Source organism: Pelagibacterium montanilacus (assembly GCF_003992665.1).
Lineage (GTDB): Bacteria > Pseudomonadota > Alphaproteobacteria > Rhizobiales > Devosiaceae > Pelagibacterium > Pelagibacterium montanilacus.
This window is the reverse complement of the sequence record NZ_RZMX01000015.1, coordinates 63,866-117,791: the sequence shown is the minus strand read 5'-3', so window position 1 is coordinate 117,791 and position 53,926 is coordinate 63,866. Positions and strand designations below refer to the sequence as shown.

Genomic DNA, 53,926 nt, shown 5'->3' with positions numbered 1-53,926 from the left:
GGCCGGGGCGAGGGTGCCCAGCGAGAGCGCGGCGAGCGCGAGGCCCAGACAGGCCCGGGTCTTGAGGGTGGCGATCGAAATGGTCATGCCTGCGATCCTTTTGGCTGATCCAGTGGCTCGAGTGTCGATGGTGCGACGAGGCCTAGGCTAAAGACATGGGGATTGCCGGGTGCTGTCTGGAAGATGAAGATTGGGAGAGGTTGGGGAAAGGTGGGGCTTGCAATCTGGCGCCCGCGCCCCATGGCCGGGCGCGCTCAGGCGCCGGAAAAGCCGATGCGGTAGCCCAGCGCCTCGGCGATATGGGGCCGGGCGACGGTCGGGCTGCCCGCAAGATCGGCGAGGGTGCGGGCGACCTTGAGCACCCGGTGATAGGCACGGGCCGAAAGCGAGAAGGATTGCGCGGCCTTGAGCAGCAGGTCCCGGCTTTCCGCATCGGGGGCAGCGACTTCCTCGATCAGCCGGGCGCCGGCGGCGGCATTGGTCATGATGGTCTCGGCCGAGAGGGCTCGGTAACGCTCGCGCTGGAGAGAGCGGGCCCGGGCCACCCGGGCGGCGACGATGGCGCTGGTCTCGCCCGGTGAGGAGGCGATCATGTCGGCGGCCGAGACGGCGGGCACGTCGATCCGGATGTCGATGCGGTCGAGAAACGGCCCGGAAATCCGGCCCTGATAATCGGCGGCGCATTTGTCCCCGCGCCGGCAGGTGTGCCCGGGCGTGCCGGCCAGCCCGCATTTGCAGGGGTTCATGGCGGCCACGAGCTGGAAGCGCGAGGGGTAGGTGACCCGGGCATTGGCGCGGGCGATCACGGTCTGCCCGCTTTCGAGCGGCTGGCGCAGGCTGTCGAGCACCTGGGGCTGGAATTCGGGCAATTCGTCGAGAAACAGCACGCCGTTATGGGCGAGGCTGACCTCTCCGGGGCGCACGCGCAGCCCGCCGCCGACAAGCGCGGCCATGGACGCGGAATGATGGGGGCTGCGGAAGGGCCGGCGGTCGGAAATCTTTCCGCCTTCGATCTCCCCGGCGATCGAGAAGATCATCGAGACGTCGAGCAGCTCGCGCGGGTCGAGCGGGGGCAGGATCGAGGGCAGGCGGGCCGCGAGCATGGACTTGCCGGCGCCGGGGGGCCCGACCATGAGGAAATTGTGCCCCCCGGCGGCGGCCACCTCGAGCGCGCGGCGCGCCACGTCCTGGCCGCGCAGATCGGAGAGATCGGACGCATCGGGCGGGGGCAGAGCCCGGGCGGGGGTGGGACGGGCCAGCACCTGCCGGCCGGCAAGGTGATTGACGAGGGAAAAGAGCGAGGCGGGGGCGACGACATCGAGATCCTCGCCCGCCCAGGCCGCTTCGGGCCCGGACTGGGCGGGGCAGACGATGCCCAGCCCCAGCCCGTTTGCGGCCATGGCGGCGGGCAGGATGCCGCTGACCGGGGTAATGCGTCCGTCGAGCGCGAGTTCGCCCACCACCATATAGCGCTCGAGCATGTCCCCGGGAATGGCGCCCATGGCAGCCATGAGCCCGAGCGCGATGGGCAGATCGTAGTGACTGCCTTCCTTGGGCAGATCGGCGGGCGCCAGGTTCACCGAGATGTGCTTTGAGGGCAGCGAGAGCCCGCTGGCGATGAGCGCGGCGCGGACGCGCTCGCGGCTTTCACCCACCGCCTTGTCGGGCAGGCCCACGATGTTGAAACGCGGCAGGCCGGGTGAAATCTGGACCTGAACATCGACGGGCACCCCTTCGATGCCCTGGAAGGCAACGGTCGTGATCCGTGTGCCCATGCGCCTGCCCCCCAGTCCCTCTGCCGATGTCCCTGTGGATGGAAAGCTAGCACCGCAGAACGCGACCGACAAGAACATTTAGGGAACGATTATCCGGCCCTGCATGGCCGGCATGCGTGAGCCCGGCCAGCAGGTAGGGAACAAAGGGCCCCGAGGGGCATTGATCGATCAATAATCGTCCGGAAGCGACGCGTTCGGCGGGGAGAATGGCCCGCCAAACCATGACGACAAGAGCGCCCGGGAACTTTACGCAGACACCACCACCGGTGCGGTGCCAGCCGCCGAAACGTTCAGCGATGCCTGAACGCAAGCAGGCGCAGGCGCCCGCCATCCGGCTCTTGAAGCCGGAGGAAGGAAAGACCAATGAAGATCGACATCACCCGCCAGCCCGTGCTCGTGGTCGAAGACGATCCCCTGTTGCGCCTCGATATGGCGCTGGCCTTCTCGGACGCCGGATTTTCGGTGATCGAGGCCGGCAGTGCCGACGAGGCGCTCGACATCCTCAACGAGCGCAGCGGCATTGCGCTCGTGGTCACCGATATCGAGATGCCCGGAAAGCTCGACGGGCTCAAGCTGGCCGAGATCGTCTCCGATCGCTGGCCCGAGACCGCGATCTTTGTCACCTCCGGCAAGATCAAGCCTGCCGAGGATACGCCGGGGCGGTTCTTTCCCAAACCCTATGACAGCCGGATCATCGTCGACGAAGCCCGCCAGATCGCGGCCTAGGGCATATCCTGTCCTGGCGCGCATAATCGATGCAGAGGAAGAGCCCCTGTTCCGATGGAGCGGGGGCTCTTTCCATGTCCGGGATTGCGTCGAAAAATCGCCAACGCGGTTTGCCCGGTTGCCCGGCAATCGCAGCGTCCGGGCGGGGATTCATGATCGGTTAACCGTTTGCGTGAGGGCTTCATTAAGCGCGCATGAGCGACAAGGCAGATTGATAGCCTTTTATTAAAACTCGAGAGTACCCGAGCCCCCATGCGTATCGCCACCCTGCCGCTCTGTGGACCGCTTGCCCTTTTGAGACGCATCCTGCCCGTGGCCGCGGGTCTGGCTCTGGCCGGCACCCTCGCGGCGTGCGGTCACAATTATTATCCGGCCAAGGGCGACAGCGATCCGCACAAGGGAGTGGCCCGGGCCCACTCGCTGCCCGTGCACGGGATCGACATCTCCCACCACCAGGGCGATATCGACTGGCACGCGGTAGCACGGGCGGGAACGCGGTTCGCCTTCATCAAGGCCACCGAGGGTGGGGACCATCTGGACCGCCGCTTTCACGAGAACTGGGAGCGCTCGCGCGCCGCAGGCGTTCCGCGCAGCGCCTATCATTTCGCCTATTGGTGCCGTTCGGCCGAAGAGCAGGTGGCCTGGTTCGCGCGCAACGTGCCGGCCGAGGCCGACGCCCTGCCCCCGGTCCTCGACCTCGAATGGAACAATCATTCCTCCTGCCGGCCCAATCTGAGCCGCGCCGAAGTGCTCGAGAAGGTGCGGATCATGCTCCGGGGCATGGAAGCCCATACCGGCAAGGTGCCCATCATCTATACCGACATCAATTTCCACCGCGACATTCTCGAGGGCGTGGCGCTGGAGAACCCCATGTGGCTGCGCTCGGTCGCCGCCCAGCCCCATGAGCGTTACACCAACCGGCCCTGGACCTTCTGGCAGTATACCCAGACCGGCACCGTGCCCGGCATACGCGGCGGGGTGGACCGAAACGCCTGGTATGGTTCGGAAAGCGACTGGATCTTCTTTTTCATGACCGGCTGCACCCGCGGGGGCTACCAGAGCCTTGCCGCCCAGGGCCGCTGCGCGCCGCTGAAATAGGCCATTGCGATCCGTTTCGGCCGGATGCCCCGCGTCCGGTCGAGCTATACGCGCTGCATTTTCCGGTTAAACACGGGTTGCGTGATCGACAGGGTCTGCTCATAGTTGAGCCCATACCGAGCCCCGTCCTGTCCTCAATTCTCAAGTTCATGACCATGAAACCGCTTTTCGTGCTGCTGGCCTTTTTCGTCTTGGCCGGCCCGGCTGCAGCCCAGACCGAACCTGCCCTGCCCCAGACGAGCCCGGACCGGAGCCTCTTTGTGATGGGCGGGCCGATGGGTGCGGAGGGAATGGGCGGGATGCTGATCCCCTTCAATGCCGAATATGAAGACGCTTTCGCCCTGGGCGTGGGCTACCAGCATTTCGTGCTCGAGCCGATCAAGGCGCTGCGACTGGGCTATGAAATCGGCGGGGCCTTGAGGGTCGGGGACAAGACGACCGGCGAGATCTGGGCCGGCGCGACGGCGCGCTATGACGGGTTCGTTCTGGGAGACCGGCTGGGCATATCGCCCGGGCTGACCTTCGGGCTGAGCGCGGTGACCGACACCATGGGCGTGGAGGCCGAGCGCCAGGGCATGAATGGCGAACCAAGCAATCTGCTGTTTTATTTCAGCCCCGAAATCTCGTTCTCGGACGTGGAGAACCCCGGGGTCGAGCTGTTCTGGCGCGTGCATCATCGCTCGGGCGCGTGGGGCACGCTGGGCGGGGGCAGCAGCGCCAACGCCACGATGATCGGCGTCCGCGCAAGCTTTTAAAGCGTTTCCAGAAAAAGTCGCGCTTCCGAACCGGAAAAGTGTAGCCACTTTTCCTGGAAGCACTCCTAGCCAACAAGAATACCGCTTTCCCTGATGCCGTCGAAGACGAACTGGACGGCCAGCGCGGTGAGGAGGATGCCCACCACGCGCGAGACGACCGAGAGACCGGTGAGGCCCAAAAGGCGCTGGATGGGAATGGCCACCAGAAGGGTCAGCCAGGCGAGCGCGAGGACGGAAACGAGGGCGGCGACCACGGTCCAGTATTGAAGATCGGTCCGCGCGCCGGTGGTGAGCAGCACCACGGCGCTGATGGCGCCGGGCCCGGCCAGAAGCGGCATGGCAAGGGGAAAGACCGAGATGTCGTCCCGGGCGCGGCCCTCTTCCTCTTCTTCGGACGTCGTGCCGACCCCGCCCGAATGGCGGGCAAAGACCATGTCGATGGCGATGAGCAGCAACAGGATGCCGCCCGCGACCCGCAGCGCGGGGATGGTGACCCCGAAGAGATCGAGGATGGTGTTGCCGGCCAGGGCGAAGAACACGAGGATGGCCCCGGCCACGAGCACGCCGCGCGTGGCCATGACAAAACGCTGCCGGGCGCCCGAATCCCGGGTCAGCGCCGCAAAGATGAGCGCGATATCGGCGACGCCCACCGTGGCAAAGAAGGTGGCGAAGGCCACGAAATAATTGGCGGTGCTCATCGCGCGTGCCCCTCGCTTTCAACGGTCAATCGGCAGGTTCGGGCCGCCGTGTTCCACGTGAATCACCGCGCCCCTGACAGGGGCGGAGGCCGGAAAGCCGCGGGCAATCCGGACGGCCGATGTCGGCAAGCGCCCGGCCCGGCCGTCCTTGCCCAGAAGAGGTGCCCCGAGATCCATTCTCCGGGTTATACACAGGAACACGGAAGGAAGACGAGATGTCGTTTCAGGCCTATCTCGATGCGGTGGAGAAAAAGACGGGGCTGACCCCGCGCCAGATCATCGCAATCGCCAGGGAGAAGGGATTTGACGCGCCCACGGTCAAGGCGGGAACGATCCTTGACTGGCTGGCCACCGAATACGGGCTGGGTCGGGGCCACGGGATGGCGATCGTCCATGTGATCCGCAACGGGGCAAAGATCGATCCCCGGCATGTGGGCAGCACGGGCGCGCATCGGGACGAGACCGATACGCTCTGGCTCGACGGGATCGCGACCAGGCCTTCGTGAACCCGGTCGCGCGCGCTGCGATCACCGCCGGGTTTCGATTGCATCCCAGACGAGCGTGGCGATGTCGGGGCCCCCGAAGCGCCTGACCTCGCGGATGCCGGTGGGCGAGGTGACGTTGATCTCGGTGAGAAAGCCGCCAATGACGTCGATGCCCACAAAGATCAGGTCGCGCTTTTTCAGCTCGGGGCCGATGATGGCGCAGATCTCACGCTCCCGCTCGGTCAACTCGGACAATTCGGGGCGTCCTCCCGCATGCATGTTGGAGCGCGCTTCGCCGTCCATGGGAATCCGGTTGAGCCCGGCGACGGGCTCGCCATCGACGAGAATGATGCGCTTGTCGCCTTTTCTCACGTCCGCGAGATAGCGCTGGACCATGAAGGGCTCGCGGAAATTGGCCTCGAACATTTCCAGAAGCGAGCCCAGATTCTCGTCGCCCGGGGTGATGCGGAAGACCCCCGCGCCGCCGTTGCCGAACAGTGGCTTTAGGACAATATCGCCGAACTCGGCGCGAAAGGCGCGGATTTCCCCGGCGTCGCGCGTGATCAGCGTATCGGGCATCAGCTCGGGAAAATGGGTGACGAGGATTTTTTCGGGCGCGTTGCGCACCTCGGCGGGGTGATTGACCACCAGCGTTTTCGGGTGAATGCGCTCGAGCATGTGGGTGGTGGTGATGTAGTTCATGTCGAAGGGCGGGTCCTGACGCAGGAGCACCACGTCGAACGCGGTCAGCTCGGTCTTTTCCCAATCCTCGAGGGTGAAGTGGAGGCCCTTCTCGCGGTCGTCGACCTTGACCCTGTGCACCCGCGCGGTGACGCTGTCCCCGCGCTGGGCCAGGGTCGAAGGCGTGTAATAGAACAGATCATGGCCGCGCGACTGGGCCTCGAGCATCAGCGCGAAGCTGGAATCGCCGATGGGGTTGATCTGGGCGATGGGGTCCATCTGGACGGCGACCGAAAGGGGCATGGGCTGTTCTTCTCCAACGGGGCAGCAGGTCTTGCATCTCGCGAGCGGTCAGGGCGCGCGGAACGCATCCTCCAGATGATACGGCAGGCGCGCCGGTGCAAGCACGATGACGTCGAACCGGCAGTCGAAACTGGCAAATTCGGGCCGGGCGCTGCGAAAGCCTTCGGCGGCCTGGGCGATGCGCCTTGCATTGACCGCCTCAAGCGCGCCGGCCAGCGCGGCAGGGCCCGCGCCCGAGCGGCGCTTGACCTCGACGAAGACGAGGGTGGGGCCGCGCCGGGCGACGAGATCGATCTCGCCCACCCGGGTGCGGTAGCGTGTGGCGATGATCCGGTAGCCCTTGAGGCGCAGATAAAGCGCCGCGAACGTCTCGGCGCGTCGCCCATCCTCTTCGGCCCGGCGGCGGGTGGCGCGGCGGTGGGCTTTTGGGTTACCGCGCATCGGATTTGCGCTCGAGGGCGGCGGCATAGACCTGCTTGCGCTTGAGCCCGAAGCGGGCGGCGACCTCATCGACAGCGCCGCGCAGGGGCAGTTCGGCGAGCGCGGCATCGAGCGCGGCTTCCCAGTCGCCCTGGGCGCCCTCAGAACTTGCGCCCGAAACCACGATGACCGCCTCGCCCTTTTCGGGAGTTTCGGCGAGCCGGGCGGCGAGGTCGGCCAGCGTGCCGCTGCGGTAGCGCTCGAAGCGCTTGGTGAGCTCGAGCGCGACCACCGCCTCGCGGTCGCCTCCCAGAACCTCGGCCATGTCGGCGAGCGATTCGGCGAGCCGGCGGGGTGATTCGTAGAACACCAGGGTCTCGGTGCGGGTGGCGAGCGGGGTGAGGGCGTTGCGGCGCTGGCCCTGCCGGGGGGGCAAAAAGCCGAAAAAGGCGAAGGCATCGGTGGGCAGTCCCGCGCCCACCAGCGCCGAAAGAAGCGCAGAGGGGCCGGGAATGGGGATGACGTCATGGCCGGCGGCGCGGACGGCGCGCACCAGCGGAAACCCCGGGTCCGACAGGAGCGGGGTGCCGGCGTCCGAGACGAGCGCGAGCGCGGCGCCCTCGTCCAGCCGGGCGAGGAGCCCCTCGATCCGGGCGCGCTCATTGTGCTCGTGTACGGCGGTGCGCGGCGTGGAGATGGCATAGGCATCAAGCAGCCGCACGGTGTGGCGGGTGTCTTCGCACAGGATGAGATCGGACCCCGCCAGCACGTCGAGCGCGCGCAGGGTGATGTCGCGCAGATTGCCGATGGGGGTGGCGACCACATAGAGCCCCGGGGCGGGGCGGGCCGCGTCGAGCGCGGTGCCGGCGATCCGATAGGTGCGGGCGCTGTGACGCTCTGGGTCGCTCAAGGGAAAGGCCTTTCGTCGGCTCGCCGGAATGCCGTGTCTTTTCAAGGTTGCCGTTCCCCGATGTTTAAGCGGGCAAACCGGTTCTGTATATATTGGCACAGTGATTTGGCCCGAAGACAGGGGAGGGCGCACCCGGCAATGGAGCGCGCGATGATGATGTCGAGGGGCGCGAGAGCCTGGCTTGCGCTGGCTTTGCTCGTGCTCTGCCTCGGGTGGGCCGGCGCGGGAACAGGCCAGGGGCTGCCGCCGGCACGCGGGGAGATCGCGGGGACCGGGCCGGTGCGGGTGGCGCTGATCGTGCCGCTTTCGGGCGGGGCGGGGCTCGCCGGGCCGGCGCGCGCGATCCGCAATGGCGCGGTACTGGCGCTCGAGGCGGCGGGGGCCGGGGCGCAGATTCATCTGGTGATCAAGGATTCGGGCGCCGATCCCCAAAGGGCCGGGACGCTGGCCCGCGAGGCGGTGGGCGAGGGCGCGCGGCTGATCCTGGGCCCGATCCGGGCCGAAGCGGTGGAGGCGGCAGCCGGGGCGGTGGACGGCTCGGGCGTGCCGATCATCGGGTTCTCCTCGACCGGCGCGGTCGCGGGGCCGGGGGTGTTTCTCTTGAGCGTTCTGCCCGAGGTCGCCGCGATGCGGGGGCTGGGCCATGCGCGCGACCGGGGCGCAAGGGCGGGGGCGGCGATCGTGCCCGACAACCGCACCGGGGCGGCCCATGAGGCCGCGTTCCGCGCTGCGGCGAGCGCGCAGGCCATGACCGCGGTCGCCGTGGAGCGCTTCGCCGACGAGGCCGGGGCGCGGGCGGCGGTCGAGGCGCTGGGCCCGCTGTTGCGCTCAGGGAGGATCGATACGCTCTATCTGCCCGATCCCCTGACGGCGCCCAGCCTGGCTTCGCTGCTCGAGGCGGTGCAGTATCCGAAATCCCGGGTGCTGATCGTGGGCTCGGCGCAATGGGCGGAGCGAGAGGCGATCGCGGCGCACCCGTTTCTTTCGGGCGCGGTCTATCCGGCGCCGGACGCAGGCGCCGCGGCGGGGCTGGCGGCGGCCTACAGGGCCCGGTTTTCCGCCGAGCCCGACAGCTTTGCGATGATGGGGTTCGCGGCCGCGTCGCTGGCCGATACCCCCGGGCTCGTGATGGCCGGCTATCTGCCGGCGATGATCGCGCGGGCAGGCGGGTTCATGGGGCCCGAAGGCCCGTTCCGGTTCCATCTCGACGGGCGCGGGGAATATGGGCTGGGAATCTTCGAGGTCCGGGCCGAGGGCGCGGCGCTGATCGAGGCGGGGCGGATGGGCGGCATTCCGCTGGATACTTCAGGGCGCGGATCATCCGATGACGGGATCATCCCGCCGGTGGGCGAGAGCCTTTTGCGCGAGTGAACGCCACCCGCGCGCGGATCAGGCCGCGAGGTCGGCGACCACCGCGTCGAGCACCGGCCAGCCCTTTTCGGTGACCCGGAGCCGGCCGTTGGGGAGGGTCTCGATAAAGCCGATCTCGGTCAGATGGTCGATCTGGCGCGAGGCGAGGCCGCGGCGCGAGAGGGCGCGGTAGCGGGAGGGGTCGATGCCTTCGCGCAGGCGCAGGCCCATGACGAGATATTCATCGCCTTCCTCGTCCCAGCTCAGCGTGTCGTCGATGACCAGCCCGTGCCCCTCGGCCATCACCTTGTCGCGCCAGGCAAAGGGCATGCGTTCGGCAGCCGTGGCGTGGCGGGCGCCGCCAACGATCAGCCGGCCATGGGCGCCCGGGCCGATGCCCGCATATTCCCCATAGCGCCAGTAGACGAGGTTGTGGCGGCTTTCCTGGCCCGGACGGGCGTGGTTGGAAATCTCGTAGGCCGGCAGGCCGTAGGAGGCGGTCATCTCTTGCGTCAGCTCGAACATGTCGGCGGACATGTCCTCGGTCGGCATCTTGAGCTTGCCGGCAGCAAACAGGTCATAGTAACGCGTGCCCTGCTCGATGGTGAGCTGGTAGAGCGAGAGATGGCCGGCCGAAAGCGCCAGCGCGTCGGTGAGCTCGTCCTCCCATTCCTCGAGGGTCTGGTGGGGGCGCGCATAGATCATGTCAAAGCTCGAGCGCGGAAAGATCTTCTGGGCGGTGCCGATGGCAGCGATGGCGTCGCCCACCGAATGGAGCCGGCCCAGCCGGGCGAGCGGTTCGGGGCGCAGGGACTGCACGCCCAGCGACACCCGGTTGACCCCGGCGGCCCGATAGCCCCGGAACCTGTCGGCCTCCACCGAAGTGGGATTGGCCTCGAGCGTGATTTCCGCGCCATCGGCGATCTGCCAGTGTTTGGCGATGGCCGAGAGGATCTGGTCGACCGAGCGCGGGTCCATCAGCGAGGGCGTGCCGCCGCCGAAAAACACCGATTCCACCAGCCGCCCGGGCGCCATGGCCGCTGTGGTCTCGATTTCGCGCAGATAGGCGGCGGTGAAATCGGTCTCGTCGAACGGTCCGCGATGGACGTGGGAATTGAAGTCGCAATAGGGGCATTTGGCCGCGCAGAACGGCCAGTGCACATAGACACCAAAGGCGGTGTTGGCGCTCAAAGCGCGGCCTCGGCAAAAAGCGCGAAGGCGCGCGCGCGGTGGGAGAGACCCTGCCGGCCCGGTGCCCAGGAATGCTTTTCGGCGGCGCTCATCTCCCCGAAGGTGCGCTCATGGCCATCGGGGAGAAACATCGGATCATAGCCATGGCCCATGGTGCCGCGGGGCGGCCAGACCAGCGTGCCCGGGGCGATGCCCTCAAAGATCATGTCGCGCCCATCGGGATGGGCAAGGCAGAGCACGGCGTTGAAGGCGGCGCGGCGCTGGCCGGGTTCTCGCGCGCCCTTTTCACCCAGGGCGGTCTCGACCTTTTCCATGGCCCTGGAAAAGTCGCGCGGCACACCGGCCCAGTCGGCGGTATAGACCCCGGGCGCGCCATCGAGCGCATCGACCGCGATCCCCGAATCATCGGAAAGCGCGATCTGGCCGGTGGCCTGTGCCGCGGCGTGAGCCTTGATCCGGGCGTTCTCGACAAAGGTCGTGCCGGTTTCCTCGGGTTCGTCGAGACCAAGATCGCCCGCCGATACGATGTCGAGCGCAAAACTCGCGAACATGTCGCGGAATTCGTCGAGCTTTCCGGCGTTGTGGGTGGCGAGCACCAGCCGCGTGCCGGGCGCCAGCCTGTACCAGCCCTCGCTCATTGCGCCTCCAGAACCTGTTTCTGCAACGTCACCAGATCGGCGATGCCCGCCTGGGCGAGGCCCATCAGCGCGTTGAGCTCGTCGGCCGAGAACGGCTCGCCCTCGGCGGTGCCCTGGATCTCGACGAATTTGCCCGAACCGGTCAGGACGAAATTGGCGTCGGTCTCGGCCTCGGAATCCTCGAGATAGTCGAGATCGAGCACCGGGGTGCCGCGATAGATGCCGCAGCTGACCGCTGCGACGTGGTCGCGCAGCGGATCGCCCTTGCACAGATTGCGCGCCTTCATCCACGCCACCGCCTGGGCCATGGCCACATAGGCGCCGGTGATCGAGGCGGTGCGGGTGCCGCCATCGGCTTCGATGACGTCGCAATCGAGCGTGATCTGGTTTTCTCCCAGCGCGCCCATGTCCACCACAGCGCGCAGCGAGCGCCCGATCAGGCGCTGGATTTCCTGGGTACGGCCGGACTGCTTGCCGGCGGTCGCCTCGCGGCGGGTGCGGGTGGAGGTGGCGCGGGGCAGCATGCCGTACTCGGCGGTGACCCAGCCCAGCCCCTGGCCCCGGCGCCAGGGCGGCAGGGAGGTTTCGACGCTGGCGGTGCACAGCACGCGGGTGCGCCCGAAGCTGACCATGCAGCTTCCCTCGGCCTGCGGCGCGACCCCAATTTCAAGGGCCACGGCCCGCATCTCGTCTTTCGCACGTCCGCTCGGCCGCATGTCACCCCGCATCTGGTTGTTCTGGCTGTCCGGTGCCGCAATGGCGGCCTTGTGAGCCTCTTACCCTTTCACCGTTGCGCGAACAAGCGGCCCGACGCAGCCACCGGCCTTGGCGGACCGCCACAATGGGCCTAAATGAATACCCATGAGCGGACCCGGATCCTCATCGCAGGCCTTTCTCGAGGCGTTATCGACGCGCAGCCAGGATATCTTCCGGCGGCTGGTCGAGCGCTATATCGAAACCGGCGAGCCCGTGGGCAGCCGGGCGATCTCGCGCATGCCCGACATGGCGCTCTCGCCGGCCTCGGTGCGCAATGTGATGGCCGATCTCGAGGAGCTTGGGCTGATCGCGGCGCCCTATACCTCGGCGGGGCGCGCGCCCACCCAGATCGGGCTGCGGTTTTTCGTCGACGCCATGCTCGAGGTCGGGGCCATGGACGAGGCCGAACGCGACCAGATCGCCCGCAACATCACCGGGGCGCAGTCCGACGACGTGGAATCGGTGCTCAACGAGGCCAGCGCGCTGCTCTCGGGCCTGAGCCACGGGGCGGGCATGGTGATTGCCGCCAAGGCCGACATGGTGCTCAAGCACGTGGAATTCGTCCGGCTCGACCCGGAGCGGGCCATGGCGATCCTCGTGGGCCAGGACGGGCAGGTGGAGAACCGGGTGATCGCCCTGCCGCCGGGGCTGACCCCTTCGGCGCTTACCCAGGCGTCCAATTTCCTCGCCCATCATATCACCGGCAAGACCCTGCGCGAGGCGCGCGATTCGATTGCCGCGCAATCGGAACGCCAGCGGCGCGAACTGGACGCGCTGGCCCAGAAGCTGGTGGATTCGGGCCTGGCCTCGATGAGCGACGCCCATACCAGCGCGCCGACCCTGATCGTGCGCGGGCGCGCCAATCTGATCGACGACACCATGGCGTCCGAAGATCTGGCGCGGGTGCGCCAGCTTTTCGACGAGATCGAGACCAAGAAAGGGCTGATCGAGCTTTTGTCCGATGCCGAGACCGCGCAGGGCGTGCGCATCTTCATCGGCTCGGAGAACAAGCTGTTTTCGCTCTCTGGCTCATCGGTGGTGCTTTCCCCCTACAAGGACGCCAATGACAAGGTGGTGGGCGTGCTCGGGGTGATCGGGCCGACCCGGCTCAACTATGCGCGCATCGTGCCGGTGGTGGACTATACCGCCCATGTGGTGGGCCGGCTGATCTCGCGAAAGCGCGACCTTTAGCCCGGAGCGCGCGGTCCCTGAGCGGACCGGCGCTGCTCAAAGGGTTGAATTCGGCGCGGGGCTGGCCGATATGCGTGCAAGCTTTCCTCCATACTTGCAAAGAGAGTACCGCGGATCCCCATGACCAGCGACGACAAAGCAAGACCCCAAGACGAGACCGCATCGCCCGAGCTTGACGCGGATACGGGCGCGGACGCCGACGAGACCGAAGGCGTTGATGCCCTCGACCCGCTCGAGGTGCTCGAAGCCGAGAACGCGGAATTGCGCGACCGGCTGCTGCGCGCGGTCGCCGAGATGGAAAACCTCAGGAAGCGCTCGGAACGGGAAGTGGCCGACACCAGGACCTACGCGATTTCCGGCTTTGCCCGGGACATGCTGGTGGCCACCGACAACCTTTCCCGGGCCCTGATGGTGGTGCCCGAGGAGGCGCGCGAGAACGCGGACGGCACACTCAAATCCCTGATCGAGGGAATCGAGATGACCGAGCGCGAAATGCAGCGGCTCCTGACCAAGCACGGGGTCAAGCCGATCGAGGCTCAGGGCGAGAAGTTCGATCCCCACCGCCATCAGGCGATGTTCGAGGTCCCCGATCCTTCGGTGACCGAGGGCACGGTGGTGCAGGTGGTCCAGGCGGGCTATGCCATCGGCGAACGCGTTCTGCGCCCGGCGATGGTGGGCGTGGCCAAGGGCGGGCCCAAGCGCGGCCAGGCGCCCTCGGGCGAGCCCGGGCCTGCCCCCGACGCCGATCCTTCGGACACTGACGGGGTGGACAAATCGGCCTGAGGCCGGGCCCCGCGTGAGGAGGGGAGAGGCAAATCTTTTGAGCGACGCCATGGATGCGCGCTTGAAGGGTCCCGGGCCCCTCCTTATATAGCCAGCCAAGCCCGGTGACGGGCACACCGCCAGTTTTTGGCAGATAAATTCATCCCCTAGAGGGACCCGGCCGGCCGGGACGGCGCGACGCCGTATCTTCGGGCGCTCCAGAAGGCCGGTCTATTCCAGGGGTTCGCTCAGAGAAAGAGGCAATGAATGGGTAAAGTAATCGGTATCGACCTGGGCACGACCAATTCGTGCGTCGCCGTCATGGACGGCAAGACTCCCAAAGTGATCGAGAACGCCGAAGGCGCGCGCACCACGCCCTCGATGGTGGCGTTCACCTCCGATGGCGAGCGGCTGGTGGGCCAGCCTGCCAAGCGTCAGGCGGTCACCAATCCCGAAGGCACGCTGTTTGCCGTCAAGCGCCTGATCGGGCGCCGCTACGAAGACCCCATGGTCACCAAGGACAAGGGCCTCGTGCCCTACCAGATCGTGAAGGCGGACAATGGCGACGCCTGGGTCGAGGTCGAGGGCAAGAAGTCCTCTCCCTCGGAAGTCTCGGCGATGATCCTGGGCAAGATGAAGGAAACCGCCGAGAGCTATCTCGGCGAGCCGGTCACTCAGGCGGTGATCACGGTTCCGGCCTACTTCAACGACAGCCAGCGCCAGGCGACCAAGGACGCGGGCAAGATCGCGGGCCTTGAAGTGCTGCGCATCATCAACGAGCCCACCGCCGCGGCTCTGGCCTATGGGCTGGAAAAGCGCGAAGCGGGCACGATCGCGGTCTACGACCTTGGCGGGGGCACCTTCGACATCTCGATCCTCGAGATCGGAGACGGGGTGTTCGAGGTCAAATCCACCAATGGCGACACCTTCCTTGGCGGCGAAGACTTCGACATGCGTCTGGTCGACTATCTGGCCGACGAGTTCAAAAAGGAGCAGGGGATCGACCTGCGCGGCGACAAGCTGGCGCTCCAGCGCCTCAAGGAAGCAGCCGAAAAGGCCAAGATCGAGCTCTCCTCCTCGTCGCAGACCGAGGTGAACCTGCCGTTTATCACCGCCGACCAGTCCGGACCCAAGCACCTGCAGCTCAAGCTGACCCGGGCCAAGTTCGAGCAGCTCGTTGAAGACCTGATCAAGCGCACGATCGATCCGCTCAAGGCCGCGCTCAAGGATGCGGGCATGCGCGCCGGGGAGATCGACGAGATCGTCCTCGTGGGTGGCATGACCCGGATGCCCAAGGTCCAGGAGGAGGTGAAAGCCTTCTTTGGCAAGGAGCCGCACAAGGGCGTCAATCCCGACGAGGTGGTGGCGCTGGGCGCGGCGATCCAGGCGGGCGTGCTTCAGGGCGACGTCAAGGACGTGCTGCTTCTGGACGTGACCCCGCTGTCGCTGGGCATCGAAACGCTGGGCGGGGTCTTTACCCGCCTGATCGACCGCAACACCACGATCCCGACCAAAAAGAGCCAGGTGTTCTCCACCGCCGAAGACAACCAGTCGGCCGTGACCATCCGGGTCTTCCAGGGTGAGCGCGAAATGGCGGCGGACAACAAGATGCTCGGCCAGTTCGATCTCGTTGGCATTCCTTCCGCGCCGCGCGGGGTGCCCCAGGTCGAGGTGACGTTCGATATCGACGCCAACGGTATCGTCAATGTCTCGGCCAAGGACAAGGGCACCGGCAAAGAGCAGCAGATCCGCATCCAGGCTTCGGGCGGGCTCTCTGACGCCGATATCGAGCAGATGGTCAAGGACGCGGAGTCCAACGCCGAAGCCGACAAGAAGCGCCGCGAGACCGTGGAAGCGAAAAACCAGGCCGAAAGCCTCGTGCATTCGACCGAAAAATCGCTGGCCGAACACGGCGACAAGGTCTCGGCCGAAATCAAGTCCGAGATCGAAGCTGCGATCGTCGACACCAGGACCGCGCTTGAGGGCGACGATCCCGAGGCGATCAAGGACAAGGCCAATGTTCTGGCCCAGGCGTCCATGAAGCTCGGCGAGGCCATGTACAAGGCCAGCCAGGACGAGGCCGCCAGCGCCGATGCGGCGTCCGACGCCGCAAAGGACGAGGACGTGGTCGACGCGGACTTCGAAGAGGTCAAGGACGACGACGACAACAGCCAGAAATCGGCCTGACAAGGCCTTTGACCGGCATAAAAAAGAAAGCCGCCCTTCGGGGCGGCTTTTTCGTTTGCGCTTCAGAAGGGCGAAGGGTCAGCCGGCCAGGGCCGCGTCATAGGCCGTGACGATCTCGCGGGCGCGGCGGGCGACCTCCGCCACGTCGAGCCCAGGGGTGTAGAGCGCGGTGCCGATGCCGAACCCGTTGGCTCCGGCCCTGATCCATTGGTCGAAATTTTCCGCGCCGGCGCCACCCACCGCATAGACCGGCGCCTCGGCGGGCAGGACGGCGCGCAGGGCCTTGAGCCCGGCGGGGCCCATCTGGAAGGCGGGGAAGATCTTGAGCCCGTCGGCGCCGGCGGAAAGCGCGGCAAAGCATTCGGTGGCGGTAAAGACCCCGGGCCATGAGGCGAGGCCCAGCGCCTTGGTGTGGCCGATGACTTCAGAATTGCAATTGGGCGAGACGATCAGCCGGCCACCGGCGCGCGCCACATCCTCCACCGCCTGAACGTCAAGGACCGTGCCGGCCCCGATCCGGGCGTCGGCGCCGAACCGGCCGGCCATGGCCGCGATCGAGGCGAGGGGGTCGGGGGAGTTGAGCGGCACCTCGATGGCCGTGATCCCCGCTTCGATAAGCGCCCCGGTGACGGGCATGGCCTCGTCGGGGGTGATCCCGCGCAGAATGGCAATGAGATTGCGGGCGGCGGGGCTGGTCATGGTTTCAGTCCTTTTGAGAGGCGGCGCGGACGGCGGCGAGCCCGGCAAGGGTGAGGGTTCGCGCCTCGAGGATGCGCGGGGCGATGCCGGCGTGCTCGAGCCCCCGGGCGTAAAGCGCGGCGAGCCCGGTTTCCCCGATCAGCCCCACCGCGCCGGCCTGCCAATAGGGCCGTGCGGCAGCCAGTTCGGCGCCGATCAGGAGCCCGGAGAGCCTGCCGCGGGCCGCGGCGGGCGCAAGGCCCTCCAAGAGGCTGGCCGCGCGCAACCCGAAGAGCTGTCCGGTCAGCAGGCCGGGATCGGCAAAGCCGGCGCCGAAACCGGAGGCGAAGGCCTCGGGATCGATCTCTTCGCCGGCCATGGAATGGCGCAGAACCGACTGGCGGGAGAGGAGCGCAAAGAGCTCCCCGGTCATGAAGGTGGTGAAGCGCCCGATGGTGCCGCCCGAGAGCCGCGCCCATTTGCTGTGGGTGCCCGGAAGGCAGAGCGCGCCGTCGAACCCCGGTTCTGCGGCAAGGAGCCCCGCAATCTGGGTTTCCTCCCCCCGCATGACGTCGGCAGGCGCGGCCTGGGCGAGGCCGGGCACGATGTGGACCGCGATGCGGGAATCGGTGGTGGGCGCGCGCACCGGTCCGGGCGCGGCAATGGGATGGCCAGGGACGGGACCGTAAGGCGCCTCGGTCCAGCCCTGACGCGCCCCGACCATGCCGCAGGCATAGATTTCGATGGTGCGATCGGGGCTGAGCCAGGGGGAGACGAGATCGAGCAGCGCGGCCTCGAACTGGTCGGTAGAGAGCACGCCCATGCCCCGGTCGGAGGCGGCCTCGGCCATCACCGCGCCCGCGCCATCGATGCCATACACCCGCAAATGGCTGGTGCCCCAGTCCGCGGCGATCCAATCGGGCTCAAAAGGCATGGCAGGGCGATCCGGGCTCGGGAAAGACTGGGCATGGTCTGGGACAGGGCGCGAGCCTTGTCAAGCAGGCGGGGTTTCACGTGAATCAGCCCATCTGGACGCCCACAGTGAGCCCAAAGGTGAAAAAACCCCTTGAAAAGCGGGCGGGGAACACAAGATAAGGGAGCAGCGCCGCCCTGCACCGCATCCCCCGGTGCGAGGCGGCGCTGGCGTACCGGCGGGGCGGCCGGACCAGACGACCAAACCCTCACCGATCACCAACCGGATCGAGCTGGCAGTTCAATGACGAGTGAAGCGACACAAGCGCAGACCCCTCGACACTCCCCGAACCGAGGGAGGCGCTAAATGTCCAAGGCCGATTACTACACCGTTCTGGGCGTTGAACGCGGCTGCGACGGCGCGGTTCTGAAATCCGCCTACCGCAAGCTGGCCATGAAGTTCCACCCGGATCGCAATCCCGGCGACAGCGAAGCGGAAAGCAAGTTCAAGGAAATCTCCGAAGCTTACGATACGCTCAAGGACCCCCAGAAGCGCGCGGCTTACGACCGGTTCGGCCACGCAGCGTTCGCCAATGGCGGAGGTGGGGCCGGTGCGAACGGATTCGGCGCGGATTTCTCCTCGTCCATGAGCGACATCTTCGAGGACATTTTCGGCGATTTCATGGGCGGCGCAGCGCGCCAGCGCCAGCGCGACGCCCGCCATCGCGGCTCGGATTTGCGCTACAATCTCGAAATCACGCTCGAGGACGCCTTTACCGGCACGACGGTGGATATCGACGTGCCGACGCTGGTCCATTGCGACACCTGCGACGGATCGGGCGCCAAGCCCGGGACCGGCTTTTCCACCTGCCGTATGTGCAGCGGGCAGGGCAAGGTGCGCGCCGCGCAGGGGTTCTTCACCATCCAGCAGACCTGTCCCCAGTGCCACGGGCGCGGGGAGACCATGGACCAGCCCTGCACGGACTGCCAGGGGCAGGGCCGGAAGCAGAAGAGCCGCACGCTTTCGGTCGACGTGCCCAAGGGCATCGAGGATGGCACTCGGATCCGGCTGGGCGGGGAAGGCGAAGCGGGCCTGCGCGGCGGGCCGACGGGCGACCTTTACATCTTCGTTTCGGTCAAACCCCACGAGCTGTTCCAGCGCGACGGCGCGGATCTGTTCGCGCGCGTGCCCATCTCGATGATCACCGCGGCTCTGGGGGGCGAGTTCGAAGTGCCCACGCTCGAGGGCGCCCGGGCCAAGGTCAAGGTGGGTGAAGGCACCCAGCCGGGCCAGCGCGTGCGTCTCAAGGGCAAGGGCATGCCGGTTCTGCGCGCCACCCAGGTGGGCGATCTTTACGTCCAGCTCGATGTCGAGACGCCCCAGAAGCTTTCCCGGCGGCAGCGCGAATTGCTCGAAGAATTCTCAAGGCTTTCCGATTCGGGCACGTCGCCCACGTCGCACGGGTTCTTTGACCGCATCAAGACCATGTTCGGGGCCGGCTGACCGACCGCAGCGCGCGGCGATCCGATCGCCCCTGCCAGCCGTAAGCACCAGATATCGGTGCGAACCGGACGGCGGAACCAAAAGGGCAGGGGGCCAGACAGATGACGCGGGTTTTGACGCTTTCGGGATCGACCCGAAGGGACTCGATCAACCGAAAGCTCCAGGTCCATATGGGCGAGCGGCTGCGCGACGCGGGGCTGGAGGTGACCGAAATCTCGCTCGCCGACTATCCCATGGCGCTCTTTGACCAGGACCTCGAGCCCGATTCGGTGCCCGAGGCGGCGGCCCGGCTGGCCGAGCTCTTTCGCAGCCATGACGGAATCTTTATCGCCACGCCCGAATACAATGGCGGGCTTCCGCCCCTGACGGTGAACACCATCGCCTGGCTCAGCCGGCAAAAGCCGTCGCCCTTCCGGCATGCGATTTTCGGGATCGGCGGGGTCAGCACCGGCAAATACGGGGCGATCTGGGCGCTTTCGCATCTGCGCGATTCGCTCTCCAAACTCGGGGCCGTGGTCTCGCCGATGCTTTTGGGCATCGGGCCGGCGAGCGAAGCGTTCGCGCAAGATGGCGGGTTCACCGAGACCTCGGTCAACACCAAGATCGATCAGATGATTCGCGACTTTACCGAGCTTTCCCGCCGGCCGCTCTGAGGGGGCGCGCCGATTGCGCGTCACCCCGATTCGTGGCAATCGGGAGGCCCATGCCAACAAGGGGGGCCGTCCGGACATGGCCGCAGAGCTGATCGTCGGTCTCGACGTTTCCACACGCCAGCAAGCCGAAGCGCTGGTCGAGGCGCTCGAGGGCACCGCCGATTTCTTCAAGATCGGCTACCAGCTCGTTTATGGCGGCGAGGGCCTGGCGCTGGGGCGGGCCCTGATCGCGGCGGGCAAGCGGGTGTTTTTCGACCTCAAGCTCCACGACATCGACAATACGGTGGAAAAGGGCGTTGCGGCATTTGCCGAGACCGGCGCGCAGATGCTGACCGTGCACGCCTATCCGCGCACCATGCGCGCCGCGGCGCGGGCAGCAGCGGGCTCGGACCTCTGCGTTCTGGGGGTAACCGTCCTGACCTCAATGGATCAGGACGACCTCGAGGCGGCGGGCTATGGCATGGCGCTGGGGGAGCTGGTAGCGCTGCGGATCGAGCAGGCGCGCCAGGCGGGCATCGGGGGCGTCGTCGCTTCGCCCTTCGAGGCCTCTGCCGCGCGTGAAATTCTAGGCCCCGAGGGCGCCGTGGTGACCCCCGGAATCCGGCCCACAGGGGCCGAGAAGGGTGACCAGAAACGCATCATGACGCCGGCCCAGGCCAGCGCCGCAGGCGCCAGCCATCTGGTGGTCGCCCGCCCGATCATCGCCGCGCCCGACCCCAGGGCCGCGGCGCTGGGCATTCTCGCCGAGATTGCCATCGGGGCGCCCCGGGGGTAGAGCCAGACACGACACCAAGATCAGGAGCAGCCAGCACATGACCGGGCTCAAAATCGCGATCGCGGGAGCGGGTGGACGCATGGGCGCCGCCAATATCCGCGCGGTCCTCGAGAACCCCGCCTGCGAACTGGTGGCCGCGTTCGACCGCTCGGGCGCCCCGGCCATCGGGCGGGATGCGGGCACCCATGCCGGGCTCGAGCCGGCCGGCATCGCGATCAGCGAGGATATCGAAGCGGCGCTCTCTCTTGCCGATGCAGTGATCGATTTCACCGCGCCCGCCGCCTCGGTGGCGCTGGCGCGGCAGGCCGCCGAGAAAGGGATGGCGCTCGTCATCGGCACGACGGGCTGTTCTTCAGACGACGATCTGGCGATCGCGGCGGCGGGGGAAGCGGGCGCGCGGATCGTGAAATCGGGCAATATGAGCCTCGGGGTCAATCTTCTCGCCGCGCTGGTGCGCAAGGCGTCGGCCGCGCTGGGCGAGGAGTTCGACATCGAGGTGCTCGAAATGCACCACCGGCACAAGGTCGACGCGCCCTCGGGCACGGCGCTGATGCTGGGAGAGGCTGCCGCACAAGGGCGCGGGGTGGATCTGTCCGACGTCGCCGTTTATGCGCGCGAGGGCCATACCGGGCCGCGCCGGAGCGGGGATATCGGCTTTGCCACATTGCGCGGGGGCGGGGTGATCGGGGATCACTCGGTGATCCTTGCGAGCGGGACAGAGCGCATCACGCTCGGCCATGCGGCCCAGGACCGGCAGCTCTTTGCGCAGGGCGCGGTGCGCGCGGCACTCTGGGCCGGGACCCAGGGCCCGGGCCTTTACGACATGACCGACGTGCTCGGTCTCAAGGATTGAACGCCAAGCTGGCGCACGAAACCTGCCACCTCAAGGAGCGACCATGACCGGAACCCTCATCCTCGTTCGCCACGGCCAGAGCGAATGGAACCTCAAGAACCTTTTCACCGGCTGGCGCGATCCGGGGCTGACAGAGGTCGGCATCGAGGAAGCGCGCAAGGCGGGCAAGGCGCTGAAAGCGCGCGCGATCGTACCCGATGCCTATTACACCTCCGCGCTCACCCGCGCCCAGCGGACGCTGGACCTTATGGTCGAGGAAATGGGGATCGACAACCTCACGATCGTGCGCAATCAGGCGCTCAACGAGCGCGACTATGGCGATCTCTCCGGGCTCAACAAGGACGACGCCCGCGAGAAATGGGGCGATGAGCAGGTCCATATCTGGCGCCGGTCCTATGACACGCCGCCGCCGGGCGGGGAGAGCCTGAAAGACACCGCGGCGCGGGTGCTGCCCTACTACGAGGCCGAGATCCTGCCACGCGTGAAGGCCGGCGAGACGGTGCTGGTGGTTGCCCACGGCAATTCGCTGCGCGCGCTGGTGATGGTGCTCGAAGGGCTGGGAGAAGACGAGATCCTCGCCCGCGAGATCGCGACGGGCGACCCCATCGTCTACGTGATCGACGCGGCGGGAGCGCGGGTGGCCACCGAGGCGCTCTGAGGCCGCGCGGCGCCGGGCTCAGCCGGGTCCGGCGACCAGCCCGGCTTCCCAGCCCAGAATGGCGCGCTTGCGCACGATGCCCCAGTGATAGCCGGTGAGCGCACCGGCTGCGCCCACCACGCGGTGGCAGGGGACCACAAAGGAAATCGGGTTGCGCCCCACGGCGCGCCCCACGGCCCGGGCCGCGGTGGGTCGCCCCACCGCCCGGGCCAGCGCGCCGTAACTTGCCGCAGTGCCGGCGGGGATGCGCAAAAGCGTCTCCCAGACCTTGATCTCGAACTGGCTGCCGATCATCACCAGCCGCACGGGCTGCTCGGGCGCCCAGCGGCCGGGATCAAAGATCCGCCGTGCGGTCTCGGCCACTGCCGCGTCATCGCGACGGTACCCGGCATTGGGCCAGCGGCGTGCGAGATCCTCGAACGCGGCCTCCTCGCCTCCCTGGTCGGCAAAGGCGAGGCCCGCCAGCCCGTACCGGGTCATGACCAGCACGGCAGTGCCGAAGGGCGAGGGCGCAAAGCCCCAGACCATGTCGAGCCCTTCCCCGCGCGCCCGGTAGATGCCGGGGGGGACCGCGTCATAGGTAACGAAGAGATCGTGAAGGCGCGAGGGCGCGGACAGTCCGACCTCGAAGGTGGTGTCGAGCACCGAAGCGTTCTCGCGCAGCAGCCTGCGGGCGTGGTCGAGCGCCACGGCCTGGGCGAAGGTCTTGGGGGTGAGCCCGCACCAGCGCCGGAAGATCTCGACCAGCGCCCGCTCGCTCAGCCCCAGGGTCCGGGCGAGATGGCCGAAATCCTGGGTGTCGGCCGGATGGCTCGAGAGATAGTCGATGGTCCGGGAAATGACCGCATAATCGGCCTCGGCCGGCGGGACGGGGGCGAGATCGGTGTCGATCGGGGAGGGGGCGTTGATCGTGCTCATGGGGCCATCCTAGGACGGAGCGCGCGAGGAGGCGACCCGGTTTTGACGGACCGCTGCGCTTGAGCATATCCAGTTCTGATTGAATCAGAACTGGCGCTCCAAGTCTTTGATGTGGCGCGTTTCCGAACCGGAAAAGTGTTTCCACTTTTCCTGGAAACACGCTAGGACCGCGCCCGGTGCAGAGCAGGCCCGAACTCGCGGGCAAAGAGCGCCTTGTCGTCGGGTCCGAGAAAGGCGCCGATTTCAAGGGCTCCCTCGCGCGAGGCCAGCCGCAGGGCCGTGATCCGGCCCTCATCGTCGCGCTCGGTTGAAAAGCGGACGAAGAAGGGGTTGAACCGGAGGCGCTTTTCCTTGCCCCTGGCACTCACCGAGCGCAGCTCGAGGCTGTGCCGATGCAGGACCACTTCCTCGAAGGCATGGACCTCGTTGAGCGAATGGCTCATGGCCCAGTAGAGCAGGAGCACCTCGAGCCCGAGGAACCCCACCACCGGCCATGCGCCCATGGAAAAAAAGACGAGGCCGGGCACCAGCGCCAGAAGGGCCGTGAACGCGATGACCCGATGCATGCCGGCCCGGTCCAGCGCCCGGTGGGGGGAGAGGGTGACGGCATAGATGGGGGCGGCGGGGGAAACCGGCATCATCGGCAAGCGCAACCGTTTGTCTTGTGGCTGGCGACCATCTAGAAGGATGAAAACGGCAGAAATCAATACACACAATGGCCGCACCGCGCACCCGAACCCCCCGCTCGCTCCCCAGGGCCGATATCGAGGCGATCTTTTCGGCTTTCGAGGCCGCCAATCCGCACCCGGAGGGCGAGCTGGACTATGTCAATCTCTTCACCCTTCTGGTGGCGGTGGTTTTGAGCGCGCAGGCGACCGATGTGGGGGTCAACAAGGCCACCAAGGGGCTTTTTGCAATCGCCGACACGCCCGACAAGATGGTGGCGCTGGGGCTCGAAGCGATCACCGATCACATCCGCACCATCGGGCTTTACCGCAACAAGGCCAGAAACGTGCTGGCCCTGAGCGAGAAGCTGATCGCCGAGCATGCCGGACAGGTCCCCGACAGCCGGGAGGCGCTCGAGGCGCTGCCCGGGGTGGGGCGCAAGACCGCCAATGTGGTGCTCAATATCGGATTCGGCCAGCCGGCGATCGCGGTCGATACTCATCTCTTCCGGGTGTCCAACCGCACCGGGCTCGCGCCGGGCACCACCCCGCTGGCGGTGGAAAAGGGCCTGGAACAGAAGATTCCGGCGCGCTATCTCCTGCACGCCCACCACTGGCTGATCCTGCACGGGCGCTATGTGTGCAAGGCGCGCAAGCCCGATTGCCCCTCCTGCGTCATTGCCCAATGGTGCCGCTACAGCGCCAAGACCACCGCATCCTGACCCCGGGGCGGGCCCGACCGGTTGCGCCCCGGCGCGCCATGGCGTAAGCGGAACGCTGAACCCAGGCTCATCCTCAGTTCGGGAAACAGCGCCGATGACCACACGTTTCGACGTCCTAACGATCGGCAATGCCATCGTCGACGTCATCGCCCAGATCGACGACGACTTTCTCGTGCGCGAGGGCATGACCAAATCGATCATGCACCTGGTCGATGCCGAACGCTCCGCCGAGCTTTACGAGAAGATGCCCAGCTCCAAGGCGATGATTTCGGGCGGGTCGGCGGCCAATACGGCGGCGGGGGTCGCGGCGCTGGGCGGCCGGACGGCGTTCGTGGGCAAGGTCGCCAATGACCATCTGGGCGTCACTTTTGCCAGGGATCTGGAAAAGGCCGGGATTTTTTATGAAACCGGATATCTCGAGGACGGCCCGGCCACGGCGCGCTCGATGATCTTTCTGACCGACGACAGCGAACGCACGATGAACACCTATCTGGGCGCCTGCCAAGAGCTCAGCGAGGACGATATCGTCGAAGAGACCATCGCGGCCGCAGCGATCACCTATATGGAGGGGTATCTGTGGGATCCCACGGAAGCCAAAAAGGCGTTCGTGAAAGCCGCCCATTACGCCCACAAGGCCGAGCGCGCTGCCGCGATCACGCTTTCGGACCCCTTTTGCGTCAACCGCTACCGCACCGAATTCCTCGACCTGATCCGGTCCCAGACCATGGATTACGTCTTTGCCAATATCGAGGAGGTCAAGGCGCTCTACCAGGCCGATTTCGACAGCGCGGTGCGCCAGATCGCCCAGGACGCCGAAGTGGCCGCCATCACCATGGGGGCGCGCGGGGCGATGGCGATCGCCAATGGGGAGATCGTCTCGGTGCCGGCCTTCAAGGTGGACACTGTGGCGGACGTGACCGGCGCGGGCGATCTTTTTGCCTCGGGCTTCCTGTTGGCCAATGCGCGCGGCCAGTCCATGACCGAGGCCTTGAAGCTCGGTTGCCTTGCTGCCTCGGAGGTCATCTCCCATGTGGGCGCGCGCCCGGTGGCAGACCTCCAGGAACTGGCCAGGGGCGAGGGAATCGCGGTTTAGAGCGGGCGGGGCTCAGACCTTGCGCAGCGCGACCTCGTGGATGGCGTGGTCGGCGCCTTTCTTGAGCACCAGATCGGCCCGCCCGCGGGTGGGCAGGATGTTGCGCTGGAGATTGGGCAGGTTGATGGTGCGCCAGATGCCCGTTGCCGTCTCGATGGCCTGAGCCTCGCTCAGCTCCGAGAAGCGGCGGAAAAAGCTCTTGGGATCGCGGAACGCGGTCTGGCGGAGTTTTAAGAACCGCTCCACATACCACTCTTCGAGCACCTGTTCGTCCGCATCGATATAGATCGAGAAATCGATGAAATCTGACGCGAAGACGATGGGCGAGCCAGTGCGCGGCAGATCGCCCGGCTGAAGGATGTTGAGCCCCTCCACGATCAGGATATCTGGCTTTTCCACCACGGTCTGGGCGCCGGGCACCACATCATAGACCAGGTGGGAATAGGTGGGCGCGGTGACCCTGGGGCTGCCCGATTTCACCGCGGCCAGGAACGCCACGAAGGCGGACCTGTCATAACTTTCGGGGAAGCCCTTGCGCTGCATGAGCCCGCGCGATTCCAGGACGGCATTGGGATGGAGGAACCCGTCGGTCGTGACGAGATCGACCTGGGGCGAGGACGGCCAGCGGCGCAAAAGGGCGGCGAGAATACGCGCGGTGGTGGACTTGCCCACCGCGACCGAACCGGCGACCCCGATGACGAAGGGGACCTTGGCCCCGTTATGGCCGAGAAATTTCGAGGACGCGGCGTGGATGGACTGGACCGCCTCCACATAGAACGAGAGCAGCCGGGTCAGGGGCAGATAGACTCTTTCGGCTTCCGCAAGGCTGATCGGGTCGTTGAGCGCCCGCAGCCGGCCGATATCGGCTTCCTCGAGGGTCATGGGCTCGTCGGCGCGCAGGCGCGCCCACTCGGCCATCGAGAAGGTGAGATAGGGCGCGTAATCGCGCGGTCCGGACCCGGCCATCACGAGCGCGAGGCCTTTTCCGCGTGACCCGACTGCGCCGTCCGGCGGTCGAGCTCGGCGAGGACGTCCCCGAGCGCGACGCCCTGATCGGCCCAGAGAACCAGAAGGTGGTAGAGGAGGTCGGCGCTTTCGGACACGACGCCCTGCCTGTCCCCGGCCATGGCCGCGATCACAGTCTCGACGGCTTCTTCGCCCAGCTTCTGGGCGCATTTGGCGGTGCCTTTGGCCAAAAGGCTTGCTGTATAGGACTGGTCGGGTGCGGCGGCCGCGCGGTCGGCGAGCCGGCGTTCGAGTTCATCGAGGGTCATGGGCAGCGCTCCTCCGGCGCACGAACGTGATCATCCTCACTTGCCCGTGAACCGGGCGGCGATCAAGTCCGACTTTGGGGTTGGGCACGGGGGCCGGCGCGTCAGGCGGGCCGCATGGGGATGCCGGCCCCCGCCAAATGGGCCTTAGCCTCGGCAATCGTGAAGGTGCCGAAATGAAAGATCGAGGCGGCGAGCACGGCGCTGGCATGACCGGCCACCACCCCATCGACCAGATGGTCGAGCGTGCCGACCCCGCCCGAGGCGATGATGGGAACATCGACACTGTCGGCGATGGTGCGGGTGAGCTCAAGATCGAACCCGATCCTGGTGCCGTCGCGGTCCATGGAGGTAACGAGCAATTCGCCCGCACCGCGCGCCACCGCACCGCGCGCGAAATCCACCGCGTCGATGCCGGTGGCGCGGCGGCCCCCATGGGTGAAGATTTCCCAGCGCGGCTCGGACCCTTCGCCGACGCGCTTGGCATCGACCGAGACCACGATGCACTGGTCGCCGAACTTGTCGGCGGCGCGGGCAACGAAATCGGGATCGGCCACGGCAGCGGAATTGATCGAGACCTTGTCGGCGCCCGAAAGCAGGAGCTTGCGGATGTCCTCGACGGAGCGCACGCCACCGCCCACGGTCACGGGCATGAAGCAGTGCTCGGCGGTGCGGGCCACCACGTCGAAAATCGTCTCGCGGCCCTCATGGGAGGCGGCGATATCGAGAAAGCACAATTCGTCGGCCCCCGCCGCGTCATAGGCAATGGCCGCCTCGACCGGATCACCGGCGTCGATGAGATCGACGAAATTGACGCCCTTGACGACGCGGCCGTCCTTGACGTCGAGGCACGGGATGATGCGGGTCTTGAGGGTCAAAGGGCGGCCCCGTCGTTGAGCTGGCGTTTCGCGCGTCCTCGCGGCTGCGCCGCTGCGGGCGTCGCGCGGCAGCCGTCCTTGACGTCGAGACACGGGACGATGCGGGATTCGAGACTCATCGGGCGCCCGCGCCTTTGAGCATCGCCAATGCTTCACGTGAATCAATCCGCCCGTCATAGAGCGCGCGGCCCGAGATCGCGCCTTCGAGGATGTGCGCATCGGGGGCGGTCATGCGGGCAATGTCGTCCATGCCCGCGAGCCCGCCCGAGGCAATGACGGGGATCGAGGTGGCGGCCGCAAGCTCGAGCGTGGAGGCCCAGTTGATGCCGGCGAGCACGCCGTCCCGGTCGATATCGGTGTAGATGATGGCCGCGACGCCGGCGCCCTCGAAGCGCCTGGCGAGCTCGATGGCGCTGAGCTCGGAGGTTTCGGCCCAGCCCTCGACGGCGACCTTGCCGCCCCGGGCGTCGATCCCCACCGCGATCTGGCCCGGAAAGGCGGAGCAGGCGGCCTTGACCAGATCGGGATCGCGCACCGCCACGGTGCCCAGGATCACCCGGGCGAGGCCCTTGTCGAGCCAGGCCTCAATATGGGCGAGGGTGCGGATGCCGCCCCCGAGCTGGACGGGGAAATCCACCGCCTCGAGAATCGCCTCGACCGCCGCGCCGTTGACGCTCTCGCCGGCGAAGGCGCCGTTGAGATCGACCACGTGCAGATAGGTGAATCCCTCATCCTCGAAGGCCCTGGCCTGGGCGGCGGGATTGTCGTTGAACACCGTCGCCTGATCCATGTCGCCGAGCCTGAGGCGCACGCACTGGCCGTCCTTGAGATCGATTGCGGGAAAGAGGATCATGGGCGCCAGTCCAGGAAGTTGGAAATGAGCGCCAGGCCCAGCGCCTGGCTCTTTTCGGGGTGAAACTGGGTGCCGAAGATGTTGCCCTTGCCCACCGCCGCGGTGACCGGCCCACCATAATCGGTGGTGGCCAAAACGCTTTGCGGGTCGCTGGCGACGAAATGATAGGAATGGACGAAATAGGCGTGCAGCCCGTCTTCCCCCATCGCGATGCCCTCAAAGAGCGGATGGGTGCGCGTGGGCGCGAGCGTGTTCCAGCCCATATGCGGGACCTTGAGGCTCGAATCGGCCGGGGCGATCTTTTCGACCGCGCCTGCGATCCAGCCCAGCCCTTGCGTCTCGGCCTTTTCCCGGCCCAGGGAGGCCAGCAATTGCATGCCCACGCAGATGCCGAAAAAGGGCGTGCCCTTCTCGATGACCCGCTCGTGGAGGGTTTCGACCATCGCCGGGACCGCAGCGAGCCCGGCCATGCAATCGGCAAAGGCGCCGACCCCGGGCAGGACGATGCGCTCGGCTTTGGCCACCGCGCCTGCGTCTGCGGTGACGAGGATTTCGATATCGGTGCCCTGCGCGGCGCGGGCGAAAGCCTTGGCGGCGGAGCGCAGATTGCCCGCCCCATAATCGATGATGGCGATGGTCCGGGTCATGAGCGGGGTCCGTAGCGCTGGGCGAGGAACCGGTCGACCGCGAGATCGGGGGCGGACGCGACGAGCCCGCCATGGTCGATCCAGCCGGCGCGCGTGAGCCGGGACTGAACGATGGCGGGGGCGGCGAACCCGCTCCAGAGCGCGAAGACGCCGTAAAGCCCTATGGCCGTTTCGGGGCCGAGCGAGCCGGATGCAGCAAAGAGTGCGAGGGTGACCACGGCCCAGAGCGCGAGAAACAGCAGAGCGCCCTTCCAGAGCGCCCAGAGGGGCGTGAAGAGAAACGCCGACCAGATGAACCGCTCGGGCACCGCGGCGATGGCCTCGGGGCCGTCCTCGGGCCGGGTATGGAGGGTGTAAAGGGTCATGGCCGTTCCTTTAGACCAAACCGGGGCGCAATGGGAAGGTGCCCGTTCGCGTGTCGGCGCGAGGGCTAGAGCGCATCTTATCCTGACTGAATCAGAACTGGCGCGCTAAGACTCTGATTTATCGCGTTTCCGAACCGGAAAGTGTTTCCACTTTTCCTCGAAACACCCTAGAGCACGCCCTTGGTCGAGGGGATCGCGCTGCCGGCGCGGGGGTCCTCGGCGATCGCCTCGCGCAGGGCGCGGGCGAGCGCCTTGAAAAGGCTCTCGGCGATGTGATGGGCGTTCGCGCCGTAAAGGCAGTGGGCATGGAGCGTAATGCCGGCGTTGAAGGCGAAGGCCTGGAAGAATTCGCGCACGAGCTGGGTATCGAAGCTGCCGATCTTTTCGACCCCGAAATCGGCCTCGAAAACGAGGAAGGGGCGGCCCGAGATGTCGAGGGCGACCCGGCTCAGGGTATCGTCCATGGGTAGATAGGCCGAGCCGTAGCGCGTGATGCCCGCCTTGTCGCCCAGGGCCTCGCGGAGGGCCTGGCCCAGCGCGATGCCGGTGTCCTCGACCGTGTGGTGGTCGTCGATATGGGTGTCGCCCGTCGCGCGCACGGTGATATCGATCATGGAATGGCGGGCGAGCTGGTCGAGCATGTGGTCGAAAAAGCCAACCCCGGTCGCGATGTCGCGCTTGCCGGTCCCCTCGAGATCAAGGGACACGGAAATCGCGGTTTCAGCCGTTTTGCGCTCGAGTGCGGCCTGGCGCATGATCGGGTCCTCATCGTCGTCTAAGCCGTAGTGCTCTACCAGCTTGGAGTGCGGGCGGGAAGGGTTCTGGCGGGCCGGTGCGTTGCAATCGGGGCGCGGGCGCCTAAATAAGGGCTTCGTCCCATTCAACAGAGAGCGTTTGCCTCATGACGACAGTGGTTTCGGTGCGCAGCGGCGGCAAGGTTGTGGTCGCGGGCGACGGTCAGGTTTCCCTCGGCCAGACGGTGATCAAGCACAGCGCGCGCAAGGTGCGAAAGCTCGCCGGGGGCACGGTGCTCACCGGCTTTGCCGGAGCGACCGCCGATGCCTTCACGCTTTCGGAGCGCCTCGAGGCCAAGCTCGAGCAATATCCCGGCCAGTTGATGCGCGCCTGCGTGGAGCTGGCCAAGGACTGGCGCACCGACCGCTATCTGCGCCGGCTCGAGGCGATGATGATCGTGGCGGACGCTTCGGAAACGCTGATCCTGACGGGCACGGGCGACGTGCTCTCGCCCGAGGACGGGATCGCCGCGATCGGCTCGGGCGGCAATTACGCGCTGGCGGCGGCGCGCGCGCTCACCGACAGCGGCAAGGACGCCGAGGAGATGGCGCGCCGGGCCATGGCGATCGCCGCCGACATCTGCGTTTACACCAATTCCGATTTCACCATCGAAAGCCTCGAGGCTGCGCGCTGACGCGAGCCGGAAGCCCGAGCGAGCCCCGCTTTCGCCCCTTTTCCGCATCTTTACGAAATGCGAGTGCCATGACAGACGCCAATTTCTCGCCCCGCGAGATCGTATCCGAACTCGACCGCTTCATCATCGGCCAGGCCGAAGCCAAACGCGCGGTGGCCATTGCGCTGCGCAACCGCTGGCGGCGCCAGCAGCTTCCCGAGGACATCCGCCGCGAGGTGACGCCCAAGAACATCCTGATGATCGGGCCGACCGGGGTGGGCAAGACCGAGATTTCGCGTCGGCTGGCGCGGCTGGCCCAGGCGCCCTTCATCAAGATCGAGGCCACCAAGTTCACCGAAGTGGGCTATGTGGGCCGGGACGTCGAACAGATCATCCGCGATCTCGTTGAATCGGGGCTGTCGCTGCTCAAGGACAAGCGCCGCGCCGAGGTCAAAGCCAAGGCCCATCTCAATGCCGAGGAGCGGGTGATCGACGCCCTGGTCGGGCAGTCAGCGACCCCTGCAACACGCGAAGCCTTCCGCAAGAAGCTGCGCAGCAACGAGCTCGACGACAAGGACATCGAGATCGAGGTCACCGGCCAGTCGGGCGGCACCCCGATGTTCGAAATCCCCGGCATGCCCGGTGGGGGGGCTGGCATGATCAATCTCTCGGACATGCTGGGCAAGGCCTTCGGGGGCAAGCCGCAAAAGCGCACCGTCAAGGTCAAGGACAGCTACGAGATCCTGATCAACGAGGAAGCCGACAAGCTGCTCGACCAGGACAAGCTGACCAGCGAGGCGATCGAATTGGTGGAAAACCACGGCATCGTCTTTCTCGACGAGATCGACAAGATCTGCGTGCGCGAAGGCCGCGGGGGCGGGGACGTTTCGCGCGAAGGCGTGCAGCGCGACCTGTTGCCGCTGATCGAAGGCACGACGGTTGCGACCAAGTACGGTCCGGTCAAGACCGACCACATCCTGTTCATCGCCTCGGGCGCCTTTCACGTGGCCAAGCCCTCGGACCTTTTGCCCGAACTGCAGGGGCGTCTGCCGATCCGGGTGGAACTCAAGGCGCTGACCCGCGACGATTTCATCAAGATCCTCTCGGACACCGAATATTCCCTGATCCGGCAGTATGTGGCGCTGATGGGAGCCGAAGACGTCATCCTTGAATTTACCCCCGACGCCATCGAGGCGGTGGCGGACGTGGCGGTTTCGGTCAATTCCAGCGTCGAGAACATCGGCGCGCGGCGGCTCCAGACGGTGCTCGAGAAACTGGTCGAGGACATCTCGTTTGACGCGCCGGACCGGGCGGGCACCACGGTGACGATCGATGGGGACCGGGTGCGCGACACGGTGGGCCGGATGGCCGGGGACGCCGACCTCTCGCGGTACGTTCTATGAGCGCGCGGCCCGGCGCCGCACCTCGGTGACCAGCGCGCGAAGATCCTCCTCGGACAGTGTCCCGATGGACTGCGCGAGCCGGTTGGTGAGCTCGGTGGCCTCGGGCGCCAGCCCGCCGGTATCGATGGAAATCTTGGGGTCGGAGATCTCGGCGAGGCGCTGGAGTTCTTCGGCCTCGTCCCAGATGACATTGAAATAGGCAATGATGCGCTGCACGAGGTACCAGGTGGGCTTGCCGCGCCGGCCGTGTTCGAGCGCCGAGAGATAGGCGCTCGAGACCTTGAGCGCGGCGGCCATGTCCTTGAGCGCGATGCCGCGTTCGGCGCGCATGCGGCGCAGCTTCTGGCCCAGCGGGGTCACCAGCGTTCATCCCGGCGCCGCTTGAGACGCACATAGAGCGCCCCTTCCCCCCCATGACCCACATGGGCGGGCTCCCAGCCCGATACCAGAGCCGACAGCCCCGGATCGGTCAGCCAGATGGGCACCATGGTGCGCAACACGCCCTGGCGCTCGATCTGTAGATAGCCGGTTTTCTTCAAGCCCTTGCCGGTAATGACCAGAACGGTGCGGTAACCGCGGCCGACAGTGTCGTGAACGAAGCGCTCGAGACGCGCGCGGGCGCGATCCTGGGTCATGCCGTGCAGATCGAGGGTGGCGTCGATGGGAACGCGGCCCTTTTCCACCCGGCGGCGCAGCCCCGGCTCGATCGCGCGCTTTGCGGGATCACGGCGGGGGCCCCTGGGCGCCGGCGGGGGATTGAACGGGGCGGGCGAGGGCGTGACCGAAGCGCCCCGCTTTCCGGCCAGCGGGGCGGGCGCCGGATCCCCGAGCTTTTCGAGAAAGGCCCGGGGATCGGCGGTCTTGCGCCGGGAGAGGGGGTCCACGGTCCGGCCCACCGCATCCCAGATGGTGATGTCTCCGGGGCTCAGGCCGCCCGCGCGTCCCTGTTTCGGCTTGCGTTGCATCGATGTCCCCTCATGGCCGGGCGGAGGACGGCGCTATTCGAGATCGTCGGTGGCGACGAGCTTCCAGTTGGGATCGCGGGCGCGGGTGTTGCGCATGAAGGTCCATTCGTCGGCAATGGGCACAACCTGGCCGGGCGTGCCCTCGAGCACTTCGCCCTGCGCGTCATGGGTCACAGAGACCACTTCCGCGTCGATCCGGAGCGAGACCACGGCGTTGCGCTTGTCGAGCTCGACCTCGGTGAAGACGATGTTGTTGAGCCCCACAAAGGTGAACTCGACCGTCTGGCCGGCGGCTTCGCGCTCGGCGATCGCCGCTTCGAAGCTGTCATAGACTTCCTTGTCGAGCAGCATCTTGAGCGTCTTGCGATCGCCCGCGGCAAAGGCGGTGACGATCATCTCGTAGGCGGATTTGGCGCCTTCGATGAACTGCTTGGGTGAGAAGGCGGGGTCCGCTTCCGCGATATCGGACAGCCCGCGGGCAATGGCTTCGTCGCCGTTGGAAAATTTTTCGATCTCCGCTTCGCGCTTGCGCTGGAAGCGCTCGGCGTCCGCATCATCGGGCTGGGGCTTGCGGGTGGGCATCTGGACGACCGTGTCGTCCTTGTCCTCGCGCTTGCGCGAGATGTTTTCGTAGCGCGGCGAGGGCGGACGCTCATTGCCCGTGCGGGTTCCAAGAACCGAACGCAGCCGCAACAGAACGACGATGGCGACGATGATGACGATGATGGTCGGAAAATCGAGAAACTCACCCATTGGCGTCGGCTTTCCCTCCCGGGGGTCATTTGGCATGGTGCCGGCCAGCACAAGGGTCGCAGTCCGGCAATGGGTGACCTATATATAAGTACGGGCGGCCTCGCAAACCATCTCGCTCGGCCAGATGGTGAACCCTATGTGAAGAGGGCCCCATCGCACCCGTCCGCTGGCGGGCGAAAGCCAACCCGGTAACCGCACGCGCGTGCGGCCGGTATCGAAGGGAACGGACTTTTTCATGGCCCGGATCATACTGATTTTCATCCTCGCGCTGCCGTTCATCGAAATCGCCGGATTCATCTGGGTGGGCGGGGAGATCGGGGTGCTCGCCACGATCGGCGCCACGATCCTGACCGCGGCCTTCGGCATCCTGATGCTTCGCATCCAGGGCGTCGGGCTGTTGCTCGATACCCGCGCGATGATGGCGCGCGGGGAGGTGCCGGCGCGCCAGTTCGCCGACGCCATGCTGCTGGCGCTTGCCGGACTGCTGCTTCTGGTGCCCGGCTTTTTTTCCGACCTCGTGGGGTTGCTGCTGCTCATCCCACCGCTCCGGCATGCGCTCTTTGATGCCTTGAGCCGCAATATGGTGGTGGTGACGACATATTCGCCCTCGGGACGGACCGGGTCGGCGCCCAAGGCCATCGATCTCGATGAGGACGAATACCGCTGAGCGCCCTGCGCGGGGCGCGTTCGCCTTGTCCCGCATAAGCAAAAGTGCTAGCCAGCTTGCCAAATTCCGGCCATCGGCGCCGCGTGCGCGGCCACCGCGCACCGGCCGCTGCAACCCATCAGAGCGTTTCCAGGAAACGTGAACCACTTTTCCGATTCGGAAACGCGCAAAATCAAGGACTTAGAGCTCCTGCTCCGATTCCATCAGAACAGAATATGCTCTAGCTCGCCAACACGCAGAAAAAAGGGAACCTCCCGCAATGGCAGACGACAGCAACTCTTCTCCCGAAGCCACGGCCAACTCCGGGGCCGGTGAAGCCCAGCAGGGGTCCAGGTTCGGTATCGTGGGCCAGTACATTCGGGATCTGAGCTTTGAGAACCCCAATGCGCCCACCTCCATGGTCACCCAGGGCCAGCAGCCCGCGGCCAACGTCAACATCAACGTCCAGGTCAAGAAGCAGTCCGACGAAGTCTATGCGGTGGAACTGGGCCTGACGGTCAAGACCGAGCGCGAAGGCAAGGTCGTCTATGCGGTCGAGATGGTCTATGGCGGCCTGTTCCGGGTGCAGAACGTGCCGGAAAACCAGCTCGGCGTGCTATTGATGGTTGAAGCCCCGCGCATGATCTTCCCGTTCGCGCGCCAGATTCTGGCGACCACCATCCAGTCGGGCGGCTTCCCCCCCCTGATGCTCGAGCCCTTCGACTTCCTTGCACTCTACCGGCGCAACCTTGCGGCCGCCGCAGAGCGCCGCAAGCAGCAGGGTGAAGACGCAGACGCGGCCGGGAACGCCAACGGCGGCGAGGACACTCCGACCGTCAACTGATCGGCATCCCGCAGGGCGACGAAACGCTCGAGGCCCCGGTTCACAGCGAGCCGGGGCCTTCGTGTTTCCGCAACAGGCTCAGCTTTGGCCGTAACGCGACCAGAGAGCCTTCTCGCCCATCTCAGCGATGAAGGCGGCGTGCTGCCTGGCCTGGTTGGCATCGAGCCGGGCGGGCAGCGGGGCGGGGCGCTGGCGCGCGGGGCCCTGCGGGGTTTGGGTTCCCTCGCCCTGGCGGCCCGAGCGGTCCGCGAGCGCAAGGCCCACCTGCCGCCCGCCAATGAGCTCGAGATAGACCTCCGCCAGGATTTCGCTGTCGAGCAGGGCGCCGTGGAGCGTGCGCCTCGAATTGTCGATGCCGTAGTGCCGGCAAAGCGCATCCAGGCTGACGCGCGCGCCCGGATGGACCTTGCGGGCGAGCGCAACCGTATCGATCACGGGGTTGGAGAGCCGCGCGCGCGACGCCCATTCGAGCTCGGCATTGAGAAAGCCCATGTCGAAGGGCGCGTTGTGGATGACGAGGGTATCGTCTCCGATGAAATCGAGAAAGCGGTCGGCCAGATCGGCAAAGAGCGGCTTGTCGCTGAGAAACTGCTCGGAAAGCCCGTGGACGCGGAAGGCTTCCTCGGGCATGTCGCGCCGGGGATTGATATAGATGTGGTGGTGCCGACCGGTGGGCACGTGGTTGATGAGCTCGACGCAGCCGATCTCGACAACCCGGTGCCCCTCGGCGGGAGAAAGGCCGGTGGTCTCGGTATCGAGAACGATCTCACGCATGGCTTGCCTTGACGTCCGGTTCGGCGCGCCCGCTCAGGAGGCGGTGCTCTGGGCCTTGAGGGCTTCGATGAGCGCCCTCGTCCTTCCCAGTGTGTCGTCCATGGTCCCCGAGGTGTCAATCAGGTGGTCGGCCAGTCCACGCTTTTCGTCCTGTGACATCTGGCGCGCGAGGATCATGTCGAGCTTGGCACCGGTCATGTTGGGCCGCGCCAGCGCGCGGGCACGCAGGGTCTCTGGCGCGCAATGGGTGACCACCACGACGTCGAGGGGATAGCGCGAGCCGGTCTCAAACAGCAGCGGGATCTCGACCACGGCCATCGGGGCCCCCTCGGCTTCGGCGGCATCGAAAAACGCCTGGGCCTTGTCGCGGACCATGGGATGGACCACCGCTTCGAGTTCGGCGACCCTCTCGGGGGCTTGCGAGAGCATGGCCGAGAGCGCCGAGCGATCGACCCGGCCCTCGCGCACGACGCCGGGGAACATGGTTTCGAGCGTGGGGGCCGCTTCGCCCGCGTAAAGCTCATGGACGGCCGCATCGGCGGAATAGGTGGGGATCCCTTCCTCCTCGAACGCCTTGAGAACCGTTGTCTTTCCGGTCGCTATCGACCCGGTGAGCCCTATGCGCAGCATGATCTCAGTTTTTGTCTCCCATCGCCGCGAGCACCGCATCGCGGAGCGCTGGCGTGACCTGCGGGGTCTGTCCGAACCAGGCGGCAAAACCGGGCACCGCCTGATGGAGCAGCATGCCCAATCCATCCACCGTTCTCTTGCCAGCCCGGTGCGCCGCTTGCAACAGTTCCGTCTCGAGCGGGGTGTAGACGATGTCGTTGACCACCGCATCCTGACCGAGACGTGCGGGGTCGAGCGCGTCGAACCGGCTGCCGCCCATGCCGATCGCGGTGGTGTTGACCAGAAGGCCGGTGCCTGGAGCAAGGCTCTCATAGGCCTCGAGCCCATCGGCGGCCACGCCCTGGCGGCCGGCCCCCAGCTCCCGGGCAAGCCCATGGGCGCGGTCTGGCGAGCGGTTGAGGATGACGATCTCGGGAACGCCGCGCTCGATCAGCGCGACGATGATGGCGCGGGCTGCCCCACCCGCGCCCAGAACGATGGCACGCTCCAACCCCTGGCTCCAGCCGGGGGCGCCCGTGTCGAGATTGGCGAGAAAGCCCGGGCAGTCCGTGTTGTGGCCCATGACCCTGCCCGAGGTGGCGACAAGCGTGTTGACCGCGCCGATGCGCCGGGCGAGGGGATCGAGGTCGTCGCAGAGCGCCAGCACCGCCTCCTTGTGGGGGATGGTGACATTGCCTCCCGCAAAGGCGCCTTCGCGCAGGCGCGCGATGAAGCCTTCGAGATCTCCGGGCGCGACATCGATCGCCTCATAGCTGCTGCCCTCGATCCCCAGCGCGTCGAGCCAGAACCGGTGGATGACGGGAGATTTGGAATGCGCGATGGGGTGTCCGATGACAAAGGCGCGGGCCATGGAAAATCCTGGATTGGGGGTAGAGAAAAGGAGCTATAAGTCTTTGATTTGTCGCGTTTGCGAAGCGGAAAAGTGTTTCCACTCTTGCTGGAAACACTCTAGAGGGATTCGGGCGCGATCCGGCCAAGCACGGACAGCAGCGCCAGGAGCGGCAGGCCCAGAATGGTGAAATAATCGCCCTCGATGCGCTCAAAGAGCCGGATGGAGGGACCCTCGAGACGATATCCACCCACCGAGGTGAGGACCCGCTCGCCTTCGAGCGCGAGCACGGCCTCGAGTTCGGCGCGGGTGAAGGGCTTCATGGTGAGGCGCGCGGACTGGACGTGGGTCCAGAGCACCCGGCCCTCGCGGGCCAGCGCCACCCCGGCATGGAGCGCGTGGGTACGCCCGGCGAGCGCGGCGAGCTGGGCCGTGGCATAGGCAAGGGTGGCGGGCTTGTGGATTTCCCGTCCCTCGCATTCCAGGGTCTGGTCGGCCCCGATCACCAGATCGTGCGGGCGGGCGGCGCTGACGGCAAGGGCCTTGTGCTCGGCGAGGCCAACCGCGACCGCGCGCCGGTCGGTTGCATCGGGAAGGGACGCCTCGAGCGCGCGCTCGTCGATCTGCGCGGGCTCGAGCGCAAAACGCAGGCCGGCGTTTTCCAGAAGGGCTTTGCGGGTGGGGCTTTTGGAGGCAAGTACCAGCATTGATAACCCTTTAGCAGCACGGAGCGGGACAATGATTCACAGTGTTATCCCCGAGATTGCCCCCGATGGGCAAGAGCGCCAGTACCGGCCGATCTTTCCCCGCTGACCCAAAGACCATCAACAGGCCGGACGCGGTGGAAAAAATTGGTGGGGTGTGGACAAGTGCGGGGAAGCGCGCAGTCTCACCAGCGCCACAGATGCTAACGAAAGGTTAACGATTCCCACAGGCGCCATATTGGTTAACGCAGTGTTAATCCGGGCCTTCCCCAAGCTGTCCCCAAGCCGCCCTGTGCAAGGATTCCTCCGAGCGTAACAAGAGGCCTGCGGGACATGGTCGCGTGCCCCGCTTCTTGTGGCCATACGCCAATCCATGCAAAACACAGCTATAAAGAAGAAACAGAGTCATATTAGACTCTTAGGAATGGATCAGGAGACCGACGCCCCTTGCCCGACGAGACCTTTGCCACGGCCACCCACAAGCCGCTTCTCGCCACGGTGATGGGCGAACGCCAACCCCGCCCACCGATGTGGATCATGCGTCAGGCCGGCCGGTATCTTCCCGAATATCTCGACGTGCGCGAAAAGGCCGGGAGCTTTCTCGATCTGTGCTACACGCCGGAGCTGGCGAGCGAGGTGACCCTGCAGCCGCTCAAACGATTCGATCTCGATGCGGCGATCCTTTTTTCCGATATTCTGGTGATCCCCGATGCGCTGGGACAACCCGTCCGGTTCGAAAAGGGCACTGGACCGATCCTCGAGCCGATCGGGGCCGATGACATCTCGGACCTGTCTCCGGAAAAGGTCCTGGATAAACTTTCTCCCGTGTTCGAAACCATCGACCGGGTGAAATCGGCTCTTGATCCGGAAAAGACCATGATCGGGTTTTGCGGCGCCCCCTGGACCGTTGCCACCTACATGATCGGGGGCCGCGGCTCGACAGACCAGGCGGCGGCCCGCCAGTTCGCCTATGAGCACCCCGAGGCTTTTTCCGCCCTGATGGATGTTCTGGTCGAGGCCTCGGCGCGTTATCTCGTCGCCCAGTTCAAGGCGGGCGCGGACGTTGTCCAAATCTTTGAAAGCTGGGCGCTCAATCTCGACGAGGACGCGTTTACAGCCCAGGTGATCGAACCCAATGCGCGCATCGTCGCGCGCGTGCGCCAGGAGATTCCGGACGCTCCCATCATCGGGTTTCCCCGTGGCGCTGCCGGGATGGTCGCGCGGTATGCCAAGGCAACAGGGGTCACCGCGCTGGGGCTCGATCATTCCATGCCGCTGACCTTCGCCGATAGTGCGCTCGTGCCCTCGATGCCGGTGCAGGGCAATCTCGATCCATTGCGGCTGGTGGCGGGCGGCGAGCAGATGATTTCCCGGGCCGGGGCGATCATCGATGGCTTTGCGGGCCGGCCGCATATCTTCAATTTGGGCCATGGCATCGTGCCCCAGACCCCGATCGCGCATGTGGCGGCGCTGGTCGAGTTCGTGAAATCGGGCCATTGGCGATGAATTTCTACCCCTGGGTCCTCTCGCTCCACGTGATTTCGGTGATCGCGTGGATGGCCGGGTCGCTCTATCTGCCGCGGCTTTTCGTCTATCACGCCGATGCCGAGCACGGCTCGGTGCAGTCGGAAACCTTCAAGGTGATGGAGCGCCGGCTTTTGAAGGCGATCACGACCCCGGCAATGATTGCGAGCTGGCTGTTTGGGCTGATCCTGGCCTTCGGCTACGGGGTCGTGGATTTTTCACAGGGCTGGATGTGGCTCAAGGCGGCGCTGGTGATCGCCCTTTCGGGGTTCCACGGGCTTTTGACCCGCCACTACAAGGCCTTTGCAAGGGACGCCAATGACAAGCCAGCCCGCTACTTCCGGGTGATCAACGAAGTGCCCACGCTCCTGATGATCGGCATCGTCATCGCGGTGATCGTGCGCCCATTCTGAAGTGCTCTGCCGGCCTGGGCCTTGGGTATGGCTTGCAAAGAGGTCCGGATTCGGTCTATGCAGGGACAAGAGCACACGCATTCGCCGTGAATCGGGCCACACCAGAGCCTGAACAGCTTCTCTCCCCTCATATGCCTCGTCTTACGTTCATTCTCCCGCGAGAACGCCGATCATGGAATTCATGAAGCTTCGGGACCTCAAGGCCAAATCTCCGGCCGAGCTGCAGTCCTTCGCCGAAACCCTCGACATCGAGAACGCCAACACCCTGCGCAAGCAGGAGTTGATGTTCGCCATTCTCAAGCAATTGGCAACGCGCGACGTCGAGATCATTGGCGAAGGCGTGGTGGAAGTTCTTCCCGATGGCTTCGGGTTTCTGCGCTCGCCGGACGCCAACTATCTTCCGGGGCCCGACGACATCTATGTGAGCCCCTCCCAGATCCGCCGGTTCGGCCTGCGCACCGGGGATACGGTCGAGGGCCAGATCCGCTCTCCCAAGGAAGGCGAGCGCTATTTCGCGCTTCTCAAGGTCAATACGATCAATTTCGAAGAGCCTGAAAAGGTTCGTCACAAGATCAATTTCGACAATCTCACCCCGCTTTATCCCGACCAGCGGATGAAAATGGAGATCGAGGATCCGACGGTGAAGGATCGCTCGGCCCGGGTCATCGATCTGGTGGCACCGCTCGGCAAGGGCCAGCGCGCGTTGATCGTGGCGCCGCCGCGCACTGGTAAGACCGTATTGTTGCAGAATATCGCACAATCGATCGCGACCAATCACCCCGAGTGCTATCTGATCGTGCTGCTGATCGACGAGCGGCCCGAGGAAGTGACAGACATGCAGCGCTCGGTGAAGGGAGAGGTGATTTCCTCGACCTTTGACGAGCCGGCCTCGCGCCACGTTCAGGTGGCTGAAATGGTGATCGAGAAGGCCAAGCGCCTTGTCGAACACAAGCGCGATGTCGTGATCCTGCTCGATTCGATCACCCGGCTGGGACGCGCCTACAACACCGTGGTGCCGTCCTCGGGCAAGGTGCTGACCGGCGGCGTGGACGCCAACGCGCTGCAGCGCCCCAAGCGCTTTTTCGGCGCTGCGCGCAATATCGAGGATGGGGGATCGCTTACCATCATCTCCACGGCGCTGATCGACACCGGCAGCCGCATGGACGAGGTGATTTTCGAAGAGTTCAAGGGAACGGGAAACTCGGAAATTGTCCTCGATCGCAAGGTTTCGGACAAGCGCGTCTTCCCGGCGATCGACGTCCTGAAATCGGGCACGCGCAAGGAAGAGTTGCTGGTGGAATCCGATATCCTGCGCAAGATGTATGTGCTGCGGCGCATTCTCAATCCCATGGGCACGGTCGATGCCATGGAGTTCCTGCTCGACAAGCTGCGCCAGACCAAGACCAATTCCGATTTCTTTGAATCCATGAATACCTGATCGGGCCGCTTGGCAGGGGCAGCAATGGCACCCGGCAAACCAACAATCGTTGCCCTGTCTTCAGGCGCCTTGCCCTCCGGTGTGGCCGTCATCCGGATTTCCGGACCGGCGACGCGGAATGCCCTCGAGCGCGTTGTGGACGCGCTACCCCCGGAGCGGCGGATGGTGCTGAGGTGCATTCTCGATCCCCAGACCGGCGAGCTGCTCGACACAGGCCTTGTTGCCTATTTTCCAGCCCCTCGATCCTTCACCGGCGAGGATTGCGCGGAACTGCAGGTTCACGGATCGCGGGCCGTGGTCAACGCGATCCTCGACAGCCTCGTCGCGTTGCCCGGTGTTGAACTCGCCGACGCCGGGGCCTTTACCCGGCGAGCTTTCGAGAACGGAAAGCTCGATCTTGCTGAGATAGAGGGGTTGGGGGATCTGCTCGCGGCCGAGACAACAGGCCAGCGGCGCCAGGCCATCGCCCGCGCTCAGGGCGGGCTCTCAACTCGCATCGCAGACTGGCGCGAGAGTCTGGTTTCCCTGCGCGCGGAGCTTGAAGCGCTTCTCGACTTTTCCGATGAAGGCGATGTGCCTGAGGGGCTGGAGGCCGACTTCCGGTCCCGGATGGGACACCTGCGGACGGCAATTGCCCGGGAGCTCGCCGGATACGAGCGCGGGAGAATTGTTCGCGAAGGCTTCCGGATCGCCCTCGGGGGCCCGCCCAATGCGGGGAAATCAAGCCTTCTCAATGCCCTGGCCGGCTCGGAGGTGGCGATCGTCACTGCCGAAGCGGGCACGACAAGGGATACGCGGGACGTCGCCCTCTCGATCGGGGGCCAACTCGTGCTGCTGGTCGATACCGCAGGTATCCGCGAGACCGAGAGCCTTGCGGAGGCCGAAGGCATCCGGCGGGCACGAGACGCCTTTGACGCGGCGGACCTTGTGCTCTGGCTCTCGGCGCCGGACGTCCAAGGCCTGCCCTCGCCGGATATCGCGGTTCCGGTCTGGGACCTTGCGACCAAGACCGACCTGGTGGCGCCGGCGGCCGGGCCCGCAATGGGCGTATCGGCCCTGACTGGGGACGGTATCGAAGCGTTGATTGGGCGCATCGAGACCCATATCGCCGAGGCTCATGGAACAGGCGAGCCTGAGCTGATTTCGCGTTTGCGCGACAAGGGTGCGCTGGAGGGCGCTCTGGCAGCGCTTGACCGCGCGGCTGATTTGCTCGACAACCCCGAACTTGCCGCGGAAGAGCTGAGAGCCTGCGCTGACGTGCTCGCACGCTTTTTAGGCGTGATGGATGCCGAGGCCGTGCTGGATCGGTTGTTTTCGGGCTTCTGCATCGGGAAGTGATTCACGTGAAACACGGGGGACATCCATCCCGCCATGATTCACGTGAAACAGGGACAGAACCATGAGCGACTATGCCGTGATTGTTGTGGGTGGAGGCCATGCGGGCTGCGAGGCGGCGGCAGCCGCAGCGCGTCTGGGCGTGCCCACCGCTCTTGTGACTCATTCGCGCAAGACGATAGGCGAGATGAGCTGCAATCCGGCCATAGGCGGACTGGGCAAGGGGCACCTGGTCCGCGAGATCGACGCGCTGGATGGATTGATGGGGCGGGTCATCGACGCATCCGGCATCCAGTTCCGACTGCTCAACCGCCGCAAGGGCCCTGCGGTCCGCGGGCCCCGCGCCCAGGCGGATCGGGCGCTCTACCGCAGTGCCATGCAGGCAGCGCTGGCCGAAATCCCCAATCTCGACATTATAGAAGGCGAAGTGGACGATATCGAGGTGGCGGAAGGCGCGGTCCGCGGCGTCCGCCTTCTCGATGGGCGGGCCTTGATGACTGAACGCGTGGTGCTCACCACGGGAACATTCCTGCGCGGGCTCATTCACCGGGGCGAGGAAACGATCCCCGCAGGCCGGGCCGGGGAGAAGCCGGTGCTGGGGCTCTCTACGCGCCTTGAGGCGCTCGGTCTTTCGCTGGGACGCCTCAAGACCGGCACACCGCCGCGGCTCGATTCCCATTCGATCGACTTCTCGGGGCTCGAGGAGCAGCCGGGCGACAATCCGCCAGTGCCGTTCTCGACGCTGACCCGTGCCATCACGACGCGTCAGATTTCGTGCCATCAGACCCGGACGACCCCGGACGCCCACGCCCTGATCTCTGCCAATATCGGCCGATCCGCAATGTACTCGGGTCGGATTCAATCGCGGGGGCCACGCTATTGCCCATCGATCGAAGACAAGATCGTGCGGTTTGCCGATCGGGACAGTCATCTGGTGTTCCTCGAGCCCGAAGGGCTCGACGATCCGACCATCTATCCCAACGGGCTTTCGACCTCACTGCCGGAAGATGTCCAACTGGCTTTCCTCCAGGCCATGCCTGGACTTGAGAACGTTCGGATCCTCCGCCCGGGCTACGCCATCGAATATGATCACGTGGACCCGCGGGAACTTGACCGCACATTGATGCTGCGGGCCTTGCCTGGGCTCTACCTTGCCGGCCAGATCAACGGGACGACCGGCTATGAGGAGGCTGCCGCCCAGGGGCTGCTGGCGGGCGCCAATGCTGCCCTAGGGGCAAAGGGAGACGATCCGCTCGTTCTCTCGCGCACCCAGTCCTATACGGGGGTGATGATCGACGATCTGATCACCCATGGTGTCAGCGAGCCCTATCGCATGTTCACCTCGCGGGCCGAGTTTCGTTTGCACCTGCGAGTGGACAACGCGGACCAGCGGCTCACCGATATCGGCATCGGCAAGGGGCTGGTGAGCCCAGAGCGCGAGATGGCACACAGGACCAGGTCGGAGAGCCTCGATCATTGGCGTGGGCGGCTGGACGCGCTCAGCGCGTCGCCGAGCGAGGCGCGCAAGGCGGGGCTCAAGGTCAATGCCGATGGGGTCCGTCGTTCGGCCTTCGACATCATGAGCTATCCGGGTTCCGAGCGGGAGGCCATTGCCGGACTTTGGCCCGAAGTGCTCGAGGTTCCTGACGAAATCTACGAGCAGCTTGCTGTGGACGCTCAGTATGCGGTGTATCTCGACCGGCAGGCTGCGGATGTCGCGGCGGTGCAGCGCGATGAGGCGCGGGAGATTCCGGGCTGGCTGGATTTCAACAATCTCTCCGGGCTGTCCAATGAAGTCAGACAGAAGCTGGCGGCGCATAAGCCGCGCACCATAGCGCAGGCTCAGCGAATCGAGGGCGTGACCCCGGCAGCGATCCTCTTGATTCTCTCGACCATCCGGCGCGGCATACCCGTGAAGAAGGCGTCCTGAGTGCCCGCGCTATCAGATGTTTTCCAGTATGCGGCCTCGTATGGACGCGAACCCGCTGATGTTCAAACGGAGCTCGTTGCTCTGGTCGGGCTGCTCGGGAGATGGCAGCGCGTGCAGAATCTGGTTTCACGTGAAACACTGGACGACGCCTGGATCCGGCATGTCCTGGATTCGCTGCAACTGCTGCCCCTGATTCCCGAGGGGCCTTTGCGGATTGTGGACATCGGATCCGGCGGCGGATTCCCGGCGCTGCCTCTGGCCATCGCGTTGAAAGCGGCCCCGGTGCGCCTTCATCTGCTTGAAGCCAATGCCCGGAAATGCGCCTATCTCAATGCGGCCAAACGGGAACTCGGGCTGGATATCGCCGTGCACTGTGGACGGATTGAATCGATTCCGGCAGAAGCGGTCGGTGGCCCAGCTGATGTCCTGACTGCACGTGCCCTGGCGCCCCTGGACGTGCTTTTCGGATACCTTGAGCCGTTCTGGGGACCACAGACCCGTGCGCTGCTGCACAAAGGGCGGGAATATGGTGAAGAAATCGCTAAGGCGGATTCAGTATGGCGCTTCGATGTGGTACATCATCGGAGCAAGACCGACGCGCAGGGTGCAATCCTCGAGATCGCGAACCTGAGCAGGCGCTGAGCGCCAGCCGGCCGGCACGGACACGTCATTGAAACCGCAACTGGTTTCGGAGGACCAATGCATCCCCGTATCCTGACACTGGCGAACCAGAAGGGCGGCGTCGGCAAAACGACAACCGCTATCAATTTGGCCACGGCGCTTGCCGCCATTGGCGAGAGGGTGCTGATCGTCGATCTCGATCCTCAGGGCAACGCCTCGACCGGGCTCGGCGTGGGCAGGGCGCAAAGGGACCGGTCTTCCTACGATCTCCTGCTCGGAGAAGCGACCGTCGCAGAGGCTGCTGTCGTGACGGAGGTGCCCAATGTTGCGGTCGTGCCGTCGACGCTGGATCTGCTCGGGGTGGAGCTGACCATCGCTTCGGCCCGTGACCGGGCGTTCAGGCTTAAATCGGCTCTGCGCGACGCCGATGCGGTGACGGTCGAAGGGCGACCTGTCACCTATGTTCTGATCGATTGTCCCCCGTCACTCAACCTTCTTACGATCAATGCGCTGACGGCCGCCGATGCGGTTCTTGTGCCTATGCAGTGCGAGTTCTTTGCGCTTGAGGGTTTGAGCCAGCTGCTTCAAACCATTGAACAAATCCGATCGACACTGAACCCTGGGCTTTCGATCCAGGGCGTGGTGATGACCATGTTCGACAAGCGCAACAATCTCTCCGAACAGGTGCTCAGCGATGTGCGCGGTCATATGGGATCGCTGGTCTATGATACGGTGATCCCCAGAAATGTCCGGCTGTCCGAGGCGCCATCCTATGGTAAGCCTGCATTGCTTTATGACCTCAAATGTGCCGGGAGCCAGGCGTATCTTCGCCTTGCGACCGAAGTGATCAGGCGCGAACGCCAGTTGCGGGCTGCGTGATGGAGACCGACAGGATGACCGACAAACCGACACGACTTGGCCGGGGCCTTGCAGCGCTTATCGGTGACATGGGCCCGGTCGAGGCGCCGCGCAGCTTTCCCACCAGCCAGGGCGTCCGGCGCCTGGCACTGGATTTCATCACTGCCAGCCGCGCCAATCCGCGTAAGGATTTTGACAGTGACCAGCTCGAGGAGCTGACCAATTCAATCCGCGAAAAGGGCGTCATGCAGCCGCTGCTGGTGCGGCCGAGTGGCGATGATCCCGATATGTACGAGATCATTGCCGGGGAGCGGCGATGGCGGGCGGCCCAGCGTGCCGGGTTGCACGACGTTCCGGTGATCGTCCGGGACGTGGACGACAAGGAAGCGCTCGAGCTTGCGATCATCGAGAATGTGCAGCGGTCTGACCTCAATCCGCTCGAAGAGGCGCAGGGATATGGCCAGCTCATGGACCAGTTCGGGTATACCCAGAACGATCTGGCCCATGTGATCGGAAAATCGCGCAGTCATGTGGCCAATACGCTGCGCCTGTTGCGCCTGCCGGACGAAGTGCGGGTGATGCTTGGCCGCGGGGAATTGACCGCCGGTCATGCCCGGACGCTGATTACGGCCAGTGATCCGGTGGCGCTCGCCCGCCGGATCGTAGATGACGGGCTTTCGGTGCGTGAGGCCGAGGCGCTGCAGCAGGAAGGTGCTGCGCAGCGGCAGGCGGGAAGTGGAGCCACGGCGGCACCGAAAATCGCGCAGCCCAAGGACGCCGACACGCTGGCGCTCGAGCGTCAGCTTTCCGATGTGCTGGGCCTCGCTGTAACGCTGGACCACAAGGACAAGGGCGGCCGGCTGGAGATTCGGTACAAGACTCTTGACCAGCTCGACGCGGTGTGTTCGCGGCTTTTGCGCTGATTATTCGAGCAATTTCAAGGCAATAGGCGCGCGCCGGTTAACCTTGGTGCGCGATTGGCGTGGCCGTGTTTCACGTGAAGCGCAGACATACATTGTAATTGAAAACTATTGTTTGTCTCGGTCGAACAGTCCAACGCATGGATCGCGATGTTCGTTGACCTTGATCTTGGCCCAATCTTATTGAATCAGAGCAGGAACTCTGAGCGCTCGATTTGTCGCGTTTCCGAACCGGAAAGTGTTTCCATCCGAGATCCCGGTCTGGGACAGGCATTCCCCGGGGAACGCTCTAGCGGCGGGCCGCGGCGAGGCAGACAGCCAGCATGGCCTGCCGGGCGGCTGCTTCGGCGATCTGGGGCTGCTTGCGGGTCTGGGCGACGGCTTCGGTCAGCCGCGCGCAGGCATTGGCAAGCGCATCGTCGGACCAGAGCCGCAATTGCTGCTCGACGATAGACTTCCGCGAGAAATGCACTCGAGGCACTGACCGGGCGACGACATCGCCTGCCGCGGCGCCCTGGTCGATTTCGGCCCGCATGGCCCGCAGACGCTGGAAATGAGCCAGCACGATGATGAGGATACGCTGGGTATCATTGCCCGCTGCCAGGGCTCGGCTCAGCGCCAGATCGAAATTGCGGGCGTGACCGGTGCCGATCGAATCGGTCACCCCGTCTATGGCAAGGGCGGCGTTGTCGCCGCAGAGCGTCAGGACGTCGGTGATCGCCAGATGCCCGCCCTTGTCGGCATAAAGGGTGAGCTTCTCGAGCTCCCTGCGTGTGATCTGCCGGTCATTGCCCAAGATATCGCGCAGAATGGGCACCAGCCCGGTCTCGAGCGTGATTGATTCGGCTTCGAACGTCTGACGGATCAGAGCATCGATGCTTTGCCCGGAATCGGCATAGCAGGGCAGGGCGCGGGCGTCCTTGCGGGCTTCGGCGCGCTTGCGCAGCGCGTCGGCGGGCCGCAAGTCTCCGGCTTCGGCGATGATATGAGCGTCCGAGACGTCAGGCAGCAAATCCTCAAGGATGGGGCCGAGCTTGCCGTTGGCCGCGCGGATGCGGATGGTCTTGGCGCCGCCGAACAGCGAGGTTGTCCGCGCCTCGATCCCGAGGCGCTGGGCGTCGGTCTCGATCTCGCTCATATGCAGAACGACAACGCTCTCGGGCTGCGGGGTGTCACCGGCATAGCCGCGCACCAGGCGCGCCGCGTTCTCGCTCACCAGGCCGGCATCGGGACCATAGACGAGGACGAAGGCGACGGCGGGATCGGGCCGGGAAAGAAACGCTTCGATGTCGCGCCCCTTGAGGGCGGTCATGGTGTTCGCGCGGCGTCCGCAAGAAGGGCAAGGCGAACCGAATCGGCGAGCGCGCGCACGGCGTTTTCCGAGGCGCTGGTGGCGCCGGCGTCGCGCGAGAGCGAGGACCCGGCTGTCCGATATCCGGCCGTCGTGGTGCGACGATCGGAGCGAAGCACGGATTCGCCCTCGGTGATGGTGAACGCCGCTGTCGCCGTAACCTGACGGTCGGTGACGGGGCTGTCGATATCGCTCACCCCGACCTCTGCCGTCGAAACGGCCAGTTGGACGTCGAGTACGGGCGCCAACGGGTCGGCCGACGGGGTCAAGCTGGACGACAGCGCCTGGAAGAACACCTGCTCGAGCCTGTTGTCGGGCGCCGCATAGCGATAGGGGCCGGTCTGGGGCCCGGCCGTCGAGTGCACGGGCGCAAGCGTGCATCCGGCGACGAGCGCCGTGCCGATGATGGCCAGGGTGAGGGCGGTGAACCGCCTCTTGATGTCAGGCGACCACATTGACGATCCTGTTGGGCACGACGATCACTTTCCTTGCGGGTTTGCCGTCCAGAATGCGCGCAACAGGCTCCAGTGACAAGGCCGCAGCTTCGACCTGATCGGTCGGGGCATCCTTGGGCAGGGAGATTTCGCCACGGCGCTTGCCGTTGACCTGTACCGCCAGAACCACCGTATCGTCGACGAGGAGCGCGGGATCGGGCACGGGCCAGTCGGCGTCGCAGATCAGCGTCTTGTGGCCCATGGCCTCCCAGCAACTCTCGGCCAGGTGCGGCATCATCGGTGCGATAAGCTGAACGAGGTGCTCGAGTGCCGTGCGCAGGGCGTTCTGGCGCCCGATCGAGGGCTCCTCGACCGCAAGCGGCACAAAGCGCGAGACCGCATTGGTCAGTTCATAGATCTGGGCGACCGCGCGATTGAAGCGCAGGGCGCCCACATCGCCGGTCACCTGATCGACGGCCCGGTGGCTGACCTTGAGCATGGCGGCGCTTTCCGGATCATCGCTCGCAACCGTGCTCGGGGATTGCTCGAGGACGGCCCGGGCGTCGCTGACCAGCTTCCAGACCCGCTGGACGTAGCGCCAGGCCCCCTCGATGCCCGCCTCGGTCCACTGTACGTCGCGCTCGGGCGGGGAATCGGAGAGCACGAACCAGCGGGCGGTGTCCGCGCCATAGGTCGAGATCATGTCGTCTGGATCGACCACGTTCTTTTTGGACTTGGACATCTTCTCGACCGAGCCGATGACGAGGTCCTCGCCGGTCGTTGCGTGCCGGGCCGCACGGTCTGTGACGGACTGATCGAGCACGACATCGGCGGGAGCAACCCAGTTGCCCGAGCCATCCTTATAGGTCTCGTGGGTCACCATGCCCTGGGTGAACAGGCCCTTGAACGGCTCGGTCACGTCCAGATGGCCGGTCGCCTTCATGGCGCGGGCAAAAAAGCGCGAATAAAGCAGGTGGAGGATCGCGTGCTCGACCCCGCCGATATACTGGTCCACCGGCAGCCAGGCGTTGGCTACGGCAGGTATGGTGGGAGTATCGGCGTGCGGCGCGGTGAAGCGCGCGAAATACCACGAGGAATCCACGAAAGTGTCCATGGTATCGGTTTCCCGGCGCGCGCTTTCCCCGCATTCGGGGCACACGACGTCGAGAAACCCCTTGTGCCGGTCGAGCGGGTTGCCGGGGGTGTCGAAGCTGACGTCCTCGGGCAGCCGGACAGGCAGGTTCTCGCGCGGGACGGGGACGACGCCGCACTGGTCGCAATGGATCACCGGGATGGGGCAGCCCCAATAGCGCTGGCGGGAAATGCCCCAGTCGCGCAGGCGGTAATTGACCTGGCGCGTGGCCTGGGGCTTGCCCTCGACCTTACGGGTTTCGAGCGCACGGGCGACCGCGTCCTTGCCGTCCTCGATGGACATCCCATCGAGAAAGTCCGAATTGTAGAGCGTGCCGGGGCCGGTATAGGCCTCGGTGCCGACCGAGAAGGCCGCCGGCTCGGTCTCGGGCGGCAGAACGACGGGGCGCACGGGCAGGTCATAGGCCCGGGCGAAGTCCAGGTCGCGCTGGTCATGGGCCGGGCAGCCGAAGATGGCGCCCGTGCCGTAGTCCATCAGCACGAAATTGGCCACATAGACAGGCAGTTTGCGCTCGGGATCGAAGGGATGGGTCGCTTCGAGCGTCGTGCGGTAGCCCTTCTTGTCGGCGGTCTCGATGGCTTCGGCGGATGTGCCCAGGCGCCGGCATTCGGCGACAAAGGCCGCCAGCTCGGGGTCGGACGCAGCCAGACGGGCCGAAAGCGGATGGTCGGCCGACAGCGCGATGAAGGCGGCGCCAAAGAGCGTATCGGGCCGTGTGGTGAACACTTCCACGGCGCGGGCGTCGGCCGCTGTGCCGTTGGCGATCGCGAACCGGACTTTCAGGCCCTCCGAGCGCCCGATCCAGTTACGCTGCATCAGACGGACCTTCTCGGGCCAGTCCTCGAGGGTATCGAGCGCGGTCAGGAGCTCCTCGGCATAGTCGGAGATTTTGAGGAACCACTGGGTGAGTTCGCGCTGCTCGACGAGCGCGCCCGAGCGCCATCCGCGGCCGTCGATCACCTGCTCATTGGCGAGCACGGTCTGGTCGACGGGGTCCCAGTTGACCTTGGAGGTCTTGCGGGTAACGAGCCCGGCCTCGAGGAAATCGAGGAACAGGGCCTGCTGGCGGTGATAGTATTCTTCGTCGCAGGTGGCGAATTCCCTCGACCAGTCGAGAGAAAAGCCCATGGCCTGGAGCTGGGTGCGCATGGCGGCGATGTTGGCGTAGGTCCATTCGCGCGGATGGATGTTGTTGGCCATCGCGGCGTTTTCCGCCGGCATGCCGAAGGCGTCCCACCCCATCGGATGGAGCACGGTCTTGCCGCGGGCGCGCTGGAACCGGGCCACCACATCGCCCATGGTGTAATTGCGCACGTGCCCCATATGGATGCGCCCTGATGGATAGGGGAACATCTCGAGGACGTAATAGGGATCCTTGGGATCGGCAGTATCAACGACGAAGCTCTTGCGCTCGGCCCAGAGATTTTGCCAGAAGGGTTCTTTCTCGCGCGGATTGTACCGCTCGAACGCTTGTGCCGTCACGATGGTTCGCCCGTGCCTTGACTTGAGTTTGAAGAGAAATTTGGCTCGCCGACCATCATCAGAAAAGCGCAGAAAGGTCAACCATCGCCATGGATCGCGCCACCCCGGGCGACGCTGCCCTCCGCCTCGCCGACATCAATGCCCGCATCGATCGGGCCGCCTCCCGGATCGAGGGCCGGCAGGCCGCGCCCAAGCTGGTGGCGGTTTCCAAGACCTTCGATTCCGAGGCCATCGCGCCGCTGATCGCCGCGGGCCAGCGGGTCTTTGGCGAGAACAGGGTGCAAGAGGCGCAGACCAAATGGCCCGGGCTCAAGGCCGAAAACCCCGATATCGAGCTGCATCTGATCGGCCCGCTCCAGACCAACAAGGTCAAGGACGCTGTGGCGCTGTTCGACGTGATCGAGAGCGTGGACCGCGACAAGCTGGCCGGGGCCCTGGGCAGGGAGATGGAAAAGCAGGGGCGCCATCTGCCGTGCCTTGTGCAGGTCAATATCGGGGACGAGCCGCAAAAGGCGGGAATCGCGATCGCCGAGACACAGGGTTTCGTCGCGCGCTGCCGGGACGAACACGGGCTCGATGTGGTGGGCCTGATGTGCATTCCGCCCCTCGAGGAGCCGCCCGGACCCTATTTCGGCCGGCTGGTCCAGCTTGCTGACCGGTGCGGGCTGGCCGTGCGCTCGATGGGCATGAGCGCGGATTTCGAGACAGCCATTGTTCTGGGCGCAACCCATGTGCGGGTCGGGTCGGCCCTGTTCGGCAGCCGCGGCTGACCGAAAAGGCCCGGATTTTGAACCATTTGCCTGTCCTGAACGTATATAGGGTAACGCCGATGTGATTCTTCGCGCCGCTCAGTCCGGCTAGAGTGGGCGCCGCATCAAAACCGCAACGTTTTTCGAGGGTTGACCAGATGATGAAGCGCCGCCTCGCCATTGTGGACGACGATCTGGATCTGCGCGGCGGTCTGGCAGAACAGCTCGGTCAATATCCCGAGTTCGCCGTTGCCGAATACGGCACGGCGGCCCAGGCCCGGGAGGTCGCCAAATCGGGCCAGGTGGAGCTGATGCTGCTCGATGTCGGGCTGCCCGACATGGACGGAAGAGAAGCGCTCAAGTTCATGCGCGATGCAGGCTTCCGGGCGCCCGTCATCATGCTCACCGGTCAGGACAGCGAGGCCGACGAGATTCTTGGGCTCGAAAGCGGGGCGAACGACTACGTCACCAAGCCCTTCCGGTTTTCGGTGCTCCTGGCGCGCATCCGGACCGCCTTGCGCCAGCACGACCAGAGCGAGGATGTGGTCTTCACGATCGGACCCTATACGTTCCAGCCCTCGGCCAAGCTGCTCGAGGCGAGCGACGGGGGCAAGGTGCGGCTGACCGACAAGGAAACCGCGATCCTGAAATTTCTCTACCGGCAGGGCTCCAAGACCATATCGCGCGATATCCTGCTCTCGGAGGTCTGGGGCTACAACAACCGGGTCACCACCCACACGCTCGAGACCCATATCTACCGGCTGCGCCAGAAGATGGAGCGCGATCCCTCCAATGCGCGTCTTCTGGTCACCGAAGAGGGCGGGTATCGCCTGATCCCGTGAGGGCCTGTCGCGGCCCTGCCGAACCGTCCAGGTCCCTTGCGGTGCGAGGGTCGGCCCGGAGCCGCGTTTGCCATTCTTATGGAAACACCTGTCGCTGGGCACCGTTGCGATTTGCCCCGGGCGAAAAGTGTGGCACCTATAGGCGATGGTTGACTGGGGGCACATATGAGCGAAGACGAGATCATCGCAGCGTTTCGCGATCTCGATCTCTTCGATTGTTTCACGTCCGACCAGCTCCGGCTTCTCGCTTTCGTGGCCGAGGAGATCGAGCTGGCGGCCGATGAGAATCTGTTCGCCGCCGGCACGCCTGCCGATGGTGGCTATGTGCTTGTGGAGGGCACGCTTTCAGCACTCGAGGACGGGGTTGCCGCCGACCGGGCCTATCGGGTCACGCCACCGGCCCTGGTGGGCGAGATCGGGCTGATGCTGGCGCGGCCCCGCGGCACCACAGTCTCGGCCAGGGAGGCGTCCCGGCTGATCTTCGTGCCGCGGGAGGCGTTCTTAAAGCTGGTGCGCCAGGACGCCGATCTCGCCATGCGGGTATCGGGG

60 protein-coding genes (2 of these 60 cut by a window edge) are annotated in these 53,926 nt (G+C 65.7%); 30 read left to right on the top strand and 30 right to left on the bottom strand.

Annotated elements, in window-relative coordinates:
- A protein-coding gene (locus EO136_RS07265) for a Spy/CpxP family protein refolding chaperone (RefSeq protein WP_127143804.1) crosses the window boundary here: on the bottom strand, nucleotides 1-87 show its beginning. Its footprint begins 528 nt before the window's first position; only the first 87 of its 615 coding nucleotides appear in the window; it begins with the start codon at nucleotides 85-87; the stop codon falls past the left edge of the window.
- A gap of 167 nt (nucleotides 88-254) precedes the next feature.
- Nucleotides 255-1,775 carry a YifB family Mg chelatase-like AAA ATPase gene (locus tag EO136_RS07260; protein ID WP_127143803.1) on the bottom strand — a complete coding sequence of 507 codons (1,521 nt, stop codon included), beginning with the start codon at nucleotides 1,773-1,775 and terminating at the stop codon, nucleotides 255-257.
- Nucleotides 1,776-2,138: 363 nt separating this feature from the next.
- Between EO136_RS07260 and EO136_RS07255 the strand changes: the two genes are divergently transcribed.
- The 3 genes from EO136_RS07255 (at nucleotide 2,139) to EO136_RS07245 (ending at nucleotide 4,354) form a co-directional block, all read left to right on the top strand.
- A complete protein-coding gene (locus EO136_RS07255; RefSeq protein ID WP_127143802.1) occupies nucleotides 2,139-2,501 on the top strand; it encodes a response regulator in 363 nt (120 codons plus the stop codon).
- A gap of 252 nt (nucleotides 2,502-2,753) precedes the next feature.
- A complete protein-coding gene (locus tag EO136_RS07250) occupies nucleotides 2,754-3,599 on the top strand; it encodes a glycoside hydrolase family 25 protein (RefSeq protein ID WP_127143801.1) in 846 nt (281 codons plus the stop codon).
- A gap of 155 nt (nucleotides 3,600-3,754) precedes the next feature.
- A complete protein-coding gene (locus EO136_RS07245) occupies nucleotides 3,755-4,354 on the top strand; it encodes a hypothetical protein (protein WP_127143800.1) in 600 nt (199 codons plus the stop codon).
- A gap of 65 nt (nucleotides 4,355-4,419) precedes the next feature.
- On the opposite strand, the gene EO136_RS07240 is transcribed toward EO136_RS07245, so the two are convergent.
- Nucleotides 4,420-5,052: a MarC family protein gene (locus EO136_RS07240; RefSeq protein WP_127143799.1), complete on the bottom strand. Its 633-nt coding sequence runs from the start codon at nucleotides 5,050-5,052 to the stop codon at nucleotides 4,420-4,422.
- A 215-nt stretch (nucleotides 5,053-5,267) separates the two neighbouring features.
- On the opposite strand from EO136_RS07240, the gene EO136_RS07235 reads away from it, so the two are divergent.
- Entirely contained in the window at nucleotides 5,268-5,558 is a 291-nt protein-coding gene (locus EO136_RS07235) for a DUF4287 domain-containing protein (RefSeq protein WP_127143798.1), read from the top strand.
- A gap of 21 nt (nucleotides 5,559-5,579) precedes the next feature.
- On the opposite strand, the gene gshB is transcribed toward EO136_RS07235, so the two are convergent.
- From gshB to rsmI, 3 genes are read right to left on the bottom strand one after another with little or no spacing between them, the layout of a single operon-like run.
- Complete coding sequence (gshB, locus tag EO136_RS07230; protein ID WP_127143797.1) at nucleotides 5,580-6,521, bottom strand: glutathione synthase; 942 nt, start codon at nucleotides 6,519-6,521, stop codon at nucleotides 5,580-5,582.
- 48 nt (nucleotides 6,522-6,569) lie between these two features.
- The gene (locus EO136_RS07225; RefSeq protein WP_127143796.1) at nucleotides 6,570-6,962 is read right to left on the bottom strand and encodes a YraN family protein; all 393 of its coding nucleotides are present in this window, start codon (nucleotides 6,960-6,962) and stop codon (nucleotides 6,570-6,572) included.
- Nucleotides 6,952-7,851, bottom strand: a complete 900-nt coding sequence (rsmI, locus tag EO136_RS07220) for a 16S rRNA (cytidine(1402)-2'-O)-methyltransferase (protein WP_127143795.1) — start codon at nucleotides 7,849-7,851, stop codon at nucleotides 6,952-6,954. Before rsmI ends, EO136_RS07225 begins: the two co-directional genes overlap by 11 nt.
- Nucleotides 7,852-8,001: 150 nt before the next feature.
- On the opposite strand from rsmI, the gene EO136_RS07215 reads away from it, so the two are divergent.
- A complete protein-coding gene (locus EO136_RS07215) occupies nucleotides 8,002-9,222 on the top strand; it encodes a penicillin-binding protein activator (RefSeq protein WP_164730479.1) in 1,221 nt (406 codons plus the stop codon).
- Nucleotides 9,223-9,240: 18 nt separating this feature from the next.
- On the opposite strand, the gene hemW is transcribed toward EO136_RS07215, so the two are convergent.
- Genes hemW through rph form a run of 3 tightly spaced genes read right to left on the bottom strand, consistent with a single transcriptional unit; the run spans nucleotide 9,241 to nucleotide 11,746 of the window.
- Nucleotides 9,241-10,392: a radical SAM family heme chaperone HemW gene (gene hemW / locus EO136_RS07210; RefSeq protein WP_127143793.1), complete on the bottom strand. Its 1,152-nt coding sequence runs from the start codon at nucleotides 10,390-10,392 to the stop codon at nucleotides 9,241-9,243.
- Complete coding sequence (gene rdgB / locus EO136_RS07205) at nucleotides 10,389-11,030, bottom strand: RdgB/HAM1 family non-canonical purine NTP pyrophosphatase (protein ID WP_127143792.1); 642 nt, start codon at nucleotides 11,028-11,030, stop codon at nucleotides 10,389-10,391. Before rdgB ends, hemW begins: the two co-directional genes overlap by 4 nt.
- Complete coding sequence (gene rph / locus EO136_RS07200; protein ID WP_127143822.1) at nucleotides 11,027-11,746, bottom strand: ribonuclease PH; 720 nt, start codon at nucleotides 11,744-11,746, stop codon at nucleotides 11,027-11,029. Before rph ends, rdgB begins: the two co-directional genes overlap by 4 nt.
- Nucleotides 11,747-11,891: 145 nt before the next feature.
- On the opposite strand from rph, the gene hrcA reads away from it, so the two are divergent.
- The 3 genes from hrcA to dnaK all read left to right on the top strand — a co-directional run bounded on the left by hrcA (nucleotide 11,892) and on the right by dnaK (nucleotide 15,926).
- A complete protein-coding gene (gene hrcA / locus EO136_RS07195; protein WP_127143791.1) occupies nucleotides 11,892-12,977 on the top strand; it encodes a heat-inducible transcriptional repressor HrcA in 1,086 nt (361 codons plus the stop codon).
- Between the two features lie 120 nt (nucleotides 12,978-13,097).
- On the top strand, nucleotides 13,098-13,760 hold the full coding sequence (gene grpE / locus EO136_RS07190; RefSeq protein ID WP_127143790.1) for a nucleotide exchange factor GrpE: 663 nt from the start codon (nucleotides 13,098-13,100) through the stop codon (nucleotides 13,758-13,760).
- A gap of 246 nt (nucleotides 13,761-14,006) precedes the next feature.
- Nucleotides 14,007-15,926: a molecular chaperone DnaK gene (dnaK, locus tag EO136_RS07185; RefSeq protein ID WP_127143789.1), complete on the top strand. Its 1,920-nt coding sequence runs from the start codon at nucleotides 14,007-14,009 to the stop codon at nucleotides 15,924-15,926.
- Between the two features lie 78 nt (nucleotides 15,927-16,004).
- On the opposite strand, the gene EO136_RS07180 is transcribed toward dnaK, so the two are convergent.
- Both EO136_RS07180 and EO136_RS07175 read right to left on the bottom strand, forming a co-directional pair.
- Nucleotides 16,005-16,625: a 2-dehydro-3-deoxy-6-phosphogalactonate aldolase gene (locus EO136_RS07180; RefSeq protein ID WP_127143788.1), complete on the bottom strand. Its 621-nt coding sequence runs from the start codon at nucleotides 16,623-16,625 to the stop codon at nucleotides 16,005-16,007.
- 4 nt (nucleotides 16,626-16,629) lie between these two features.
- Nucleotides 16,630-17,538, bottom strand: a complete 909-nt coding sequence (locus tag EO136_RS07175) for a 2-dehydro-3-deoxygalactonokinase (RefSeq protein WP_127143787.1) — start codon at nucleotides 17,536-17,538, stop codon at nucleotides 16,630-16,632.
- 345 nt (nucleotides 17,539-17,883) lie between these two features.
- On the opposite strand from EO136_RS07175, the gene dnaJ reads away from it, so the two are divergent.
- From dnaJ to EO136_RS07150, 5 genes are all read left to right on the top strand, one after another.
- On the top strand, nucleotides 17,884-19,020 hold the full coding sequence (dnaJ, locus tag EO136_RS07170) for a molecular chaperone DnaJ (protein ID WP_127143786.1): 1,137 nt from the start codon (nucleotides 17,884-17,886) through the stop codon (nucleotides 19,018-19,020).
- A 101-nt stretch (nucleotides 19,021-19,121) separates the two neighbouring features.
- Nucleotides 19,122-19,673: an NADPH-dependent FMN reductase gene (locus EO136_RS07165; protein ID WP_127143785.1), complete on the top strand. Its 552-nt coding sequence runs from the start codon at nucleotides 19,122-19,124 to the stop codon at nucleotides 19,671-19,673.
- 76 nt (nucleotides 19,674-19,749) lie between these two features.
- Nucleotides 19,750-20,448 carry an orotidine-5'-phosphate decarboxylase gene (gene pyrF / locus EO136_RS07160; protein WP_127143784.1) on the top strand — a complete coding sequence of 233 codons (699 nt, stop codon included), beginning with the start codon at nucleotides 19,750-19,752 and terminating at the stop codon, nucleotides 20,446-20,448.
- A gap of 37 nt (nucleotides 20,449-20,485) precedes the next feature.
- The gene (gene dapB / locus EO136_RS07155) at nucleotides 20,486-21,301 is read left to right on the top strand and encodes a 4-hydroxy-tetrahydrodipicolinate reductase (RefSeq protein WP_127143783.1); all 816 of its coding nucleotides are present in this window, start codon (nucleotides 20,486-20,488) and stop codon (nucleotides 21,299-21,301) included.
- A 43-nt stretch (nucleotides 21,302-21,344) separates the two neighbouring features.
- A complete protein-coding gene (locus EO136_RS07150; protein WP_127143782.1) occupies nucleotides 21,345-21,959 on the top strand; it encodes a 2,3-bisphosphoglycerate-dependent phosphoglycerate mutase in 615 nt (204 codons plus the stop codon).
- Nucleotides 21,960-21,977: 18 nt separating this feature from the next.
- On the opposite strand, the gene EO136_RS07145 is transcribed toward EO136_RS07150, so the two are convergent.
- Both EO136_RS07145 and EO136_RS07140 read right to left on the bottom strand, forming a co-directional pair.
- On the bottom strand, nucleotides 21,978-22,868 hold the full coding sequence (locus tag EO136_RS07145; RefSeq protein WP_246018285.1) for a methylated-DNA--[protein]-cysteine S-methyltransferase: 891 nt from the start codon (nucleotides 22,866-22,868) through the stop codon (nucleotides 21,978-21,980).
- A 170-nt stretch (nucleotides 22,869-23,038) separates the two neighbouring features.
- Complete coding sequence (locus EO136_RS07140) at nucleotides 23,039-23,518, bottom strand: DUF2244 domain-containing protein (protein ID WP_127143780.1); 480 nt, start codon at nucleotides 23,516-23,518, stop codon at nucleotides 23,039-23,041.
- Between the two features lie 74 nt (nucleotides 23,519-23,592).
- On the opposite strand from EO136_RS07140, the gene nth reads away from it, so the two are divergent.
- A complete protein-coding gene (gene nth, locus EO136_RS07135; protein ID WP_127143779.1) occupies nucleotides 23,593-24,264 on the top strand; it encodes an endonuclease III in 672 nt (223 codons plus the stop codon).
- A gap of 94 nt (nucleotides 24,265-24,358) precedes the next feature.
- The gene (locus EO136_RS07130) at nucleotides 24,359-25,357 is read left to right on the top strand and encodes an adenosine kinase (protein WP_127143778.1); all 999 of its coding nucleotides are present in this window, start codon (nucleotides 24,359-24,361) and stop codon (nucleotides 25,355-25,357) included.
- 12 nt (nucleotides 25,358-25,369) lie between these two features.
- Here EO136_RS07130 and coaA read toward each other — a convergent pair whose 3' ends face one another.
- From coaA to hisB, 7 genes are all read right to left on the bottom strand, one after another.
- A complete protein-coding gene (coaA, locus tag EO136_RS07125) occupies nucleotides 25,370-26,323 on the bottom strand; it encodes a type I pantothenate kinase (protein WP_127143777.1) in 954 nt (317 codons plus the stop codon).
- On the bottom strand, nucleotides 26,323-26,631 hold the full coding sequence (locus EO136_RS07120) for a phosphoribosyl-ATP diphosphatase (protein ID WP_127143776.1): 309 nt from the start codon (nucleotides 26,629-26,631) through the stop codon (nucleotides 26,323-26,325). The genes coaA and EO136_RS07120 overlap by 1 nt, the downstream gene beginning before the upstream one ends.
- Before the next feature lie 101 nt (nucleotides 26,632-26,732).
- Nucleotides 26,733-27,506: an imidazole glycerol phosphate synthase subunit HisF gene (gene hisF, locus EO136_RS07115; protein WP_127143775.1), complete on the bottom strand. Its 774-nt coding sequence runs from the start codon at nucleotides 27,504-27,506 to the stop codon at nucleotides 26,733-26,735.
- A gap of 115 nt (nucleotides 27,507-27,621) precedes the next feature.
- Entirely contained in the window at nucleotides 27,622-28,359 is a 738-nt protein-coding gene (gene hisA / locus EO136_RS07110) for a 1-(5-phosphoribosyl)-5-[(5-phosphoribosylamino)methylideneamino]imidazole-4-carboxamide isomerase (RefSeq protein ID WP_127143774.1), read from the bottom strand.
- Nucleotides 28,356-29,006, bottom strand: a complete 651-nt coding sequence (hisH, locus tag EO136_RS07105) for an imidazole glycerol phosphate synthase subunit HisH (protein ID WP_127143773.1) — start codon at nucleotides 29,004-29,006, stop codon at nucleotides 28,356-28,358. The genes hisA and hisH overlap by 4 nt, the downstream gene beginning before the upstream one ends.
- Nucleotides 29,003-29,371 (bottom strand): DUF2628 domain-containing protein, encoded by a 369-nt coding sequence (locus EO136_RS07100; RefSeq protein ID WP_127143772.1) that lies wholly within the window; start codon nucleotides 29,369-29,371, stop codon nucleotides 29,003-29,005. Before EO136_RS07100 ends, hisH begins: the two co-directional genes overlap by 4 nt.
- A gap of 167 nt (nucleotides 29,372-29,538) precedes the next feature.
- Entirely contained in the window at nucleotides 29,539-30,126 is a 588-nt protein-coding gene (hisB, locus tag EO136_RS07095; RefSeq protein ID WP_127143771.1) for an imidazoleglycerol-phosphate dehydratase HisB, read from the bottom strand.
- A 146-nt stretch (nucleotides 30,127-30,272) separates the two neighbouring features.
- On the opposite strand from hisB, the gene hslV reads away from it, so the two are divergent.
- Together hslV and hslU are read left to right on the top strand one after the other, a co-directional pair.
- Nucleotides 30,273-30,800, top strand: a complete 528-nt coding sequence (hslV, locus tag EO136_RS07090; protein WP_127143770.1) for an ATP-dependent protease subunit HslV — start codon at nucleotides 30,273-30,275, stop codon at nucleotides 30,798-30,800.
- Nucleotides 30,801-30,868: 68 nt separating this feature from the next.
- The gene (gene hslU, locus EO136_RS07085; RefSeq protein WP_127143769.1) at nucleotides 30,869-32,182 is read left to right on the top strand and encodes an ATP-dependent protease ATPase subunit HslU; all 1,314 of its coding nucleotides are present in this window, start codon (nucleotides 30,869-30,871) and stop codon (nucleotides 32,180-32,182) included.
- Here hslU and EO136_RS07080 read toward each other — a convergent pair.
- Genes EO136_RS07080 through EO136_RS07070 form a run of 3 tightly spaced genes read right to left on the bottom strand, consistent with a single transcriptional unit; the run spans nucleotide 32,177 to nucleotide 33,900 of the window.
- Nucleotides 32,177-32,542 carry a helix-turn-helix domain-containing protein gene (locus EO136_RS07080; protein ID WP_127143768.1) on the bottom strand — a complete coding sequence of 122 codons (366 nt, stop codon included), beginning with the start codon at nucleotides 32,540-32,542 and terminating at the stop codon, nucleotides 32,177-32,179. The genes hslU and EO136_RS07080 overlap by 6 nt on opposite strands.
- Entirely contained in the window at nucleotides 32,539-33,147 is a 609-nt protein-coding gene (locus tag EO136_RS07075; protein WP_127143767.1) for a Smr/MutS family protein, read from the bottom strand. The genes EO136_RS07080 and EO136_RS07075 overlap by 4 nt, the downstream gene beginning before the upstream one ends.
- 33 nt (nucleotides 33,148-33,180) lie before the next feature.
- Nucleotides 33,181-33,900 (bottom strand): Tim44/TimA family putative adaptor protein, encoded by a 720-nt coding sequence (locus EO136_RS07070; protein ID WP_164730478.1) that lies wholly within the window; start codon nucleotides 33,898-33,900, stop codon nucleotides 33,181-33,183.
- Between the two features lie 235 nt (nucleotides 33,901-34,135).
- On the opposite strand from EO136_RS07070, the gene EO136_RS07065 reads away from it, so the two are divergent.
- Both EO136_RS07065 and secB read left to right on the top strand, forming a co-directional pair.
- A complete protein-coding gene (locus tag EO136_RS07065; RefSeq protein ID WP_127143765.1) occupies nucleotides 34,136-34,567 on the top strand; it encodes an FxsA family protein in 432 nt (143 codons plus the stop codon).
- A 259-nt stretch (nucleotides 34,568-34,826) separates the two neighbouring features.
- Nucleotides 34,827-35,390: a protein-export chaperone SecB gene (gene secB, locus EO136_RS07060; protein WP_127143764.1), complete on the top strand. Its 564-nt coding sequence runs from the start codon at nucleotides 34,827-34,829 to the stop codon at nucleotides 35,388-35,390.
- A 78-nt stretch (nucleotides 35,391-35,468) separates the two neighbouring features.
- On the opposite strand, the gene dnaQ is transcribed toward secB, so the two are convergent.
- The 4 genes from dnaQ to EO136_RS07040 form a co-directional block, all read right to left on the bottom strand.
- Entirely contained in the window at nucleotides 35,469-36,164 is a 696-nt protein-coding gene (gene dnaQ, locus EO136_RS07055; RefSeq protein WP_127143763.1) for a DNA polymerase III subunit epsilon, read from the bottom strand.
- Between the two features lie 33 nt (nucleotides 36,165-36,197).
- Nucleotides 36,198-36,794 (bottom strand): dephospho-CoA kinase, encoded by a 597-nt coding sequence (gene coaE / locus EO136_RS07050; protein ID WP_127143762.1) that lies wholly within the window; start codon nucleotides 36,792-36,794, stop codon nucleotides 36,198-36,200.
- Between the two features lie 4 nt (nucleotides 36,795-36,798).
- Nucleotides 36,799-37,644, bottom strand: coding sequence for a shikimate dehydrogenase (locus EO136_RS07045; protein WP_127143761.1), 846 nt, complete (start codon nucleotides 37,642-37,644; stop codon nucleotides 36,799-36,801).
- A 98-nt stretch (nucleotides 37,645-37,742) separates the two neighbouring features.
- Nucleotides 37,743-38,330, bottom strand: a complete 588-nt coding sequence (locus EO136_RS07040; protein WP_127143760.1) for a Maf family protein — start codon at nucleotides 38,328-38,330, stop codon at nucleotides 37,743-37,745.
- A gap of 444 nt (nucleotides 38,331-38,774) precedes the next feature.
- Between EO136_RS07040 and hemE the strand changes: the two genes are divergently transcribed.
- From hemE to EO136_RS07000, 8 genes are all read left to right on the top strand, one after another.
- Nucleotides 38,775-39,833, top strand: a complete 1,059-nt coding sequence (hemE, locus tag EO136_RS07035; protein ID WP_281280371.1) for a uroporphyrinogen decarboxylase — start codon at nucleotides 38,775-38,777, stop codon at nucleotides 39,831-39,833.
- Nucleotides 39,830-40,264 (top strand): protoporphyrinogen oxidase HemJ, encoded by a 435-nt coding sequence (hemJ, locus tag EO136_RS07030; RefSeq protein ID WP_127143759.1) that lies wholly within the window; start codon nucleotides 39,830-39,832, stop codon nucleotides 40,262-40,264. Before hemE ends, hemJ begins: the two co-directional genes overlap by 4 nt.
- Before the next feature lie 172 nt (nucleotides 40,265-40,436).
- Nucleotides 40,437-41,702, top strand: coding sequence for a transcription termination factor Rho (gene rho / locus EO136_RS07025; RefSeq protein WP_127143758.1), 1,266 nt, complete (start codon nucleotides 40,437-40,439; stop codon nucleotides 41,700-41,702).
- Between the two features lie 24 nt (nucleotides 41,703-41,726).
- On the top strand, nucleotides 41,727-43,040 hold the full coding sequence (gene mnmE / locus EO136_RS07020) for a tRNA uridine-5-carboxymethylaminomethyl(34) synthesis GTPase MnmE (protein ID WP_127143757.1): 1,314 nt from the start codon (nucleotides 41,727-41,729) through the stop codon (nucleotides 43,038-43,040).
- A gap of 61 nt (nucleotides 43,041-43,101) precedes the next feature.
- Nucleotides 43,102-44,967 (top strand): tRNA uridine-5-carboxymethylaminomethyl(34) synthesis enzyme MnmG, encoded by a 1,866-nt coding sequence (mnmG, locus tag EO136_RS07015; RefSeq protein WP_127143756.1) that lies wholly within the window; start codon nucleotides 43,102-43,104, stop codon nucleotides 44,965-44,967.
- Nucleotides 44,968-45,609: a 16S rRNA (guanine(527)-N(7))-methyltransferase RsmG gene (gene rsmG / locus EO136_RS07010; protein WP_127143755.1), complete on the top strand. Its 642-nt coding sequence runs from the start codon at nucleotides 44,968-44,970 to the stop codon at nucleotides 45,607-45,609.
- A 57-nt stretch (nucleotides 45,610-45,666) separates the two neighbouring features.
- Nucleotides 45,667-46,467 carry a ParA family protein gene (locus EO136_RS07005; protein ID WP_127143754.1) on the top strand — a complete coding sequence of 267 codons (801 nt, stop codon included), beginning with the start codon at nucleotides 45,667-45,669 and terminating at the stop codon, nucleotides 46,465-46,467.
- A 14-nt stretch (nucleotides 46,468-46,481) separates the two neighbouring features.
- A complete protein-coding gene (locus EO136_RS07000; protein ID WP_164730477.1) occupies nucleotides 46,482-47,369 on the top strand; it encodes a ParB/RepB/Spo0J family partition protein in 888 nt (295 codons plus the stop codon).
- A 286-nt stretch (nucleotides 47,370-47,655) separates the two neighbouring features.
- Here EO136_RS07000 and holA read toward each other — a convergent pair whose 3' ends face one another.
- From holA to leuS, 3 genes are read right to left on the bottom strand one after another with little or no spacing between them, the layout of a single operon-like run.
- Nucleotides 47,656-48,678 carry a DNA polymerase III subunit delta gene (gene holA, locus EO136_RS06995; protein ID WP_164730476.1) on the bottom strand — a complete coding sequence of 341 codons (1,023 nt, stop codon included), beginning with the start codon at nucleotides 48,676-48,678 and terminating at the stop codon, nucleotides 47,656-47,658.
- A complete protein-coding gene (locus tag EO136_RS18555) occupies nucleotides 48,675-49,172 on the bottom strand; it encodes a hypothetical protein (protein ID WP_164730475.1) in 498 nt (165 codons plus the stop codon). The genes holA and EO136_RS18555 overlap by 4 nt, the downstream gene beginning before the upstream one ends.
- Complete coding sequence (leuS, locus tag EO136_RS06990) at nucleotides 49,159-51,786, bottom strand: leucine--tRNA ligase (protein ID WP_127143751.1); 2,628 nt, start codon at nucleotides 51,784-51,786, stop codon at nucleotides 49,159-49,161. Before leuS ends, EO136_RS18555 begins: the two co-directional genes overlap by 14 nt.
- 89 nt (nucleotides 51,787-51,875) lie before the next feature.
- Here leuS and EO136_RS06985 point away from each other — a divergent pair, with 89 nt between their 5' ends.
- The 3 genes from EO136_RS06985 to EO136_RS06975 form a co-directional block, all read left to right on the top strand.
- Nucleotides 51,876-52,556 carry a YggS family pyridoxal phosphate-dependent enzyme gene (locus tag EO136_RS06985; RefSeq protein WP_127143750.1) on the top strand — a complete coding sequence of 227 codons (681 nt, stop codon included), beginning with the start codon at nucleotides 51,876-51,878 and terminating at the stop codon, nucleotides 52,554-52,556.
- A gap of 137 nt (nucleotides 52,557-52,693) precedes the next feature.
- Nucleotides 52,694-53,377: a response regulator transcription factor gene (locus tag EO136_RS06980; protein WP_127143749.1), complete on the top strand. Its 684-nt coding sequence runs from the start codon at nucleotides 52,694-52,696 to the stop codon at nucleotides 53,375-53,377.
- Between the two features lie 165 nt (nucleotides 53,378-53,542).
- Nucleotides 53,543-53,926, top strand: partial view of a cyclic nucleotide-binding domain-containing protein gene (locus EO136_RS06975; protein ID WP_127143748.1) — the 5' portion only. The gene runs 75 nt beyond the window's last position; 384 of the gene's 459 nt are visible here — the first part of the coding sequence; it begins with the start codon at nucleotides 53,543-53,545; the stop codon falls past the right edge of the window.

Excerpts from the sequence above, each read along its gene's own strand:
- EO136_RS07240 (WP_127143799.1), bottom strand. The coding sequence starts at position 5,052 with ATGAGCACCGCCAATTATTTCGTGGCCTTCGCCACCTTCTTTGCCACG.
- EO136_RS07130 (WP_127143778.1), top strand. The coding sequence starts at position 24,359 with ATGACCACACGTTTCGACGTCCTAACGATCGGCAATGCCATCGTCGAC.
- pyrF (WP_127143784.1), top strand. The coding sequence starts at position 19,750 with ATGGCCGCAGAGCTGATCGTCGGTCTCGACGTTTCCACACGCCAGCAA.
- mnmG (WP_127143756.1), top strand. The coding sequence starts at position 43,102 with ATGAGCGACTATGCCGTGATTGTTGTGGGTGGAGGCCATGCGGGCTGC.
- gshB (WP_127143797.1), bottom strand. The coding sequence starts at position 6,521 with ATGCCCCTTTCGGTCGCCGTCCAGATGGACCCCATCGCCCAGATCAAC.
- EO136_RS07005 (WP_127143754.1), top strand. The coding sequence starts at position 45,667 with ATGCATCCCCGTATCCTGACACTGGCGAACCAGAAGGGCGGCGTCGGC.
- EO136_RS07070 (WP_164730478.1), bottom strand. The coding sequence starts at position 33,900 with ATGGGTGAGTTTCTCGATTTTCCGACCATCATCGTCATCATCGTCGCC.
- coaE (WP_127143762.1), bottom strand. The coding sequence starts at position 36,794 with ATGCTGCGCATAGGGCTCACCGGGTCGATAGCGACCGGAAAGACAACG.
- rph (WP_127143822.1), bottom strand. The coding sequence starts at position 11,746 with ATGCGGCCGAGCGGACGTGCGAAAGACGAGATGCGGGCCGTGGCCCTT.
- EO136_RS07235 (WP_127143798.1), top strand. The coding sequence starts at position 5,268 with ATGTCGTTTCAGGCCTATCTCGATGCGGTGGAGAAAAAGACGGGGCTG.
- dnaQ (WP_127143763.1), bottom strand. The coding sequence starts at position 36,164 with ATGCGTGAGATCGTTCTCGATACCGAGACCACCGGCCTTTCTCCCGCC.
- hisA (WP_127143774.1), bottom strand. The coding sequence starts at position 28,359 with ATGATCCTCTTTCCCGCAATCGATCTCAAGGACGGCCAGTGCGTGCGC.
- hslV (WP_127143770.1), top strand. The coding sequence starts at position 30,273 with ATGACGACAGTGGTTTCGGTGCGCAGCGGCGGCAAGGTTGTGGTCGCG.
- EO136_RS07140 (WP_127143780.1), bottom strand. The coding sequence starts at position 23,518 with ATGATGCCGGTTTCCCCCGCCGCCCCCATCTATGCCGTCACCCTCTCC.
- hisH (WP_127143773.1), bottom strand. The coding sequence starts at position 29,006 with ATGACCCGGACCATCGCCATCATCGATTATGGGGCGGGCAATCTGCGC.
- dnaJ (WP_127143786.1), top strand. The coding sequence starts at position 17,884 with ATGTCCAAGGCCGATTACTACACCGTTCTGGGCGTTGAACGCGGCTGC.
- nth (WP_127143779.1), top strand. The coding sequence starts at position 23,593 with ATGGCCGCACCGCGCACCCGAACCCCCCGCTCGCTCCCCAGGGCCGAT.
- EO136_RS07165 (WP_127143785.1), top strand. The coding sequence starts at position 19,122 with ATGACGCGGGTTTTGACGCTTTCGGGATCGACCCGAAGGGACTCGATC.
- EO136_RS07175 (WP_127143787.1), bottom strand. The coding sequence starts at position 17,538 with ATGCCTTTTGAGCCCGATTGGATCGCCGCGGACTGGGGCACCAGCCAT.
- secB (WP_127143764.1), top strand. The coding sequence starts at position 34,827 with ATGGCAGACGACAGCAACTCTTCTCCCGAAGCCACGGCCAACTCCGGG.
- EO136_RS07120 (WP_127143776.1), bottom strand. The coding sequence starts at position 26,631 with ATGACCCTCGATGAACTCGAACGCCGGCTCGCCGACCGCGCGGCCGCC.
- hisB (WP_127143771.1), bottom strand. The coding sequence starts at position 30,126 with ATGCGCCAGGCCGCACTCGAGCGCAAAACGGCTGAAACCGCGATTTCC.
- EO136_RS07250 (WP_127143801.1), top strand. The coding sequence starts at position 2,754 with ATGCGTATCGCCACCCTGCCGCTCTGTGGACCGCTTGCCCTTTTGAGA.
- EO136_RS18555 (WP_164730475.1), bottom strand. The coding sequence starts at position 49,172 with ATGTGGTCGCCTGACATCAAGAGGCGGTTCACCGCCCTCACCCTGGCC.
- EO136_RS07065 (WP_127143765.1), top strand. The coding sequence starts at position 34,136 with ATGGCCCGGATCATACTGATTTTCATCCTCGCGCTGCCGTTCATCGAA.
- grpE (WP_127143790.1), top strand. The coding sequence starts at position 13,098 with ATGACCAGCGACGACAAAGCAAGACCCCAAGACGAGACCGCATCGCCC.
- mnmE (WP_127143757.1), top strand. The coding sequence starts at position 41,727 with ATGGCACCCGGCAAACCAACAATCGTTGCCCTGTCTTCAGGCGCCTTG.
- EO136_RS07000 (WP_164730477.1), top strand. The coding sequence starts at position 46,482 with ATGACCGACAAACCGACACGACTTGGCCGGGGCCTTGCAGCGCTTATC.
- EO136_RS07255 (WP_127143802.1), top strand. The coding sequence starts at position 2,139 with ATGAAGATCGACATCACCCGCCAGCCCGTGCTCGTGGTCGAAGACGAT.
- holA (WP_164730476.1), bottom strand. The coding sequence starts at position 48,678 with ATGACCGCCCTCAAGGGGCGCGACATCGAAGCGTTTCTTTCCCGGCCC.
- dnaK (WP_127143789.1), top strand. The coding sequence starts at position 14,007 with ATGGGTAAAGTAATCGGTATCGACCTGGGCACGACCAATTCGTGCGTC.
- EO136_RS07260 (WP_127143803.1), bottom strand. The coding sequence starts at position 1,775 with ATGGGCACACGGATCACGACCGTTGCCTTCCAGGGCATCGAAGGGGTG.
- coaA (WP_127143777.1), bottom strand. The coding sequence starts at position 26,323 with ATGGCCGGGTCCGGACCGCGCGATTACGCGCCCTATCTCACCTTCTCG.
- rdgB (WP_127143792.1), bottom strand. The coding sequence starts at position 11,030 with ATGAGCGAGGGCTGGTACAGGCTGGCGCCCGGCACGCGGCTGGTGCTC.
- EO136_RS06980 (WP_127143749.1), top strand. The coding sequence starts at position 52,694 with ATGATGAAGCGCCGCCTCGCCATTGTGGACGACGATCTGGATCTGCGC.
- EO136_RS07100 (WP_127143772.1), bottom strand. The coding sequence starts at position 29,371 with ATGACCCTTTACACCCTCCATACCCGGCCCGAGGACGGCCCCGAGGCC.
- EO136_RS07075 (WP_127143767.1), bottom strand. The coding sequence starts at position 33,147 with ATGCAACGCAAGCCGAAACAGGGACGCGCGGGCGGCCTGAGCCCCGGA.
- EO136_RS07045 (WP_127143761.1), bottom strand. The coding sequence starts at position 37,644 with ATGGCCCGCGCCTTTGTCATCGGACACCCCATCGCGCATTCCAAATCT.
- EO136_RS07245 (WP_127143800.1), top strand. The coding sequence starts at position 3,755 with ATGAAACCGCTTTTCGTGCTGCTGGCCTTTTTCGTCTTGGCCGGCCCG.
- rho (WP_127143758.1), top strand. The coding sequence starts at position 40,437 with ATGGAATTCATGAAGCTTCGGGACCTCAAGGCCAAATCTCCGGCCGAG.
- EO136_RS07215 (WP_164730479.1), top strand. The coding sequence starts at position 8,002 with ATGATGATGTCGAGGGGCGCGAGAGCCTGGCTTGCGCTGGCTTTGCTC.
- hrcA (WP_127143791.1), top strand. The coding sequence starts at position 11,892 with ATGAGCGGACCCGGATCCTCATCGCAGGCCTTTCTCGAGGCGTTATCG.
- hemJ (WP_127143759.1), top strand. The coding sequence starts at position 39,830 with ATGAATTTCTACCCCTGGGTCCTCTCGCTCCACGTGATTTCGGTGATC.
- EO136_RS07150 (WP_127143782.1), top strand. The coding sequence starts at position 21,345 with ATGACCGGAACCCTCATCCTCGTTCGCCACGGCCAGAGCGAATGGAAC.
- EO136_RS07180 (WP_127143788.1), bottom strand. The coding sequence starts at position 16,625 with ATGACCAGCCCCGCCGCCCGCAATCTCATTGCCATTCTGCGCGGGATC.
- dapB (WP_127143783.1), top strand. The coding sequence starts at position 20,486 with ATGACCGGGCTCAAAATCGCGATCGCGGGAGCGGGTGGACGCATGGGC.
- EO136_RS06985 (WP_127143750.1), top strand. The coding sequence starts at position 51,876 with ATGGATCGCGCCACCCCGGGCGACGCTGCCCTCCGCCTCGCCGACATC.
- hslU (WP_127143769.1), top strand. The coding sequence starts at position 30,869 with ATGACAGACGCCAATTTCTCGCCCCGCGAGATCGTATCCGAACTCGAC.
- EO136_RS07040 (WP_127143760.1), bottom strand. The coding sequence starts at position 38,330 with ATGCTGGTACTTGCCTCCAAAAGCCCCACCCGCAAAGCCCTTCTGGAA.
- EO136_RS07225 (WP_127143796.1), bottom strand. The coding sequence starts at position 6,962 with ATGCGCGGTAACCCAAAAGCCCACCGCCGCGCCACCCGCCGCCGGGCC.